56 protein-coding genes, 1 rRNA gene and 1 riboswitch (1 of these 58 cut by a window edge) are annotated in these 54,856 nt (G+C 72.4%); of the genes, 37 read left to right on the plus strand and 20 right to left on the minus strand.

All coding sequences use genetic code 11. The features are described from left to right. The 11 genes from rrf to ACFYXV_RS29450 form a co-directional block, all read left to right on the plus strand. Positions 1-85, plus strand: a 5S ribosomal RNA gene (gene rrf, locus ACFYXV_RS29400); the annotation flags it as partial. Between the two features lie 118 nt (positions 86-203). Beyond that, positions 204-794 carry a CDP-alcohol phosphatidyltransferase family protein gene (locus ACFYXV_RS29405; protein ID WP_383351200.1) on the plus strand — a complete coding sequence of 197 codons (591 nt, stop codon included), beginning with the start codon at positions 204-206 and terminating at the stop codon, positions 792-794. Between the two features lie 100 nt (positions 795-894). Next, entirely contained in the window at positions 895-3,390 is a 2,496-nt protein-coding gene (locus ACFYXV_RS29410) for a sugar phosphate nucleotidyltransferase (protein WP_389384526.1), read from the plus strand. A gap of 108 nt (positions 3,391-3,498) precedes the next feature. Beyond that, positions 3,499-4,407, plus strand: coding sequence for a DUF881 domain-containing protein (locus ACFYXV_RS29415; RefSeq protein ID WP_385476276.1), 909 nt, complete (start codon positions 3,499-3,501; stop codon positions 4,405-4,407). After that, the gene (locus ACFYXV_RS29420) at positions 4,404-4,736 is read left to right on the plus strand and encodes a small basic family protein (RefSeq protein ID WP_030158423.1); all 333 of its coding nucleotides are present in this window, start codon (positions 4,404-4,406) and stop codon (positions 4,734-4,736) included. The genes ACFYXV_RS29415 and ACFYXV_RS29420 overlap by 4 nt, the downstream gene beginning before the upstream one ends. Positions 4,737-4,774: 38 nt before the next feature. Beyond that, entirely contained in the window at positions 4,775-5,608 is an 834-nt protein-coding gene (locus tag ACFYXV_RS29425; protein WP_385476293.1) for a DUF881 domain-containing protein, read from the plus strand. 483 nt (positions 5,609-6,091) lie between these two features. Continuing rightward, on the plus strand, positions 6,092-6,634 hold the full coding sequence (locus ACFYXV_RS29430) for an FHA domain-containing protein (RefSeq protein ID WP_385476278.1): 543 nt from the start codon (positions 6,092-6,094) through the stop codon (positions 6,632-6,634). Between the two features lie 103 nt (positions 6,635-6,737). Further along, on the plus strand, positions 6,738-7,511 hold the full coding sequence (locus ACFYXV_RS29435; protein ID WP_383351190.1) for a MerR family transcriptional regulator: 774 nt from the start codon (positions 6,738-6,740) through the stop codon (positions 7,509-7,511). Between the two features lie 63 nt (positions 7,512-7,574). After that, a complete protein-coding gene (locus ACFYXV_RS29440) occupies positions 7,575-8,048 on the plus strand; it encodes a bifunctional nuclease family protein (protein WP_319732222.1) in 474 nt (157 codons plus the stop codon). Positions 8,049-8,249: 201 nt separating this feature from the next. Beyond that, positions 8,250-8,888 carry a MerR family transcriptional regulator gene (locus tag ACFYXV_RS29445; protein WP_099893880.1) on the plus strand — a complete coding sequence of 213 codons (639 nt, stop codon included), beginning with the start codon at positions 8,250-8,252 and terminating at the stop codon, positions 8,886-8,888. A 78-nt stretch (positions 8,889-8,966) separates the two neighbouring features. Further along, the gene (locus ACFYXV_RS29450; RefSeq protein WP_389384527.1) at positions 8,967-10,553 is read left to right on the plus strand and encodes a DNA polymerase IV; all 1,587 of its coding nucleotides are present in this window, start codon (positions 8,967-8,969) and stop codon (positions 10,551-10,553) included. Here the strand turns inward: ACFYXV_RS29450 and ACFYXV_RS29455 are convergent. Further along, positions 10,475-10,846, minus strand: coding sequence for a PRC-barrel domain-containing protein (locus tag ACFYXV_RS29455; RefSeq protein ID WP_383351185.1), 372 nt, complete (start codon positions 10,844-10,846; stop codon positions 10,475-10,477). The genes ACFYXV_RS29450 and ACFYXV_RS29455 overlap by 79 nt on opposite strands. A 113-nt stretch (positions 10,847-10,959) precedes the next feature. Continuing rightward, positions 10,960-11,058, plus strand: a riboswitch (glycine riboswitch). Positions 11,059-11,256: 198 nt separating this feature from the next. Here ACFYXV_RS29455 and gcvP point away from each other — a divergent pair. Beyond that, positions 11,257-14,142: an aminomethyl-transferring glycine dehydrogenase gene (gcvP, locus tag ACFYXV_RS29460; protein ID WP_389384528.1), complete on the plus strand. Its 2,886-nt coding sequence runs from the start codon at positions 11,257-11,259 to the stop codon at positions 14,140-14,142. A gap of 111 nt (positions 14,143-14,253) precedes the next feature. On the opposite strand, the gene ACFYXV_RS29465 is transcribed toward gcvP, so the two are convergent. Together ACFYXV_RS29465 and ACFYXV_RS29470 are read right to left on the minus strand one after the other, a co-directional pair. Continuing rightward, complete coding sequence (locus tag ACFYXV_RS29465) at positions 14,254-14,460, minus strand: DUF5999 family protein (protein ID WP_048477363.1); 207 nt, start codon at positions 14,458-14,460, stop codon at positions 14,254-14,256. A gap of 311 nt (positions 14,461-14,771) precedes the next feature. Further along, positions 14,772-15,392 (minus strand): hypothetical protein, encoded by a 621-nt coding sequence (locus tag ACFYXV_RS29470; RefSeq protein ID WP_134068362.1) that lies wholly within the window; start codon positions 15,390-15,392, stop codon positions 14,772-14,774. Positions 15,393-15,886: 494 nt separating this feature from the next. On the opposite strand from ACFYXV_RS29470, the gene ACFYXV_RS29475 reads away from it, so the two are divergent. Together ACFYXV_RS29475 and ACFYXV_RS29480 are read left to right on the plus strand one after the other, a co-directional pair. Continuing rightward, positions 15,887-17,422, plus strand: coding sequence for a glutamate-cysteine ligase family protein (locus ACFYXV_RS29475; RefSeq protein WP_385476287.1), 1,536 nt, complete (start codon positions 15,887-15,889; stop codon positions 17,420-17,422). 186 nt (positions 17,423-17,608) lie between these two features. Next, positions 17,609-18,352: a CPBP family intramembrane glutamic endopeptidase gene (locus ACFYXV_RS29480; RefSeq protein WP_385476295.1), complete on the plus strand. Its 744-nt coding sequence runs from the start codon at positions 17,609-17,611 to the stop codon at positions 18,350-18,352. Between the two features lie 7 nt (positions 18,353-18,359). On the opposite strand, the gene ACFYXV_RS29485 is transcribed toward ACFYXV_RS29480, so the two are convergent. Continuing rightward, entirely contained in the window at positions 18,360-19,184 is an 825-nt protein-coding gene (locus tag ACFYXV_RS29485) for a PhzF family phenazine biosynthesis protein (RefSeq protein ID WP_389384529.1), read from the minus strand. Between the two features lie 180 nt (positions 19,185-19,364). On the opposite strand from ACFYXV_RS29485, the gene ACFYXV_RS29490 reads away from it, so the two are divergent. Continuing rightward, positions 19,365-19,982, plus strand: a complete 618-nt coding sequence (locus ACFYXV_RS29490; RefSeq protein WP_389384531.1) for a PadR family transcriptional regulator — start codon at positions 19,365-19,367, stop codon at positions 19,980-19,982. Positions 19,983-20,120: 138 nt separating this feature from the next. Here the strand turns inward: ACFYXV_RS29490 and ACFYXV_RS29495 are convergent, their stop codons facing one another. Next, complete coding sequence (locus ACFYXV_RS29495) at positions 20,121-20,549, minus strand: SRPBCC family protein (protein WP_389384532.1); 429 nt, start codon at positions 20,547-20,549, stop codon at positions 20,121-20,123. Between the two features lie 171 nt (positions 20,550-20,720). On the opposite strand from ACFYXV_RS29495, the gene ACFYXV_RS29500 reads away from it, so the two are divergent. Together ACFYXV_RS29500 and ACFYXV_RS29505 are read left to right on the plus strand one after the other, a co-directional pair. After that, on the plus strand, positions 20,721-21,692 hold the full coding sequence (locus ACFYXV_RS29500; protein ID WP_385462979.1) for a DMT family transporter: 972 nt from the start codon (positions 20,721-20,723) through the stop codon (positions 21,690-21,692). Positions 21,693-21,855: 163 nt separating this feature from the next. Beyond that, positions 21,856-22,932 (plus strand): DMT family transporter, encoded by a 1,077-nt coding sequence (locus ACFYXV_RS29505; RefSeq protein WP_389384533.1) that lies wholly within the window; start codon positions 21,856-21,858, stop codon positions 22,930-22,932. Here ACFYXV_RS29505 and ACFYXV_RS29510 read toward each other — a convergent pair. Beyond that, positions 22,914-23,600 (minus strand): pyridoxamine 5'-phosphate oxidase family protein, encoded by a 687-nt coding sequence (locus ACFYXV_RS29510; RefSeq protein WP_389384590.1) that lies wholly within the window; start codon positions 23,598-23,600, stop codon positions 22,914-22,916. The two genes, ACFYXV_RS29505 and ACFYXV_RS29510, sit on opposite strands and share 19 nt — an antisense overlap. A 64-nt stretch (positions 23,601-23,664) precedes the next feature. Between ACFYXV_RS29510 and ACFYXV_RS29515 the strand changes: the two genes are divergently transcribed. Then, positions 23,665-24,996, plus strand: coding sequence for an aminotransferase class I/II-fold pyridoxal phosphate-dependent enzyme (locus ACFYXV_RS29515; protein WP_385462973.1), 1,332 nt, complete (start codon positions 23,665-23,667; stop codon positions 24,994-24,996). A gap of 29 nt (positions 24,997-25,025) precedes the next feature. Here the strand turns inward: ACFYXV_RS29515 and ACFYXV_RS29520 are convergent, their stop codons facing one another. Next, positions 25,026-25,970, minus strand: coding sequence for a DMT family transporter (locus ACFYXV_RS29520; protein ID WP_389384534.1), 945 nt, complete (start codon positions 25,968-25,970; stop codon positions 25,026-25,028). A gap of 74 nt (positions 25,971-26,044) precedes the next feature. On the opposite strand from ACFYXV_RS29520, the gene ACFYXV_RS29525 reads away from it, so the two are divergent. After that, on the plus strand, positions 26,045-26,947 hold the full coding sequence (locus ACFYXV_RS29525; protein ID WP_383499103.1) for a LysR substrate-binding domain-containing protein: 903 nt from the start codon (positions 26,045-26,047) through the stop codon (positions 26,945-26,947). 4 nt (positions 26,948-26,951) lie between these two features. Here ACFYXV_RS29525 and ACFYXV_RS29530 read toward each other — a convergent pair whose 3' ends face one another. Beyond that, positions 26,952-27,410: a pyridoxamine 5'-phosphate oxidase family protein gene (locus ACFYXV_RS29530; protein ID WP_385462962.1), complete on the minus strand. Its 459-nt coding sequence runs from the start codon at positions 27,408-27,410 to the stop codon at positions 26,952-26,954. A gap of 76 nt (positions 27,411-27,486) precedes the next feature. Between ACFYXV_RS29530 and ACFYXV_RS29535 the strand changes: the two genes are divergently transcribed. From ACFYXV_RS29535 to ACFYXV_RS29570, 8 genes are all read left to right on the plus strand, one after another. After that, a complete protein-coding gene (locus ACFYXV_RS29535) occupies positions 27,487-28,098 on the plus strand; it encodes an isochorismatase family protein (protein WP_383351865.1) in 612 nt (203 codons plus the stop codon). A gap of 58 nt (positions 28,099-28,156) precedes the next feature. Further along, positions 28,157-28,996, plus strand: coding sequence for a HipA family kinase (locus ACFYXV_RS29540; protein ID WP_389384535.1), 840 nt, complete (start codon positions 28,157-28,159; stop codon positions 28,994-28,996). After that, on the plus strand, positions 28,993-29,376 hold the full coding sequence (locus tag ACFYXV_RS29545) for a DUF3037 domain-containing protein (RefSeq protein WP_385462955.1): 384 nt from the start codon (positions 28,993-28,995) through the stop codon (positions 29,374-29,376). Before ACFYXV_RS29540 ends, ACFYXV_RS29545 begins: the two co-directional genes overlap by 4 nt. Positions 29,377-29,554: 178 nt before the next feature. After that, a complete protein-coding gene (gene fabG / locus ACFYXV_RS29550) occupies positions 29,555-30,316 on the plus strand; it encodes a 3-oxoacyl-ACP reductase FabG (RefSeq protein WP_030860786.1) in 762 nt (253 codons plus the stop codon). Between the two features lie 19 nt (positions 30,317-30,335). After that, complete coding sequence (locus ACFYXV_RS29555; RefSeq protein WP_359177321.1) at positions 30,336-31,109, plus strand: SDR family oxidoreductase; 774 nt, start codon at positions 30,336-30,338, stop codon at positions 31,107-31,109. A 152-nt stretch (positions 31,110-31,261) separates the two neighbouring features. Then, entirely contained in the window at positions 31,262-32,845 is a 1,584-nt protein-coding gene (locus ACFYXV_RS29560) for an ABC transporter substrate-binding protein (protein ID WP_385462950.1), read from the plus strand. A 184-nt stretch (positions 32,846-33,029) separates the two neighbouring features. After that, positions 33,030-33,698, plus strand: a complete 669-nt coding sequence (locus tag ACFYXV_RS29565) for a uracil-DNA glycosylase (protein ID WP_383351888.1) — start codon at positions 33,030-33,032, stop codon at positions 33,696-33,698. A 95-nt stretch (positions 33,699-33,793) separates the two neighbouring features. Next, positions 33,794-34,318 (plus strand): hypothetical protein, encoded by a 525-nt coding sequence (locus ACFYXV_RS29570; protein ID WP_385463010.1) that lies wholly within the window; start codon positions 33,794-33,796, stop codon positions 34,316-34,318. Between the two features lie 30 nt (positions 34,319-34,348). Here ACFYXV_RS29570 and ACFYXV_RS29575 read toward each other — a convergent pair whose 3' ends face one another. Further along, positions 34,349-34,903, minus strand: a complete 555-nt coding sequence (locus ACFYXV_RS29575; protein WP_389384536.1) for a hypothetical protein — start codon at positions 34,901-34,903, stop codon at positions 34,349-34,351. Positions 34,904-35,099: 196 nt separating this feature from the next. Beyond that, the gene (locus ACFYXV_RS29580) at positions 35,100-35,624 is read right to left on the minus strand and encodes a DinB family protein (protein WP_385462945.1); all 525 of its coding nucleotides are present in this window, start codon (positions 35,622-35,624) and stop codon (positions 35,100-35,102) included. A gap of 82 nt (positions 35,625-35,706) precedes the next feature. Between ACFYXV_RS29580 and ACFYXV_RS29585 the strand changes: the two genes are divergently transcribed. Beyond that, on the plus strand, positions 35,707-36,618 hold the full coding sequence (locus ACFYXV_RS29585) for a Gfo/Idh/MocA family protein (RefSeq protein ID WP_385462942.1): 912 nt from the start codon (positions 35,707-35,709) through the stop codon (positions 36,616-36,618). Here ACFYXV_RS29585 and lnt read toward each other — a convergent pair. The 5 genes from lnt to ACFYXV_RS29610 all read right to left on the minus strand — a co-directional run bounded on the left by lnt (position 36,557) and on the right by ACFYXV_RS29610 (position 40,723). Further along, on the minus strand, positions 36,557-38,161 hold the full coding sequence (gene lnt / locus ACFYXV_RS29590) for an apolipoprotein N-acyltransferase (RefSeq protein ID WP_389384537.1): 1,605 nt from the start codon (positions 38,159-38,161) through the stop codon (positions 36,557-36,559). The genes ACFYXV_RS29585 and lnt overlap by 62 nt on opposite strands. A 67-nt stretch (positions 38,162-38,228) precedes the next feature. Beyond that, positions 38,229-38,699 carry a nuclear transport factor 2 family protein gene (locus ACFYXV_RS29595; RefSeq protein WP_385462936.1) on the minus strand — a complete coding sequence of 157 codons (471 nt, stop codon included), beginning with the start codon at positions 38,697-38,699 and terminating at the stop codon, positions 38,229-38,231. 69 nt (positions 38,700-38,768) lie between these two features. Then, the gene (locus ACFYXV_RS29600; protein ID WP_099893904.1) at positions 38,769-38,945 is read right to left on the minus strand and encodes a hypothetical protein; all 177 of its coding nucleotides are present in this window, start codon (positions 38,943-38,945) and stop codon (positions 38,769-38,771) included. A 125-nt stretch (positions 38,946-39,070) separates the two neighbouring features. Then, the gene (locus tag ACFYXV_RS29605) at positions 39,071-39,949 is read right to left on the minus strand and encodes an undecaprenyl-diphosphate phosphatase (RefSeq protein WP_383350687.1); all 879 of its coding nucleotides are present in this window, start codon (positions 39,947-39,949) and stop codon (positions 39,071-39,073) included. 48 nt (positions 39,950-39,997) lie between these two features. Continuing rightward, positions 39,998-40,723 carry a TVP38/TMEM64 family protein gene (locus tag ACFYXV_RS29610; RefSeq protein WP_383350685.1) on the minus strand — a complete coding sequence of 242 codons (726 nt, stop codon included), beginning with the start codon at positions 40,721-40,723 and terminating at the stop codon, positions 39,998-40,000. A gap of 49 nt (positions 40,724-40,772) precedes the next feature. Here ACFYXV_RS29610 and ACFYXV_RS29615 point away from each other — a divergent pair, with 49 nt between their 5' ends. The 4 genes from ACFYXV_RS29615 to ACFYXV_RS29630 all read left to right on the plus strand — a co-directional run bounded on the left by ACFYXV_RS29615 (position 40,773) and on the right by ACFYXV_RS29630 (position 44,748). Further along, positions 40,773-41,489: a DNA alkylation repair protein gene (locus tag ACFYXV_RS29615; RefSeq protein ID WP_385462931.1), complete on the plus strand. Its 717-nt coding sequence runs from the start codon at positions 40,773-40,775 to the stop codon at positions 41,487-41,489. Positions 41,490-41,747: 258 nt separating this feature from the next. Then, on the plus strand, positions 41,748-42,929 hold the full coding sequence (tuf, locus tag ACFYXV_RS29620) for an elongation factor Tu (protein ID WP_383350681.1): 1,182 nt from the start codon (positions 41,748-41,750) through the stop codon (positions 42,927-42,929). Positions 42,930-43,027: 98 nt separating this feature from the next. Continuing rightward, the gene (locus tag ACFYXV_RS29625; protein ID WP_389384538.1) at positions 43,028-43,873 is read left to right on the plus strand and encodes a patatin-like phospholipase family protein; all 846 of its coding nucleotides are present in this window, start codon (positions 43,028-43,030) and stop codon (positions 43,871-43,873) included. Between the two features lie 83 nt (positions 43,874-43,956). Next, a complete protein-coding gene (locus ACFYXV_RS29630; RefSeq protein WP_389384591.1) occupies positions 43,957-44,748 on the plus strand; it encodes a spermidine synthase in 792 nt (263 codons plus the stop codon). Here the strand turns inward: ACFYXV_RS29630 and ACFYXV_RS29635 are convergent. Beyond that, positions 44,735-46,090 (minus strand): MFS transporter, encoded by a 1,356-nt coding sequence (locus ACFYXV_RS29635; RefSeq protein ID WP_389384539.1) that lies wholly within the window; start codon positions 46,088-46,090, stop codon positions 44,735-44,737. The genes ACFYXV_RS29630 and ACFYXV_RS29635 overlap by 14 nt on opposite strands. Before the next feature lie 73 nt (positions 46,091-46,163). Further along, positions 46,164-47,207 (minus strand): hypothetical protein, encoded by a 1,044-nt coding sequence (locus ACFYXV_RS29640; RefSeq protein WP_389384540.1) that lies wholly within the window; start codon positions 47,205-47,207, stop codon positions 46,164-46,166. 96 nt (positions 47,208-47,303) lie between these two features. Between ACFYXV_RS29640 and ACFYXV_RS29645 the strand changes: the two genes are divergently transcribed. From ACFYXV_RS29645 to ACFYXV_RS29655, 3 genes are all read left to right on the plus strand, one after another. Further along, a complete protein-coding gene (locus tag ACFYXV_RS29645; RefSeq protein WP_180291172.1) occupies positions 47,304-47,756 on the plus strand; it encodes a DUF4442 domain-containing protein in 453 nt (150 codons plus the stop codon). A 246-nt stretch (positions 47,757-48,002) separates the two neighbouring features. Continuing rightward, entirely contained in the window at positions 48,003-50,525 is a 2,523-nt protein-coding gene (locus ACFYXV_RS29650) for a beta-glucosidase (protein WP_389384541.1), read from the plus strand. 57 nt (positions 50,526-50,582) lie between these two features. Then, positions 50,583-51,230, plus strand: coding sequence for a DedA family protein (locus ACFYXV_RS29655; protein ID WP_389384542.1), 648 nt, complete (start codon positions 50,583-50,585; stop codon positions 51,228-51,230). A 31-nt stretch (positions 51,231-51,261) separates the two neighbouring features. Here the strand turns inward: ACFYXV_RS29655 and ACFYXV_RS29660 are convergent, their stop codons facing one another. Next, positions 51,262-51,813 carry a gamma carbonic anhydrase family protein gene (locus ACFYXV_RS29660; RefSeq protein ID WP_383350669.1) on the minus strand — a complete coding sequence of 184 codons (552 nt, stop codon included), beginning with the start codon at positions 51,811-51,813 and terminating at the stop codon, positions 51,262-51,264. A gap of 137 nt (positions 51,814-51,950) precedes the next feature. Between ACFYXV_RS29660 and ACFYXV_RS29665 the strand changes: the two genes are divergently transcribed. Continuing rightward, positions 51,951-52,721 carry an acyltransferase gene (locus tag ACFYXV_RS29665; protein WP_389384543.1) on the plus strand — a complete coding sequence of 257 codons (771 nt, stop codon included), beginning with the start codon at positions 51,951-51,953 and terminating at the stop codon, positions 52,719-52,721. On the opposite strand, the gene ACFYXV_RS29670 is transcribed toward ACFYXV_RS29665, so the two are convergent. After that, a complete protein-coding gene (locus ACFYXV_RS29670; RefSeq protein WP_385463004.1) occupies positions 52,718-53,584 on the minus strand; it encodes an EamA family transporter in 867 nt (288 codons plus the stop codon). The two genes, ACFYXV_RS29665 and ACFYXV_RS29670, sit on opposite strands and share 4 nt — an antisense overlap. A 122-nt stretch (positions 53,585-53,706) precedes the next feature. Continuing rightward, positions 53,707-54,111 carry a CoA-binding protein gene (locus tag ACFYXV_RS29675; protein WP_389384544.1) on the minus strand — a complete coding sequence of 135 codons (405 nt, stop codon included), beginning with the start codon at positions 54,109-54,111 and terminating at the stop codon, positions 53,707-53,709. A 161-nt stretch (positions 54,112-54,272) separates the two neighbouring features. Between ACFYXV_RS29675 and ACFYXV_RS29680 the strand changes: the two genes are divergently transcribed. Then, positions 54,273-54,856, plus strand: partial view of a YigZ family protein gene (locus ACFYXV_RS29680; protein ID WP_359177285.1) — the 5' portion only. The gene runs 43 nt beyond the window's last position; 584 of the gene's 627 nt are visible here — the first part of the coding sequence; the start codon lies at positions 54,273-54,275; the stop codon falls past the right edge of the window.

Genomic DNA, 54,856 nt, shown 5'->3' on the forward strand with positions numbered 1-54,856 from the left:
TTACATTCCGAACCCGGAAGCTAAGCCTTTCAGCGCCGATGGTACTGCAGGGGGGACCCTGTGGGAGAGTAGGACGCCGCCGAACAATCATTGTGGGAAAGCCCCGCACCTTCTGGTGCGGGGCTTTTCTGCGTTCTGGGCCGCTGCGGGGTCCTGTAGGGTCATGAGGCATCGTTCGTACGTTCAACAGTGGAGGCCCCCGGGTGGAGGTCCAGGAGACTCGGGTTCAGACGGACCGAATTTTCACCATTCCGAACATCCTGAGCATGGCTCGCCTCGCCGGCGTGCCCCTGTTCCTCTGGCTGATTCTGGAGAAGCACGACGGCTGGGCACTGGCCGTGCTCATGCTCAGCGGGGTGAGCGACTACCTCGACGGGAAGCTGGCGCGGCGCTGGAATCAGATCAGCAACCTCGGCCGGCTGCTGGATCCCGCCGCGGACCGGCTGTACATCCTCTCCACGCTCTTTGGTCTCACCTATCGCGAGATTCTGCCGCTGTGGCTCACCGGAGCACTGGTGGCCCGTGAGCTGATGCTGCTGGTCATGGTCTGGATCCTGCGCCGACACGGCTATCCGCCGCCGCAGGTCAACTTCCTCGGCAAGGCCGCGACCTTCAACCTGATGTACGCCTTCCCGTTGCTGTTGCTCAGTGACGGGACGGGTTGGTTGGCCTGGATGGGGTCAGTTTTCGGATGGGCGTTCGCCGGATGGGGTACAACCCTCTACTGGTGGGCAGGAATCCTTTACGTGGTGCAAGTCCGCCGGCTCGTGAAGGCGGACGCCACGGCCGATTGAGCTCGCTCGGCGTGGGACTGACGCGGAGGAGTTGCGGAGTCACCGTCCGGGACGGGTGAGGTCGGCGAGAACGTCGTCTCTCGAGGAGGACTCTTCCGACATGAAGGCCGTCGTGATGGCCGGTGGCGAAGGCACTCGCCTTCGCCCCATGACCTCAAGCATGCCCAAGCCGCTCCTGCCGGTGGCCAACCGGCCGATCATGGAGCACGTGCTCAGGCTGCTCAAGCGGCATGGGCTCAGCGAGACCGTTGTTACCGTCCAGTTCCTGGCGTCACTCGTCAAGAACTACTTCGGTGACGGCGAGGAGCTCGGTATGGAGCTCACCTATGCCAACGAGGAGAAGCCACTCGGCACTGCCGGCAGTGTGAAGAACGCCGAGGAGGCCCTGAAGGACGACGCTTTCCTCGTCATTTCCGGCGATGCGCTCACCGACTTCGACCTCACCGATCTCATCCGCTTCCACAAGCAGAAGGGCGCACTGGTAACGGTGTGCCTGACCCGGGTACCGAATCCGCTGGAATTCGGCATCACCATCGTGGACGAGGAAGGCAAGGTCGAGCGCTTCCTCGAAAAGCCGACATGGGGACAGGTGTTCTCGGACACCGTCAACACCGGCATCTATGTGATGGAGCCCGAGGTCTTCAATTACGTGGACCCGGATGTTCCGGTCGACTGGTCCGGCGATGTCTTCCCGCAGCTGATGAAAGAAGGCCGGCCGATCTACGGCTACGTGGCCGAGGGCTACTGGGAGGACGTCGGCACGCACGAGAGCTACGTCAAGGCGCAGGCCGACGTGCTCGAAGGCAAGGTCCAGGTCGAGATGGACGGCTTCGAGATCTCGCCCGGCGTGTGGATCGCCGAGGGCGCCGAGGTGAGCCCCGACGCCGTGCTCCGCGGGCCGCTGTACATCGGGGACTACGCCAAGGTCGAGGCCGGCGTGGAGATCCGCGAGCACACGGTGGTCGGCTCGAACGTCGTCGTGAAGAGCGGGGCCTTCCTGCACAAGGCCGTCATCCACGACAACGTCTACATCGGGCCCCACAGCAATCTGCGCGGCTGCGTCATCGGCAAGAACACCGACATCATGCGGGCCGCCCGGATCGAGGACGGGGCCGTCATCGGTGACGAGTGCCTGGTGGGTGAGGAATCGATCATCCAGGGGAACGTGCGCGTCTACCCCTTCAAGACGATCGAGGCCGGTGCCTTCGTCAACACGTCGGTGATCTGGGAGTCCCGCGGTCAGGCGCATCTCTTCGGAGCCCGTGGTGTCACCGGCATCCTGAACGTGGAGATCACCCCCGAGCTGGTGGTCCGGCTGGCCGGTGCGTACGCGACGACCCTGAAGAAGGGTGCGACGGTCACCACGGCCCGTGACCACTCCCGTGGCGCGAGAGCGCTCAAGCGGGCGGTGATCTCGGCGCTGCAGGCCAGCGCGATCAACGTGCGCGACCTGGAGAACGTACCGCTGCCCGTGGCGCGGCAGCAGACGGCCCGCGGTACGGCGGGCGGGATCGTGGTCCGCACCTCGCCCGGAGTGCCGGACTCCGTCGACATCATGTTCCTCGACGAGCGGGGAGCCGACCTCTCGCTACAGCAGCAGCGCAAGCTGGACCGGGTGTACGCGCGCCAGGAGTACCGGCGTGCGTTCCCGGGCGAGATCGGCGACCTCCAGTTCCCGGGCAGCGTCTTCGACGCCTATACGGGTTCGCTGCTGCGGCGGGTGGACACGAGCGGCATCGCCGATTCCGGGCTCAAGGTGGTCGTGGACGCGTCCAACGGCAGCGCCGGGCTCGTCCTGCCCAGCCTGTTGGGCCGCCTCGAAGTGGACGCGCTGACGATCAATCCCGGGCTCGACGAGTCCCGGCCGACGGAGACGGCGGAGTCCCGGCGGGCCGGGCTGGTGCGGCTCGGGGAGATCGTGGCCTCGGCGCGGGCCGCCTTCGGAGTGCGCTTCGACCCGGTGGGCGAGCGGATCTCCCTGGTCGACGAGCGCGGGCGGATCATCGAGGACGACAGGGCCCTGCTGGTACTGCTCGACCTGGTGGCCGCGGAGAAGCGCAGCGGCAAGGTGGCGCTGCCGGTGACCACGACCCGGATCGCCGAGCAGGTGGCGGCGTACCACGGCACGCAGGTGGAGTGGACGACGACCTCGCCCGACGACCTGACGCGCGTGGGCCGGGCGGAGAACACGATCTTCGGCGGAGACGGGCGGGGCGGCTACATCGTTCCCGAGTTCAGCAGCGTCTTCGACGGATCGGCCGCGTTCGTCCAGCTGATCGGACTGGTGGCGCGGACGCAGCTCACGCTGAGCCAGATCGATGCGCGCATACCGCGAGCCCATGTACTCAAGCGGGACGTGCCGACCCCGTGGGCGGTGAAGGGGCTCGTCATGCGGCGGGTCGTGGAGGCGGCCGGGGACCGGCAGGTGGACACCACCGACGGTGTGCGGGTCGTCGAGGCCGACGGCCGGTGGGCGCTGGTCCTGCCGGACCCGGCGGAGGCGGTCACGCACCTGTGGGCCGAGGGTCCCGACGACGCGTCCGCCCAGGCGCTGCTGGACGAATGGGCGGCCGTGGTGGACGGCGCCGGGCACTGAGCCCCGGCGGCTGACGGAACGGAGCGGTCCGGTGGGCAGGACGCGGAGGGTGTTGCTCCCTGTCCGCCGGACGGGCGCATTCGGTACGGGCGGTGCCGACATGCGACGATGAGCGGCATGTCGCAGCCGCCCCACAACCGGAGTTCGGCGCCGGCGCCGCCCGCGCGCCCGGACGCGTCCATGTCGCTGCTGACGCACGTGATGGACCACAGTCTCGACGAGGGCTACGCGGAAGCGTCGGCCCGGCGCGTGGCGGACGGCACGGCAGGCCTGCCGCGCAACCTGAAGGCCAAGCTGGCGCTCGCCGCCGGACTGGTGCTCGCCGCGATGGTCGTCACGCTGGGTGCGGCCCAGGCGCGGATAGCGGCGCCGGTGCTGGCCAAGGAGCGGCAGGAGCTGATCGACCGGGTGCAGCGGGCCGACGAGCACGCGGACGGCCTGGAGCGGGACATCGAGCGGCTGCGGGAGAACGTCGCGAGCCGCCAGCGCGAGGCGCTCAAGCAGCACGGCGGGGACCAGGGGCAGCTGGTGGCGCTGCTGTCCGGTGCCACGGAGGTCCAGGGGCCGGGTCTGAAGCTGGTCGTGGACGATGCGAAGGGCTCCTCCTCGGGCGGTGGCGGCAAGCCGCGCGAGAACGCCGGGTTCTCGGACACCGGCCGGCTGCGGGACCGGGACATGCAGAAGATCGTCAACGGGCTGTGGCAGTCCGGGGCCGAGGCCATCTCGATCAACGGGCAGCGGCTGACGGCGCTGTCGGCGATCCGCGCCGCGGGCGACGCGATACTGGTCGACAACAGGCCGCTGGTGCCGCCGTACGAAGTGCTGGCGGTGGGGGACAAGAAGCGGCTCGGCACGGCGTTCCAGGACTCCGCGGACGGCCAGTACCTGCACGCCCTGCAGGAGAACTACGGCATCCGCGCCACCTTGACCCCGGCGGACGGGCTGCGGCTGCCGGCCGCGTCGAGCCTGACCGTACGTACAGCTACAGCAGAAGAGCCGAAGAAGGGTGCATCGTGATCGCGGTACTGGGCCTGGTGGCCGGAGTGGTGGTCGGACTTCTGGTCCGGCCCGAAGTGCCGGCCGTCGTCGAGCCTTATCTGCCGATCGCCGTGGTGGCGGCGCTGGACGCGGTGTTCGGGGGGCTGCGCGCGATGCTGGACGGCATCTTCGTCGACAAGGTCTTCGTGGTGTCGTTCCTGTCGAACGTGGTCGTCGCGGCGCTGATCGTCTTCCTCGGAGACAAGCTGGGCGTCGGTTCGCAGCTGTCCACCGGTGTGGTCGTGGTCCTGGGCATCCGCATCTTCTCCAACGCCGCGGCCATCCGCCGGCACGTGTTCCGGGCGTGAGGCCGATGAATACGAACGACAACCCTCCCGAGGAGCCGATGGGCTCGGAGCTGCCGCCCCAGGACGAGCCGGCGCGGCCCGCCGGGCCCGCGGCGGGCGGCGCGGAGGCGCAGCCCGGGAAGCCCGGTGCGCCGGAGCCCGGCGCGCCCGCGCAGACCGGTCGGCGGCGGCTGGCGGAGGCGGTGTGGCCGCCGCGCGTGAGCCGGGCCCAACTGATCGTCGCGCTGCTCCTGTTCGTGCTCGGGCTGGGCCTGGCGATCCAGGTGCGCTCCAACAGCGACTCCAGCGCCCTGCGCGGGGCCCGTCAGGAGGACCTCGTACGGATCCTCGACGAGCTCGACGGGCGGACCAAGCGCCTGGAGGACGAGAAGCAGCGGCTGGAGGACCAGCGCAAGGAGCTGGAGAGCAGCTCGAACCAGGCCGAGGAGGCGCGTCGGCAGACGGTCGAGAAGGAACGCCAACTCGGGATCCTGGCCGGTACGGTGGCGGCCCAGGGGCCGGGCATCGTCTTGAAGATCACCGATCCCACGGGCCAGGTGCAGTCGGACCAGCTGCTGGACACCCTCCAGGAGCTGCGGGCGGCCGGGGCCGAGGCGATCCAGGTCAACGGTGTGCGGGTCGTGGCGAGCTCTTTCTTCTCGGACGAGGGAGGCGGGATCGGGATCGACGGTAAGAAGATCACACAGCCTTATGAGTTCAAGGTGATCGGCAAGCCGCAGGACCTGGAGCCCGCCCTGAACATCCCCGGCGGTGTCGTGCAGACGCTGGAGAAGGAACAGGCCACCGTCGCCGTCACACGACCGGCGAAGATCGTTGTGGACGCCTTGCGGGCTGCGAAGCAGCCTGACTACGCTCGGTCGTCATCGTCGTGACGCGGGACGGAGCGCGGACGGGCTCACGCGGGCTGATGCCTGCGGGGGGTCGGCGCACTGAAGTCGTGCCGCGTGGTGGAAACTGTCTGGTGGTTACGGACGTTGTGAGAATGTCCGGGTCGGCAGGTTGTGCATTCGGAGTTCGTCCTGCCCCACGGGCGGGTCTGTTTCGTTCAAGGGGAATCGCCCGTGAAGTTGTTTGAGAAGTTGTTCGGCAAGAAGAACCGCGAGGAAAGCGGTGCGGCCAAGCACCGCGCGGGGCAGGGAGAGGTGGAAGGGCAGGGCGACCGGCCGCTCTTCCGCGACGAGGTCGCCGGCGCGGGGGATGTTTCGGGCGCGCCGGGCGCGTCGTCTGTTGACCCTGCCGGTTCCGGGCGCATAGGTTTCGGTGAACCATCAACCTCAAGTTCGGGTGGAGGGTTTGCCCCCGACCCGTATGCCACCAACGCCTCCGCGGGGCAGCCGCGGCGCGAGGAGCCGTCCATGTCGGCCGAGCAGGTTTGCAGCAGGTGCGGACACCGCAGCGATGCGGCCAGCCGGTTCTGCTCCAACTGCGGCGCGCCGCTGCGGGCGGGTCTGACGCCGGAACGTGCCTCGGAGACCACGTCCACCATCTCGATCTCGGGGCTTGAGGCCTACGAGGCCGAGGTGTCGGGACAGCAGCACGTGTCGTCCTCGCTGTCCCCCGAGGCCCAGGCCGCGGTGGAAGCTCTGCCTCCGGGTTCCGCTCTGCTCATCGTGCGGCGCGGCCCCAACTCCGGCAGCCGCTTCCTGCTGGACGGCGAGCTGACCACGGCGGGCCGGCACCCGCAGAGCGACATCTTCCTGGACGACGTGACGGTCTCCCGGCGGCATGTCGAGTTCCGCAGGAGCCAGGACGGCGGCTTCACCGTCGCCGACGTCGGCAGCCTCAACGGCACGTACGTGAACCGCGAGCCGATCGACTCCGTCGCCCTGCACAATGGCGACGAGGTGCAGATCGGCAAGTACCGGCTGGTCTTCTACGCGAGCCTGCGGGGCATCTGATCCTGCCCCTGAGCTGCGCCCGGGGGGACTCCCGCCCGGGCTCCGCCTGGGGGACCCGCACCTCCGGACTCCGTCCGGGGGACACCCCCAGAGGGAAGGTCCCATGCTGCGCATCCCCACCGGCGGTGCCCCGAAGAGCGGCACCGCCGGCAGCGCCGGCCCGGCCGGGCGGCTGGTGAGCATCGGCACGGTGCTCACGCGGCTGCGCGACGAGTTCCCCGAAGTCACGATCTCGAAGATCCGCTTCCTGGAGGCGGAGGGGCTCGTGGAGCCCCGGCGCACACCTTCCGGATATCGCAAGTTCAGCACCGAGGACGTCGAGCGGCTGGCCCGGATCCTGCGGTTGCAGCGGGACCACTACCTGCCGTTGAAGGTCATCCGCGAGCAGCTCGACGCCCTCGCCCGCGGCGAGCAGATCCGTATCCCCGCGCCCACCGCGCAGGGGGATCCCGTCGACCCCGCGAGCCCCTGCGCCGTTTACGGCGAGGTGGGCCGGGAGCGGGCCGCCGCGGCCCGGGTGGGGCGCGCCGAGCTGCTCGCCGCCGCCGAGGTGGACGAGGCCCAGCTCGCCGAGTGGGAGTCGTACGGGCTGATCGGCGAGGCCCCGGGCGGCGGATTCGACGCCGAGGCGGTCACCGTGGCCCGCCTGGTGGCGGATCTGGGCCGCTTCGGGCTGGAACCGCGCCACCTGCGGGCCATGAAGGCCGCCGCGGACCGAGAGGCGGGTCTGGTGGAACAGGTCGTGGCACCGCTGCGCCGCCACCGCAACCCGCAGACGAGGGCGCATGCGGAGGCCACCTTGAAAGAGCTCGCAGGGCTCTCCGTACGGCTCCACGAGGCCTTGGTGCAGACCGCTCTCGGGGTCCGTCTGCACTGACCTCGGCGATCTCCGAGGGGGCCCGACTACCCAAACCTGCCGGGCAGGTCCTAGGGTTGCTGTGTGAACGAGCTCGACGTTGTGGGTGTCCGGGTGGAAATGCCCTCCAACCAACCGATCGTGCTCCTGCGTGAAGTGGGAGGCGACCGGTACCTCCCCATCTGGATCGGACCAGGGGAGGCGACCGCCATTGCCTTCGCGCAGCAGGGCATGGCCCCCGCCCGTCCGCTGACGCACGACCTGTTCAAGGACGTGCTGGAGGCGATCGGCGAGGAGCTCACCCAGGTCCGGATCACGGATCTGCGGGAGGGCGTCTTCTACGCGGAGCTTGTCTTCGCCAGCGGGGTCGAGGTGAGCGCGCGGCCTTCCGACGCCATAGCGCTGGCCCTGCGTACCGGAACGCCGATCTACGGGAGCGACGGCGTGCTGGACGACGCCGGAATCGCCATTCCGGACGAGCAGGAGGACGAGGTCGAGAAGTTCCGCGAGTTCCTCGACCAGATCTCCCCGGAGGACTTCGGCACCGGCCCGCAGTGAGCCGCCGGCCGCTTCGGCCGTGCCCTTCACGCCGCGTGTCCACGGGGAGCATCAGCCCATTCGGATAGCCTTTCCCCGGCACAGGACACGGGAAACCACTCTCAGGGTGATTATCACTCGGCGTGCCGAGTGTGGCGATCGTTGACGCACCCCTGGTGACTGCCTACCTTCGAGGGGGCAGGTCAAGGACGGAGGGTCGGCGTGAGAGTCACGGGCGACGGTACGACCGGGGGCATCCCCGTGCGGAGTGACGGTGGGCCGTACCCGCTCCACGGCAGTGCGGCGGGATCCGCGCGCCGTCAGCCGGACAGTACGCCGGTCGCGCCGGTGGGCGCGGACCCGGCACCCGAGCAGGTCGGCTACCGGGGACCGACCGCGTGCGCCGCGGCGGGCATCACCTACCGCCAGTTGGACTACTGGGCGCGGACCGGGCTGGTGGAGCCGACGGTGCGCCCCGCGTGCGGGTCGGGGACGCAGCGCCTCTACAGCTTCCGGGACGTGGTGGTCCTCAAGATCGTCAAGCGCTTCCTGGACACCGGGGTGGCGCTGCAGAACATCCGGACCGCGGTCCAGCACCTGCGCGACCGCGGGTTCTCGGACCTGGAGCGCATGACGCTGATGAGCGACGGCGCCACCGTGTACGAGTGCACCTCGCCGGACCAGGTCGTGAGCCTGCTCCAGGGCGGGCAGGGCATTTTCGGCATCGCCGTGGGCGTGGTCTGGCGCGATGTGGAGAACGCGCTCTCTCAGCTGCACGGCGAGCGGGTCGACACCGGTGAGACGGTGGTCGGCCACAACCCGACGGACGAGCTGGCGGCGCGGCGCAACCGGGCCGGCTGAGCACGCCTTCCGGCGCGGCCCGAGGACCCGGGGCCCGGTCCCGGCCGAATGTCAGTGGCATGAGGCAGCATCGGGGCTGTGAGAGCCGCGCCGACCATCCTGCACCTGGACATGGACGCCTTCTACGCCTCCGTGGAGCAGGCGTCGAAGCCGAGCCTGCGCGGCAAGGCCGTGATCGTCGGCGGGCTCGGGCCGCGCGGAGTCGTCGCCACCGCTTCGTACGAGGCCCGGCGCTTCGGGGTGCATTCGGCGATGCCGACGGCCCAGGCGCGCCGGCTCTGCCCGAACGGCGCGTACCTGATCCCCCGCTTCCGGCTGTACCAGGCGGTCAGCGAGGTGGTCATGGGGCTGCTGCGTGAGCTGTCCCCGCTGGTGGAGCCGCTCAGCCTGGACGAGGCCTTCGTGGACCTGGAGGCGGGCGGGACCGCGTTCGACTCGAAGAGCGCCCGCGCGACGGGGGAGCGGCTGCGGGCGGACATCCGGGCCGCGACGGGCCTGAGCGGGTCCGTGGGGCTGGCGGGATCCAAGATGCTGGCCAAGGTGGCGTCCGAGGAGGCCAAGCCGGCGGGACTGCTGCTGATCGAACCGGGCACCGAGCGGGAGCTGCTCGCCCCGATGTCGGTGCGGACCCTGCCCGGGGTGGGGCCCGTCACCGGCGAGCACCTGCGGCGGGCCGGGATCACCACGGTCGGGGAGCTGGCCGAGGCCGGTGAGGACGAGCTGGTCCGGATGGTCGGGCGCTCGCACGGGGTCGGGCTGTACCGGATGGCGCTGGGACTGGACGACCGGCCGGTGGTCGCCGAGCGCGACGCGAAGTCGGTGTCGGTGGAGGACACCTTCGACGTGGACCTGCACGACCGGGTGCGGATCCGCACCGAGGTGCAGCGGCTCGCCGACCGGTGCGTGCACAGGCTGCGCGGGTCGGGGCACTCGGGGCGCACGATCGTGCTGAAGGTGCGGCGGTACGACTTCTCCACGCTGACCCGCTCCGAGACGCTGCGGGGGCCCACGGACGATCCCGCGGTGGTGCGGGAGGCCGCGGCGCGGCTGCTGGAGGGCGTGGACACCACGGGCGGGGTGCGGCTGCTGGGAGTGGGCGTGACGGGCCTGGCGGATTACACGCAGGAGGACCTGTTCGCGCAGTCGATGGCGGCGGAGGCCGCGGAGGCGGAGGCGGCGGCGGAAGCCGCGGCGGCGGCCGCCGGTGCCTCCGCAGGTGCCTCCGCCGCGGAGGCAGTCGCACGGGCCGGGGGCGTAGGGCCGGATGGTGCGCCGGAGGCCGTCGTGCCTTCGGGGTCAGCGGGGTCGGAGGGGCCTGGAGGGGCCGCCGAGGGCGCGGAGGCCGCAGGGTCGGGCGGGGAGCCCGAGGCCGCCCCGGAGCGGCGCTGGGCGGCCGGCAGCGACGTACTGCACGCCGTGTACGGGCCCGGCTGGGTGCAGGGCAGCGGGGTCGGGAGGGTGACCGTGCGCTTCGAGCAGCCCGGATCGCCACCGGGCCGGGTGCGCACCTTCCGGGTGGACGACCCCGAACTGGAGCCCTGCGATCCGCTGCCCCTCGTAGGGGAGACCGATCCGCGGCCGACGGGTCAGGGCGTGTCCTCGCCGTTCGCCAGGCGGCCGAAGTCGCGGCGGACGTCCGACGGGAGGGAGACGTCCAGCCCGTAGTGGTGGTAGAGCTGGAGTTCCTGTTCGGGGGAGAGGTGGCGGCCGACGCCGAAGTCCGGGGCGTCCTTGATGAGGGAGCGTTCGAAGGGGACCCGCAGGGTGTCGTCGACGACCTCGCTCGGCTCCAGCGGGACGAACGCGTCCCGGCTGAACAGGCCCGTCCGGACGGCGGCCCACTCGGGCACGCCCGTGGCATCGTCGAGGTACACCTCGTCGACGGTGCCGATCTTGGTTCCGTTGCGGTCGAACGCCTTGCGGCCGATCAGGCTGCGCGGATCGATGTCGGTCTGCACGGTCCCTCCATATGGTCGCAACTCCTCCGTAATGACTACAGAAGGGCATTTCCGCAGCGCGGGCCACTCGAAGCGAGGGCCAGAACCTCGCTGGTAGGCTGGGTGACGGCTGTTGACCCTGTGCGGGAGAGTCCTCCGAGTGAGTACGACGGAGGCGCCGAAGGAGCAAATCCTCCCCGGAATCTCTCAGGCATACGTACCGCACGTGACGAGGCCACTCTGGAAAGCAGGGGCGGGTACCGGGCGCGCAGTGCCGGTTCCCCTCCTCACCGACGGTGAAAGCCGGAATCCGCGGGTCACCCCCGCGACTCCGGTGAAGCTCTCAGGTTGAGATGACAGAGGGGGAGGCCGTCCGGGTGCCCGCGCCGTGGTGCCCCTCGCAGGTCGTACGACCCAGGAGGCCTCCGTACATGACCGCCAACCGCATTCCGCTCTCCCAGCTGGAGCGAGGGATCCCCTTCGAGCAGCGCCACATCGGCCCGGATGCCGAGGCGCAGGCGAAGATGCTCGCCCATGTGGGCTACGGCTCGCTGGACGAACTGACCGCCGCCGCGGTACCGGATGTGATCAAGAGCGCCGAGGCGCTGAACCTGCCCGAGGCGCGGACCGAGGCCGAGGTGCTGGCCGAGCTGCGCACGCTCGCCGACCGCAACCAGGTTCTGGCCCCGATGATCGGTCTCGGCTACTACGGGACCTTCACCCCGCCGGTGATCCTGCGCAACGTCATGGAGAACCCGGCCTGGTACACGGCGTACACGCCCTACCAGCCCGAGATCTCGCAGGGCCGCCTGGAGGCGCTCCTCAACTTCCAGACCGTCGTCGCCGACCTCACCGGCCTGCCGACCTCCGGCGCCTCCCTCCTCGACGAGGGCACCGCGGCCGCCGAGGCCATGACGCTGGCCCGCCGCGTCGGCAAGTCCAAGGGCAACATCTTCCTGGTCGACGCCGACGCGCTGCCGCAGACGATCGCCGTGATCCAGACCCGCGCCGAGCCCATCGGCATCGAGGTCGTCGTCGCCGACCTGTCCGAGGGCATCCCGGCCGAGGTCGCCGAGCGCGGTGTCTACGGCGTGCTCCTCCAGTACCCGGGCGCCTCCGGTGCCGTGCGGGACATCAAGCCGGTCATCGACCGGGCGCACGAGCTCGGCGCGATCGTCGCCGTCTCCGCCGACCTGCTCGCGCTGACCCTGCTGACCTCCCCGGGCGCGCTCGGCGCGGACATCGCCGTCGGCACCACCCAGCGCTTCGGCGTCCCGATGGGCTTCGGCGGTCCGCACGCCGGCTACATGGCCGTCCAGGACAAGCACGCCCGCTCGCTGCCGGGCCGCCTCGTCGGCGTCTCCGTGGACGCGGACGGCAACAAGGCGTACCGCCTCGCCCTGCAGACCCGTGAGCAGCACATCCGCCGCGAGAAGGCCACCAGCAACATCTGCACCGCGCAGGTGCTGCTCGCCGTCATGGCCGGCATGTACGCCGTCTACCACGGCCCGGACGGCCTGCGGACGATCGCCCGCCGTACGCACCGCTACGCGACCCTGCTCGCGGCCGGTCTGAAGGCCGGCGGGGTCGAGCTCGTGCACGGCTCGTACTTCGACACCGTCACCGCCCGGGTGCCCGGCAAGGCCGCCGAGGTCGTCGCCGCCGCCCGCCGGGGCGGGGTCAACCTGTTCCAGGCCGACGCCGACCACGTCTCCGTCTCCTGCGACGAGACGACGCTGCGCGCCGGGATCGAGGCCGTCTGGGCCGCCTTCGGCGTGGAGGCCGACATCGAGGCGCTGGACGAGGCCACGGCCGAGGCGCTGCCCGAGGGCCTGCTGCGCTCGGACGACTACCTGGCGCACCCCGTCTTCCACCAGCACCGCAGCGAGACCGCGATGCTGCGCTACCTGCGCAAGCTGGCGGACAAGGACTACGCGCTGGACCGCGGCATGATCCCGCTGGGCTCCTGCACCATGAAGCTCAACGCGACCACCGAGATGGAGCCGGTCACCTGGCCCGAGTTCGGCCAGCTGCACCCGTTCGCCCCGGTCGAGCAGGCCGAGGGGTACCTCACGCTCATCACCGAGCTGGAGGAACGTCTCTGTGAGGTCACCGGCTACGACAAGGTCTCCATCCAGCCGAACGCCGGCTCCCAGGGCGAGCTCGCCGGCCTGCTGGCCGTCCGCGCCTACCACCGGGCCAACGGCGACGAGCAGCGCACCGTCTGCCTCATCCCGTCCTCCGCGCACGGCACCAACGCCGCCAGCGCCGTGATGGCCGGCATGAAGGTCGTCGTCGTCAAGACCGCCGACGACGGCGAGGTGGACGAGGCCGACCTGCGCGCCAAGATCGAGCAGTACCGCGACGAGCTCGCCGTGCTGATGATCACGTACCCCTCGACGCACGGTGTGTTCGAGGAGCACGTCGCCGACATCTGCGCCCAGGTGCACGAGGCCGGCGGCCAGGTGTACGTGGACGGCGCCAACCTCAACGCCCTGGTGGGCCTGGCCAAGCCGGGTCACTTCGGCGGCGACGTCTCGCACCTGAACCTGCACAAGACGTTCTGCATCCCGCACGGCGGCGGCGGCCCGGGCGTCGGCCCGGTCGGTGTCCGGGCGCACCTGGCCCCGTACCTGCCGAACCACCCGCTCCAGCCCACGGCGGGCCCGGAGACGGGCGTCGGCCCGATCTCGGCCGCCCCGTGGGGCTCGGCGGGCATCCTGCCGATCTCCTGGTCGTACGTGCGCCTCATGGGCGGCGAGGGCCTCAAGCGCGCCACCCAGGTGGCGGTGCTCGGCGCGAACTACATCGCGAAGCGTCTGGAGCCGCACTACCCGGTGCTCTACACGGGCCCGGGCAACCTGGTCGCGCACGAGTGCATCATCGACCTGCGCCCGCTGTCGAAGGCGACCGGCGTCAGCGTCGACGACATCGCCAAGCGCCTGATCGACTACGGCTTCCACGCGCCGACGATGTCCTTCCCGGTGGCCGGCACGCTGATGATCGAGCCGACGGAGTCCGAGGACCTCGCCGAGATCGACCGCTTCTGCGACGCGATGATCGCCATCCGCGGCGAGATCGAGCGGGTCGCGGGCGGCGAGTGGCCGGTGGACGACAACCCGCTGGCCAACTCCCCGCACACGGCGGCGGCGCTGGGCGGCGAGTGGAACCACCCGTACAGCCGCGACGAGGCCGTCTTCCCCGGCGGGGTCACGGCGGCGGAGAAGTACTGGCCGCCGGTGCGCCGCATCGACGGTGCCTTCGGCGACCGCAACCTGGTCTGCTCCTGCCCGCCGCTGGACGAGTACGACAACTGACATATTCGTATGACGTGATGGCATGACGGAGGGGCCGGTCCGGGAGAATCATTCCCGGGCCGGCCCCTCGTCGTTCTCTTCTGCTCCGTTCCCGTTCAGTGCTGTCGCCGGCTAGGCCGCCTTCATCACATGCACCGCCGCGAGCGGGCGGTGCGGGGCGATGATCTGGCCGTCCGGCAGCAGCTCACCGGTGTCCTCGAAGAGCAGGACGCCGTTGCACAGCAGGCTCCAGCCCTGTTCCGGGTGGTTGGCCAACGGCTTGGCGGCCTCCCGGTCGGCGGAGTCGGCTGACGGGCACGCTGGCTGGTGCTGGCACATGGATGCGTTCTTTCGCTGCGGTGTGGTCTGTGTGCTGCGGCTCGATGCCTTGTTCATGGCCGCCCCCCGTATCAACGTCTTGGTTTGGTCAGGGTCCCAGTGTTGCCCTCCGGAGTTGCGTCCGCAGGGATTTCCCGGCAGCTGTCCTCATACATTGATGACGCATCACCCGTGCGGGCGGTTCAGGTCAACTCCCCTGTCATTTCGGGTGGTTCGGGGGTGGTCCGACTGGGCTAGGCCGAATGGGCAGTACGGACCAGCAGCAGGGAACGCGCCTGCTCAGACCCACCGCACTGCGGCCCGGACCCCGCTCAGGCGGCCGGCGCGGCGAGCGACGGCGGGACCGGCGGGCTCGGCGGAGTGAGCCGGTGGGTCATCACGGGCAGCAGTTCGGAGACCGGGTGCGGCCGATACGGGGCGATGCCGGGCGGGGCCGGTGCCAGCGGAACCAGCAGATCCGCGGCGGCCGGCAGCCCGGCGGAGGCGTCGGCGCCGACCGCCCCGTGCAGCCACAGCGTGAGCATGTACAGCTCCGGCACGGACAGCAGCCGCGGCTGGTAGCTCTTGCCGAGGGATTCCGCCTGGCGCAGGGCGCGTTCGGTGGCCGCGACGTAGGGACCCTCGAAGAAATGGGAGAAGACCCAGCCGTCCGGCGTCAGCCGGGTGTCCGCGGCGGCGACGTAGCGGTCGCCGCTGCGGATCAGGAACCGCCAGGCGGTCAGCCGGGTGCGGGGCGGGCGGCCCCCCGCTGCCAGCTGGGAGATGTTCAACCGGTCCAGGACGTGGACCGGCAGCGGCAGTTCGGCGGTCATCGGACCCTGCAGGGCGCGCAGGGCCGGAGTGTGCGCCTCGTGGACGGCGGTGGGGGAACCGAGTGCCGCGAGGACGCTGCGCAGGGCGGGCGCGGGAGCCGGAGGGACATGCAGCGGCATGGTGGGTCGCCTCTCACTTGGGAGACCTGTGGAACGGGGCAGGTGCGGACGGCGCTGTCGCATTCTGGGGCCAGAGGGGGGCTGAGGGGCAATGGCCGCGCGCCAACTCTCTGCCTCGTTTGCGGAGTTTATACGACATGTGTTCACGCAGTGTTTCGGGTAGCTGTCCCGCCTATTGCCGACAAGTCGCTTACCGGTCCCGCTGTCATGGCTTTCATGCCGCTTGCGCGCGAACATGTCGCGCTGACCTCGGAGGTTACCGGACGGGGGCTCGGCTGGAAAGCGTCCATTATCCGGAACCGGCAAAACCCATGCGGAATTTGCATACGACGCCTTGCCAAGTGAATGTGCCATAGCGCCCTTCGGCCAAACCGGCGCGCGCTCCCCGTCACGCACGCCCCCTCGGCGTTATGGATCACGCCTCCGGGGCATCATCGACCGTACACACGCGCCTGGGAGGGATGGGCCGGGCGCAATCGAGGAGGGACGCTCCGATGGGGGAGAAGGTCGTGGCGGGCGGATTCGACCTGTCCGATCGGCAGAGGTATCGGAGGAAGCTCCACGAGTGCCTGGAGGGGCTGGAGCGACTTCTGGCGGAGAAGAGGTTCGATCGTCCCAAGAACATGATGGGGCTGGAGATCGAGCTGAATCTTGCGGGTTCCGACGGTTTGCCGAGAATGGTGAATGCGCAGGTTCTGGAGCGGATAGCGAGCCAGGATTTTCAGACCGAACTCGGAATGTTCAACCTGGAGGTGAACGTACTTCCGCACCGCCTCGGCGGCCGGGTATTCGACCGGCTCGCCGAGGAACTGAGCGCGGGTCTCGGCTATGCGCACCGGCAGGCCGCGGAGATCGACGCCGGTGTGGTGATGATCGGCATCCTGCCGACGATCACCCGCTCCGACCTGGTCACCGCCAACCTCTCCGCGGTGGACCGCTACTCGCTGCTGAACGAGCAGATCCTGATGATGCGGGGCGAGGACTTCCTGCTCGACATCGACGGGGTGGAGCGGCTCACCTGGAGCACCGGGTCGATCGTCCCGGAAGCCGCCTGCACCTCCGTACAGCTGCACCTGCAGGTGACGCCCGGGCGGTTCGCCGACGTGTGGAACGCGGCGCAGGCGGTGACGGCCGTGCAGATAGCCGTCGGCGCCAACTCGCCGTTCCTGTTCGGGCGCGAACTGTGGCGCGAGTCGAGGCCGCCGCTGTTCACGCAGGCCACCGACACCCGGCCGCCCGAGTTGCAGGCCCAGGGGGTCCGGCCGCGGACCTGGTTCGGGGAGCGCTGGGTGGAGTCGGCGTACGAGCTCTTCGCCGAGAACGTCCGGTACTTCCCGGCCCTGCTGCCCATCTGCGACGAGGAGGAGCCGCTGCGGGTGCTCGCCGAGGGCGGGGTGCCGAGCCTCCAGGAGCTGGTCCTGCACAACGGCACGGTCTACCGGTGGAACCGGCCCGTCTACGGGATCGCCGACGGGGTGCCGCACCTGCGGGTGGAGAACCGGGTACTGCCGGCCGGACCGACGGTCGCCGACGTCGTGGCGAACGCCGCCTTCTACTACGGGCTGGTCCGTACGCTCGCCGACGAGCAGCGGCCCGTGTGGACGCGGCTGCCGTTCGCCGAGGCCGAGGCCAACTTCGACGCGGCCTGCCGCTACGGGATCGACGCGCGGCTGCGCTGGCCGCGCCGGGGCCGCGGCGGCGGGCTGGCGAGCGTCTCCGCCGTACGGCTGGTCCTGGACGAGCTGCTGCCGATGGCGGCGGCCGGGCTGGACGCGTGGGGCATCGAGCCCGCCGACCGCGACCACTACCTCGGCATCATCGAGGAGCGCTGCCAGCGGCGGGTCAACGGGGCCACCTGGCAGGTGGACACCTACCACCGGGCGCTGGCCTCCGGGATGGAACGGGACGAGGCGCTGGCGGCCGTCACCCGGCGCTACAGCGAGCTGATGCACAAGGGCGATCCCGTGCACACCTGGCCGGTCGGGCCGTCCGACGAGGAGGTGAGCGCGGCGGTGCCGCCGCGGCGCTGAACCGGCGGCCCCCGCGTCAGCTCCGGTCTCTTCCGGTCCCTTCCGGGCCCGCTCCGGGTCCGGTGATCCGCTTGCCCCGCCGAGGAGGCAGTATGGGGTGGACGAAGCGGAACGGCGGGACGGGAGTCGGACGTGCGGGCGGAGCCGGAACCGGTGGTCAAGGCGTTGCACGAGGACGGGCGCTCGATGCTGCGCACCGAGACGCTGCTCGTGCTGGCGCTGTCGCTGGGGGCGAGCGCCGTCTCCTCGCTGATCAGCTTCATCGGTTCGCTGACCAAGCCCGGCGGCCTCAAGGACCAGGCCGCCACGTTGAACGGCTCGTACGCCCCCGGCCGCCCCTGGCTGGACCTGGCCTGGCAGCTGTTCGGCATCGGCACCGCCCTGGTGCCGGTGCTGCTGGTCGCCCACCTGCTGACCCGGGAGGGCGTGCCGGGGCTGCGCGTACTCGGCTTCGACCGGACCCGGCCCGGCTGGGACCTGGGGCGCGGAGCCCTGGTGGCGGCCGGGATCGGCAGTGCGGGGCTGGCCTTCTACCTGGGGGCGCGGGCGAGCGGGTTCAACCTGACGGTGGTGCCGGAGGCACTGCCCGACGTGTGGTGGAAGTTTCCCGTACTGATCCTCTCCGCGGTGCAGAACTCCGTGGTGGAGGAGGTCATCGTGCTGGCGTACCTGCTGCGCCGGCTCGACCAGCTGGGCTGGTCGCCGACGGCCGCTCTGCTGGCCAGCTCGGTGCTGCGCGGCTCGTACCACCTCTACCAGGGCATCGGCGGATTCGTCGGCAACATGGTGATGGGCGTCGTCTTCGTCCTCGCCTACCGCCGCTGGGGCCGGGTCATGCCGCTCGTGGTCGCGCACGCGCTGCTCGACATCGTCGCCTTCGGCGGGTACGCGCTGCTCGCGGGCAAGGTGGACTGGCTGCCGACGCCGTAGACACCTCCTAGAGGTGCGGGCGGGCGAGCAGTTCGCCGTCGATGACCGTGACCGCGTTGCCGGTCAGGAGCGTGCGCTCGCCCGCCGTCTTGACCGCGACGAGTCCGGTGCGCGCGCCGCCCTGGAGACCGACGAGTGAGGTACGGCCCAGGCGCGCGGCCCAGAACGGGGCGAGCGCGGTGTGGGCGCTGCCGGTGACGGGGTCCTCGTCGATCCCGACGGCCGGGAAGAAGCCGCGGGAGACGAAGTCGTACCCGCGCGAGGGGTCCTCGGCGGCCGCGGTGACGATCACCCCGCGGCGCGAGTGGCCGCGCAGGGCCGCGTGGTCGGGGGTGAGCTCCCGTACGGCCCGCTCGTCCGCCAGCTCGACGAGCAGGTCTCCGACGTGCTCGGACGTGTCGTGGACGGAGCAGATCTCGGCGCCGAGAGCGCTGCGCACGACGGGATCGACCGCCACCGGCGTCAGCGAGGACGTCGGGAAGTCCATGGTGATCGTGCCGTCCTCGGCGGTCTCGGCGGTCAGGACGCCGCACCGCGCGGAGAACCGGATCAGCCCCTGTGCCAGGCCGCTCGTCGCGATGACGTGCGCCGTGGCGAGCGTGGCGTGGCCGCACATGTCGACCTCGGCGGCCGGGGTGAACCAGCGCAGGGCCCAGTCGGCGTCCCCGCCGGGCGGCAGCGGGTGGGCGAAGGCGGTCTCGGAGAGGTTGACCTCGGCGGCCACCTGCCGGAGCCAGGAGTCCGGGGGGAACCCGCCGTCGAGGAGGAGGACTCCGGCGGGGTTGCCGCGGAAGGGGCGGTCGGTGAAGGCGTCGACGATTCGGAGGCGCATGTGCCGACCGTAGGGCCGCTTCTCGATCGTCGACAAAGGCCAATCGCGGATGACTGGCCTGGTCACAGGCGTGTTCGGTATGAGTTTCCGATATATCGTTGACGTGTCGCGATGGGTCAGCGATAGTTGAGGCATCGCAAGAGCGATGACGGGAAACCGAAAGACGAAAGGAGCGCAGCCATGCGTTCTCACGGACAGCACGACCACGGACAGCACGAGCACGGACGGGGCCACGGCCACTGCGGGCCCGATCGTCGGGAGGAGTTCAAGGGGCGGCGCGCCGCCTTCGGCCCGTTCGGCCCGCCCTTCGGCGGCGGCCCCTGGGGCGGGCGCGGCGGACGCGGTGGACCGCGCGGCCGGGCCCGGCGCGGAGATGTGCGCGCCTCGATCCTGGCGCTGCTCAAGGACCGGCCGATGCACGGCTACGAGATGATCCAGGAGATCGGCGAGCGCAGCGGCGGGGCCTGGAAGCCCAGCCCCGGATCGGTCTATCCGACCCTCCAGCTGCTCGAGGATGAGGGGCTCATCTCCAGCGAGAGCGAGGGCGGCAAGAAGCTGTTCACGCTGACCGACGCCGGCCGCGCCGAGGCCGAGTCCGGCGCGGAGGCCCCCTGGGCCGACGCGGGGCGCGGGTTCGACTTCGAGGCGATGCACGAGGTCCGGGCGGCCGGCACCGGCCTGTTCGAGGCGTTCGGGCAGGTCTTCAAGACCGGTTCGCCCGAGCAGCGCGAGAAGGCCCTCGCGGTCATCAACGACGCCCGCAAGAAGCTCTACCTGATCCTGGCCGACGAGCACTGAGCCGGCCCGCCCGATGGAAACGGCGCGCCCCGCGAGTCCTCTCGCGGGGCGCGCCGCCGTATGCGGGTACCCGCCCGGGAAGGGGCCGGGGCCGGGCCGGGGCCGGGGCCGGGGCCGGGCCGGGGCCGGGGGTGCCGGTCAGGCGACCAGGCCGGCCAGCTTGCGCAGCGATTCGTTCAGGGCGGCCGTGGCGGAGTCCTTGAGCTTGCCCGCCATGAGGGAGACAGCGGCCCCGTTGAACTCCCCGTCGATGCGGACCGTGGTGGCCGCGCCGTCCGGGACCAAGGTGTACCGGGTGAGGATGGCCACGCCCATGGGGCCCTTGCCCGTGATGGCGAAGAGGCGCTGGTCCTCCAGCTCCGAGACGGTCCAGGCGACCTCGGCCGGGAAGCCCATCATCTTCATGTTCTCCACGAAGGTCGCCCCGACCGCGAGGGTCTCCGGGCCGCCCTTGGGGAAATTGGTGTGGGTCATGCTCCACTCGCCGTACGCCGCCCAGTCCGTCAGCTGGGCCCAGACCTTCGCGGCGGACGCCTCGATGCGTGATTCCGCGGTCACTTCGGCCATGCGGCCACCCCTTCTCGTCGGGTACGTGCGGCGGAAGGTAGCCCCGGCGGGCGGAACATTCAATACTGACGACCTGTCAGAAACGATCGGCCCGGTCACGCCCGGTCTCGGATCCGTCTCAACAGGTGTCACGCCCGTGACGGTCCTGACCGGCCCTGCCATGATGGCCGGATGCAAGCGTCAGGGAGAAACGCCGGACTGGGCCTCGCGCTCGTCTCGGCCGTTGCGTTCGGTGGTTCCGGTGTGGCGGCGAAGCCGCTGATCGAGGCGGGTCTCGACCCCCTCCACATGGTCTGGCTCAGGGTGGCCGGGGCGGCGCTGGTGCTGTCCCCGCTGGCCTGGCGCCACCGCCGGCTCCTGGTGCGCAAACCCCTGCTGCTCGCCGGCTTCGGGATCGTCGCCGTCGCGGGCGTGCAGGCCTTCTACTTCGCCTCACTGTCCCGGATCCCGGTCGGCGTGGCCCTGCTGCTGGAGTACCTCGGCCCGGCGCTGCTGCTCGGCTGGATCCGCTTCGTACAGCGCAAGCCGGTGACCCGGGCCGCCGCGGCCGGCGCCGCCGTCGCCGTCGTGGGTCTGGCCTGCGTCGTGGAGATCTGGTCCGGGCTGAGCCTGGACCCCCTCGGCGTGCTGCTCGGCCTCGCCGCCGCCTGCTGCCAGGCCTTCTACTTCGTGTTCGCGGACCACGGAGCGGGCGAGGGGGCCGAGGAGGACGTACCCGACCCGATCGGCGTGATCGCGTACGGCATGCTCGTCGGCGCGCTGGTGATGACGGTGATCGCCCGGCCGTGGCGGATGGACTGGCAGGTGCTGGGCGGTCAGGCCTCGATGGGGGACCTGAGCGTGCCCGCGTGGGTCCTGCTCGCCTGGGTGGTGCTGATCGCGACCGTCTTCGCGTACCTGACCGGCGTGGTCTCGGTGCGCAAGCTCTCGCCGCAGGTGGCCGGTGTCGTGGCCTGCCTGGAGGCGGTCGTGGCCACCGTGTTCGCCTGGATCCTGCTGAACGAGCACCTCTCGACCCCGCAGATCATCGGCGGTGCGCTGGTGCTGGGCGGGGCGTTCATCGCGCAGTCCGCGCGGCCCACCCCGCCGGGGGCGGCCGATCCGGAGGCGGTCGTTCTGGACCGCGAGACGACGAGAGCCTAAGGTGGCGACCGTGCATTCGACCGTGCTTCCGCCTCCCGCCGCGTAGCCGCGGGCAGCTGCCCCTGTGACGAGGATCCGGCCCGGAGCGTTCCCGGGCGGGTCCGCGCTGCCCGCGAAGCGATGACCTCCTCTTTCATCCTTCACGCATGCGCGGAGCACACTCGTGTCGAATCTTTCGCCCGCTTCAGGGCGCAGTCTGCTGTACCTCGTCGTCGCCGGAGCCGCCTGGGGCACCGCCGGGGCGGCCGCCTCCCTCCTCTTCCTGGCCAGTGACCTCGGCCCGCTCGCCCTGTCGTTCTGGCGGTGCGCCGGCGGGCTGCTGGTGCTGCTCGGAGTGCTCGCCGTACGCCGGCCCCGCGGTGCGGCGGCCGCCGCCCGGGCCGCGGCGCGGCCGTCGGCGGCCTCGCTCATCGGGACCGGCCTGATGTTCACGCTCTTCCAGGCCGCGTACTTCGGCGCCGTGCGCGAGACCGGCCTGGCGGTCGGCACGGTGGTCACGCTGGGTGCCGGACCCGTGCTGATCGCGGTCGGGGCGCGGTACTGGATGGGCGAGCGGCTGGGCCGGGGCGGTGCGGCCGCCGTCGTGGGGGCGCTCGCCGGGCTCGCCGTGCTCGTCCTGGGCGGCGAGGGCGGCGAGGTGCGGCCGCTCGGCGTCGGCTGGGCGCTGCTGTCGGCGGCCGGTTACGCCGGGATGACCCTGCGGGCCCGCTGGCTGGGGCGGCGCGGGGCGGGCGGGGACCCGCTCGTCACCACCGCCTGGTCGGTCGGGGTGGGCACGGTGTGCCTGCTGCCGCTCGCCGCGGCGGAGGGGCTGGTGCCGCACACCGCCGAACTCGGGCGGGTGCTGTGGCTGCTGGTGTACGTGGCCACGGTGCCGACGGCGCTGGCGTACGCGCTGTACTTCACCGGGGCCGCCGCGGTGCGGGCCGCGACGGTGTCCGTGATCATGCTGATCGAGCCGGTCAGCGCCGCGGTGATCGCCGTCCTGGTGCTGGGGGAGCGGCTGACCGGCGCCGTGGTGCTGGGCACGGTACTGCTGCTGACGGCGGTCGGTGCGCTGATCGCGGCCGAGGCGGGACGGGGCGGTGGCGGCCCCGCGAGCGGTCCGGAGGTGCGGCCCGCCCGGGGGCTCCGCGAGCCGGATGAGACGGCCGAGACGGATGAGACGGCCGAGCTGCGTGAGACGGGTGAGTCGCGCGGGCCCGGTGAGCCCTGCCGGGCTCAGAGCGCGGCGAGGTAGTCCGGGGTGGCGATCCCGGGAGTCAGGTCGTCGGCCGGGACCGGGGTGCCGTGCACGGCCGCGACCGGGACCACGCCCGACCAGTAGGGCAGGCCCGTGTCCTCGGGCTCGTCGTTGGGGCCGCCCGTACGGATCTTCGCCGACACCTCGCCCAGGTCGAGGCGGATCACCGCGGTGGCGGCGAGCTCCTTGGCGTTGGCGGGCCGGGAGTCGGCCGAGCGGCCGGGAACCACGTGGTCGACGAGGGCGTCGAGGGCCATCCGGCGCTCGGCCTCGTCGGTCACCTGGTAGGCGGTGCCGTGCACGATCACCGAGCGGTAGTTGATCGAGTGGTGGAAGGCGGACCGCGCCAGCACCAGGCCGTCCACGTGCGTCACGGTCAGGCAGACGGGCAGCCCCGGGTCGGTCCGGCCTGCGGCGAGCAGCGGGCGCGAGCCGGTCGAGCCGTGGACGTAGAGGGTCTCGCCGACGCGCCCGTAGAGGGTCGGCAGGACCACCGGGGCGCCGTCGCGGACGAAACCGAGGTGGCAGACGTAGGCCTGGTCGAGTATCGAGTGCACCGTCTCGCGGTCGTAGCGCGCCCGCTCGCGGGAGCGGCTCGGGACGGTGCGGTCGGTGGGCTCGTAGCCGCCGCCGGTCGCCCCGGTCGCCCCGTTCGTCTCGGGCATCTCTTGCGTGTCGGTCGTGGCGGTCATGGTGCGTTCTCCGTTGTACTAGTGCATACTTGGCTTTGTGCTAGGAGAGTATCGGATCACAGGGCGTCGCGCATCGGATATCGCGGCGAGCGTCGAGGCGGGCATCGGATCGGGCGCACTGGCCCCCGGCGCGCCGCTGCCGCCGATGCGGGAGCTCGCGGGCCTGCTCGGGGTGAACCCGAACACCGTCGCCGCGGCCTACCGGACGCTGCGCGAGCGCGGGGTCATCGAGACCGACGGGCGGCGCGGCAGCCGGGTCCGCGGCCGTCCGGCCAGTGCCCCGCGCGACGAGCTGCGGGTGGCGGTGCCGCCCGGGGCGCGGGACGTCTCCTCCGGCAATCCGGACGTCCGGCTGCTGCCCGCGCTGGAGGAGGCCCTGGCCGGGGCGGCCCGGCGGTACGCGCAGGCGCCCACCCTGTACGGGGACGACCCGGTGGTGCCGGAGCTGGAGCGGCTGGCCCGGGCCGACTTCGACGCGGACGGTGTTCCCGCCGGCCCGGTGGGGGTGACCTCGGGCGCGCTGGACGGGATCGAGCGGGTGCTGGCCGCGCACCTGCGGCCCGGGGACGCGGTGGCGATCGAGGACCCGGGCTGGGGGAGCGTCCTGGACCTGGCGGCGGCGCTGGGGCTGCGGGTGGTCCCGGTGGCGGTGGACGACGACGGGCCGGTCGTCTCCGCGGTGGAGCGGGTGCTCGGGGAAGGTGCGCGGGCGCTGGTGGTGACGGCGCGGGCGCAGAACCCGACCGGGGCGGCGGTGAGCGCCGAGCGCGCTGCCGCGCTGCGCGCCGTGCTGGCGCGCCATCCGCAGGTGCTGGTGGTCGACGACGACCACGGGCACGCCATCGTGGACCTGCCGCTGCACTCGCTCGGCGGGGTGACCCGGCACTGGGCGCTGGTCCGCTCGACGGCGAAGGCGTACGGACCGGACCTGCGGCTGGCGGTGCTGACCGGCGACGCCGTGACGCTGGACCGGGTCCGGGGGCGGCAGCGGCTGGGCCCGGGGTGGGTGAGCCGGCTGCTCCAGTACGCGGTGGTCGAGCTGTGGAACTCGGGGGCGGTGGACCGGGCGGCGGTCGCGCGCTCCTACGCGGAGCGCCGGGACGCGCTGGTCGCGGCGCTGCGGGAGCGGGGCGTGCCGGCGCACGGGCGCAGCGGGATGAACGTGTGGGTGCCGGTCGCCGACGAGACGGGGGCGGTGACGCGGCTGCTGGCCGCGGGCTGGGCGGTGGCCCCGGGCAGCCGGTTCCGGGTGGAGTCGGGGCCGGGAGTGCGGATCACGGTGTCGGGCGTGCGGCCGGGCGAGGTGGCGGGCCTGGCGGCGGCGGTGGCCGCGTCGGTGCGCCGCACGACGGGCGGCCGCATCGACTGACCGTCCGCCGCGCGTCCCGCCGTACCGGTTCAGCGGCGGCGGGTCTGGGTGAGCGCCGCCCCCGCGAGGACGATCGCCGCGCCCACCGGGGTGTTCCAGTGGAGCTGCTCGCCGAGGAGCAGGACGCCCGCCGTGGTGGCGATGACCGGGATGAAGTACGTGACCATCTGGGCCGTGGTCGGGCCGATCTCCGTCACCAGCCCGTACTGCATCTGCAGGGCCATCCCCGTGCCCAGGGCGCCGAGCGCGATCACCGACAGCGTCGGCCAGAGCGGGAACGAGGCCGGGGCGGAGGTGAAGGCCGCGCTGACCGCCAGCAGTTGCAGCGTGGACACCATCAGCTGCGCGCCGGTCAGCGCCACCGGCGAGCCCGGGACCGAGGCCAGCGTGCGCCGGACGTAGATCCAGCCGATCGGGTAGCAGAGCGAGGCGAGCAGGGCGAGCGCGGTGCCCTTGGCGTCGATGCCCGAGAAGCCCTGCCAGGCGCCGAGGACGGTCAGGACCCCGAGGAAGCCCAGGCCCAGGCCGGCGACGCGGCGGCGCGTGGGGCGGTCCTCGGACAGGGCCACCATCGACAGCGCCATCCCCCACAGCGGCGAGGTCGCGTTGCAGATCCCGGCCAGGCTCGACGGGATGCTCAGCTCGGCGTACGCGAACAGCGAGAACGGGGCGGTGTTGAGCAGGAACGCCGCCACGAACAGGTGGGCCCAGGTGCGGCGGCCGCGGGGGAGCGGCTCGCGGCGGACCAGGAGCACGGTCAGCAGCGCGAGCGCCCCGAAGAACACCCGCCCGAGGGCCACCTGGAAGGGGGCGTAGGCCTCCGTGCCCACCTTGATCAGCAAGAAGCTGAAGCCCCAGACCACCGAGAGGACCGCGAAGCGGATCCGCCAGTCCACGCGGGCGGTGCGGGCCGCCGTGACCGGCGGGGAGAGGGTGAGGCCAGGGGCGGGACGAGGGGTGGCGGGTGCGCTCATGAGGAGAACTCTGCTCCGCTCAACTACGTAGGACAAGCGAGATTTCATCGCGGGGACGGCGTAGCATTGCTTACATGTTGAACCTGGAGCGCCTGCGCACCCTCGACGCCCTCGCCCGCCACGGCTCGGTGAGCGGGGCGGCCGACGGGCTCCACGTCACCACCTCCGCCGTCTCCCAGCAGATGGCCAAGCTGGAGCGGGAGGTGGGCCAGCCGCTGCTGGCCAAGAACGGCCGCGGGGTCCGGCTCACGGACGCCGGACGGCTCCTCGCCGATCACGCGGCACGCATCATCTCCCAGGTCGAGCTGGCCCAGGCCGACGTCGAGGCCCAGCGGGGCTGCGCCGTCGGCGAGCTGCGGATCGGCGCCTTCCCGACGGCCATGCGCGGGCTGCTGCCCCAGGCGCTGACCGCCCTGCGCGCCGGCCACCCCGAACTGCGGACCCGCGTACGGGAGCAGGAGCCGGAGGACAGCATGGCGGCGGTCGTGCGCGGGGACCTCGACCTGGCGCTGGCCATCGACTGGCACAACAAGCGCATGCCGGTCCCCGCCGAGCTCGCCCGGGCACACCTCCTCGACGACTCCTGCGACATCGCCGTCCCGGCCGGCCACCGGCTGGCCGACCGCGACCGGATCTCCATGGCCGAGTTCGCCGACGACGACTGGATCTCCTGGAACGAGGGCCAGTTCTGCCACGAGTGGCTCGTGTACACGCTGCGCGGAACCGGCGTCGAGCCGCGCATCGCGCACATCGCCGAGGAGCACCACACCCAGCTCGCCTTCGTGGAGGCCGGGCTCGGGGTGTGCGTCGCGCCCCGGCTCGGGCGGGGTCCGGTGCCGGCCGGGGTCCGGCTGCTGCCGGTGAGCGATTCCGTCCGGCGTCACGTGTACGTCGTGTGGCGGGCGGACGCGGACCGGCGGCCCTCGATCAGGGCCGCCGTGACGGCACTCGAACAGGCCGCCGCCGCGGTCGAGTAGTGCCTCAGAGCTTGCGGAAGTCCCAGGAGACGACCGACTCCGGGGTGAGGCGGATCCAGGCGTGGCGTCCGTCGTGCGGCATCTCCTCGATGCCGAAGTTCTTGGCCGGAAAGAGGCGTTCCGCCTCGGCGAGCTCCGGGCAGGGTTCGCCCGTGCGCGGGGCCTCGCCCACGAAGACCGCGCTGCCGGAGAGCTCCACCCCGCGCAGTTCGTCGTACGCCTCGCCCGCGTCCACGACCACCGAGATCCGCGGATCCTTCCGCAGGTCCGACCAGCGGCGGCTGCGGGTGATCGAGTACAGCCACAGCGAGGTGCCGTCCCAGGCGAACCACAGGGCCCCCACGTGCGGGCGGCCGTCCGCGGAGACCGTCGCCACCCGGCAGGTGCGCTGCTCGCGCAGGAAGGCGTCCACTTCCTCGTCGGTCATCATGATGCGGCGGCCCCGCCGCTGTGATCCGTCCATCCGTCCCGCACCCCTTCACATCTGACTGAGTGTCAGGAATCATGCGGGATCGGTCGCCGTCACACCAGGGGGAGCCATGCCGGAACTCGATCCCGCCACCACCGCGCTGCTCACCGTCGAGTGCCAGAGCGGCGTCGTCGGCGAGGAGAGCGCCCTGCCCGAACTCGCCAAAGAGGCGAGGGACTCGGGGATGCTGGGGCGGGTGGCCGCGCTGGTGGACGCCGCGCACGCGGCCGGCGTGCAGGTGCTGCACGCGATCGCCGAGCGGCGGCCCGACGGGCTGGCCGCCAACGACAACGCGCGGCTGTTCCGGGCCGCCGGGAAGCTGCCCGTCCGGCAGCTGTCGGGGAGCCCGGCGGTGGAGGTGGCGGCCCCCATCGAGGTGGCCGGGAACGACCTGGTGGTCCGCCGGCTGCACGGGCTCTCGCCGATCGCCGGCACCGACGTGGACCCCCTCCTGCGCAACCTCGGCATCCGCACCCTCGTCGTCGCCGGGGTCTCCTCGAACATCGCCATTCCGAACGCCGTCTTCGACGCCGTGAACCTCGGCTACCGGGTCGTGGTCCCCTCCGACGCCATCGCGGGGGTGCCCGCCGCGTACACCGCCGAGGTGATCCGCAACTGCCTGGCGCTCGTCGCGACCGTCACCACCACCGACGCCCTGCTGGAGCGGTGGGCCGGCGCCTGAGCGGCGTGCTCCGGCCCGGGCGGCGCGCTCCCCGCACCGGCCCCCGTAACCTGGGCGGATGCTGTCCGAAGTGATCGCGACCCGTTACGTCACGCCCTTGCGTGAGGGCGGCTCGCTCCCGGGGATCGTCGAGGCCGACGACCTCGGTACCTACGTCATGAAATTCACCGGAGCCGGCCAGGGGCGCAAGACCCTGGTCGCCGAAGTAGTCTGCGGACGCCTCGCCCAGCGGCTGGGCCTGCGGGTCCCGCGGCTGGTGCAGATGCAGCTCGACCCCGTGATCGGGCTCGGCGAGCCCGACCAGGAGGTCCAGGAGCTGCTGAAGGCCAGCGGCGGACTCAACCTCGGGATGGACTACCTGCCCGGGTCGATCGGCTTCGATCCGCTCGCCTACCAGGTGGACCCGGCCGAAGCCGGCCGCGTGGTCTGGTTCGACGCGCTGATCAACAACGTCGACCGGTCCTGGCGCAACCCGAACATGCTGGTCTGGCACGGGGACCTGTGGCTCATCGACCACGGCGCCACGATGATCTGGCACCACAACTGGCCCACCGCCCAGAGCGCCGCCGCCAAGCCGTACAACGCCTCCGACCACGTCCTGGCCCCCGTCGGACCGGACATCGCGGCGGCCGCCGCCAAGCTCGCGCCCCTGGTGACGCGGGAGCTGCTCGAAGAGGTCGTCGCCGACGTGCCCGACGAGTGGCTGGTCGACGAGCCCGGCTTCGACTCCACCGACGCGCTGCGCCGCGCCTACTTGGACGTACTGCTGCCGCGCGCGGCCACGATCCACGAGAGGATCACGATGGAGGCCGAGGTGAAGGTCAGGACGGGTCCGCCCGGCTGGCTCGCCGACCGCCTCGACCCCCGTCCCCGGAAGATGAAGAGCGACAGCGAGTGACCAAGCGGGACGTGTTCGAGTACGCACTGGTGCGCGTGGTGCCCCGGGTGGAGCGCGGCGAGTGCTTCAACGCCGGTGTGATCGTCTACTGCCGGGCCCGCTCCTTCGCGGCCGCGCGCACCCACCTGGACGAGGCCAAACTCCTCGCCCTCGACCCGAAGGCCGACGTCGCGGGAGTACGGGCGGCGCTGCGCGCCGTCGAGGGCCTGTGCGGCGGAGGCGAGGGTGCCGGCCAGGCGGCGGGCGACGACGCGGGCCGCCGGTTCCGCTGGCTGATCGCCCCGCGCAGCACGGTGGTGCAGCCCGGGCCGGTGCACACCGGCCTGACGGCCGACCCTGAGGCCGAGGTGGAACGGCTGCTGGACCTGCTGGTCCGCTGATCGTACGGGGATCCGTACGAAGATCCGTACGGCGGCCGCCGCGGCGTGAGAGCCCTGGGGCCCGGTGCCGTTGACACCGGGTGCCAGGGCTCCTAGCGTCTCCTCAGCTGAAGCTACTAAGCGGTTGCTCACCAATGGGGAGCCGCTGATGAGGATTCCGAGGGCGAGGAGATCCACCATGTCCACCACCGAGCAGCGCGTCGCGATCGTGACCGGGGCGGCCCGGGGCATCGGCGCGGCCACCGCCGTACGCCTGGCCGCCGAGGGCCGGGCGGTCGCCGTACTCGATCTCGACGAGGCGGCCTGCAAGGACACCGTCGAGGCGATCACGGCGGCCGGCGGCAAGGCCCTCGCGGTCGGCTGCGACGTCAGCGACGCGGCGCAGGTGGAGGCGGCCGTCGAGCGTGTCGCGAGCACCCTGGGCGCGCCGACCGTCCTGGTCAACAACGCGGGCGTGCTGCGCGACAACCTGCTCTTCAAGATGAGCGAGAACGACTGGGACACGGTCATGAACGTCCACCTGCGCGGTGCGTTCCTGATGTCCAAGGCGTGTCAGAAGTACATGGTGGAGGCCAAGTTCGGCCGCATCGTCAACCTCTCCAGCAGCTCGGCGCTGGGCAACCGCGGGCAGGTCAACTACTCCGCCGCCAAGGCCGGCCTGCAGGGCTTCACCAAGACCCTGGCCATCGAGCTCGGCAAGTTCGGCGTCACCGCCAACGCCGTCGCCCCCGGCTTCATCGTCACGGAGATGACCGCCCAGACGGCCGCGCGCGTGGGCATGGGCTTCGAGGAGTTCCAGGCCGCCGCGGCCACGCAGATCCCGGTGCAGCGCGTCGGCCGCCCGGACGACATCGCCAACGCGATCGCCTTCTTCACGGGCGAGGCCGCCGGCTTCGTCTCCGGCCAGGTCATGTACGTGGCCGGCGGCCCGCTCAACTGACGAGAGGCAGGCGCAGCACATGACCGACAGCAGCACGCAGAGGGCGGCGGACAGCGGCAAGGTCGCGCTGATCACCGGAGGGAGCCGGGGCATCGGCTACGGCATCGCCGAGGCGCTCGTCGCCCGAGGCGACCGGGTGTGCATCACGGGGCGCAACGAGGACGCCCTCAAGGAGGCCGTCGAGGCGCTCGGCGCGGACCGGGTGATCGGGGTGGCCGGCAAGGCGCACGACGAGGCCCACCAGGCCGTCGCGGTCGAGCGGACGATGGAGGCCTTCGGGCGGGTCGACTTCCTGATCAACAACGCGGGCACCAACCCGGTGTTCGGTCCGATCGCGGACCTGGACCTCGGCGTGGCGCGCAAGGTCTTCGAGACCAACGTGATCTCGGCGCTCGGGTTCGCCCAGCGGACCTGGCACGCCTGGCAGAAGGACAACGGCGGCGCGATCGTGAACATCGCCTCCATCGCCGGGGTCTCCGCCTCGCCCTTCATCGGCGCGTACGGGATGAGCAAGGCCGCCATGGTCAACCTCACCCTCCAGCTCGCCCACGAGATGGCACCCGGGGTCAGGGTCAACGCGATCGCCCCCGCGGTGGTCAAGACGAAGTTCGCGCAGGCGCTCTACGAGGGCCGGGAGCAGGAGGCCGCGGCGGCCTACCCGCTCGGCCGGCTGGGGGTTCCGGCGGACATCGGTGGGGCGGCGGCTTTTCTTACATCTGCACAAGCGGAATGGATCACAGGTCAAACTCTCGTCGTCGACGGGGGAATGTTCCTCAATGCCGGAGTGCACTGATCGATAATCGGACGCATTTGCCTCCCAGGGGGAGGCAAATGCGTACCTAACACGCACGAAATCGGTCAAGTGTCACATGAAACCTGCCCATTGGATTTGTGAGGCACTGCGGTAGGGTCTGCCGCACCCCTGGCTGATCGAGGAGCGTGCACGTGTTCATCCGGACCAGATGCCTGCAGATCACTGCAGCCCTTGCGTCCATATCCCTGCTCGCCGGATGCGGTCTGCTTTCGGACGACAGCGGCGACGCCGTGAAGAGAATCGTCGTCGGCACGACGAGCGCCCCGAGCACCCTCGATCCCGCCGCGGCCTGGGACGGCTCCTGGGAGCTGTACCGGAACGTCTACCAGACCCTGCTGGCATTCCCGACGGGCGCCACCAAGCCCCAGCCCGACGCCGCCCAGGGCTGCGAGTTCACGGATTCCGGGAACGAGTCGTACCGCTGCACCCTGAAAAAGGGCCTGAAGTTCTCGGACGGCGAGCCGCTCGACGCCAAGGCCGTCAAGCACTCCCTCGACCGGATCCGGACGATCAACTCCAAGACCGGCCCGAAGGACCTCTTCGGCAGCCTGGACAAGATCGAGACCCCGGACGCGCTGACGGTCGTCTTCCACCTGAAGACCCCGGACGCCACCTTCCCCTTCGTCCTCGGCTCGCCGGCCGCCTCGCTGGTCGCGCCCAAGGACTACCCGGCCGACAAGGTGCGTGAGGGCGACAAGATCACCGGCTCCGGCCCGTTCGTCCTCGACTCGTACAAGGAGGGCGGCGAGGCGGTCCTCGGCAAGAACGCCTCCTACAACGGCTTCGCCAACCGGCGCAACGACGGCGTCACGATCCGCTACTTCGCGGACTCCACCAAGATGGTCGCCGCGCTCAAGGCCAAGGAGATCGACGCCACCTACCGCGGTCTGTCGGCCCCCGAGATCAAGGACCTCCAGACCCCGGCGTCGCACTCACAGGGCGTCCAGGTCGTCGAGAACGTCGGCGCCGAGATCCGCTACCTGGTCTTCAACCCCAAGGACCCGCAGGTCGCCAAGCCGGCGGTGCGCCAGGCCATCGCCCAGATCGTCGACCGCGGCGCGATCGTCTCCAAGGTCTACCAGGGCACCGCCGAACCGCTGTACTCGATGGTTCCCAAGGGGGTCGTGGGCCACAAGACGCCGTTCTACGACAAGTACGGCCAGGCGGACGTCAAGAAGGCCCAGAAGATCCTCAAGGACGCCGGGATCACCCAGCCCGTCGAGCTGACCTTCTGGTACACCACCGACCGCTACGGCGCCTCCACCGCCGACGAGTTCACCGAGCTCAAGCGCCAGCTGGACGAGAGCAACCTGTTCAAGGTCACCCTGCGAGGCCAGCCCTGGAAGGTCTTCCAGGTCGGCTACAAGAACGGCGAGTACCCGGTCTTCGGCCGCGGCTGGTTCCCCGACTTCCCGGACCCGGACAACTTCATCGCGCCGTTCATCGGCAAGGAGAACGCGGTCGGCACCCCGTACGAGCCCGCCGAGATCCTCAACGACCTGCTGCCCAAGTCCCGCCGCGAGAGCGACCGCTCGGCAGGGATCCGCGAGTTCGAGCAGGCCCAGCAGATCTTCGCCGAGGACGTCCGGCTGCTGCCGCTGTGGCAGGGCAAGCTGTACGTCGCCGCCCGCGAGGACATCGCGGGCGCCGAGCGGGCGCTCGACCCGCAGACCGCCATGCAGATGTGGGAGCTGTACCGCAAGACCAGCTGGTAGCCGCGGGACCGCGGGCGGCCGCAGGACCGGTCGGCAGCCGCACGACCCGCCCCGCCCACGCCGCATCCGCGGGAGCCTCCGGGCGCCCGCGGATGCGGCGTTGTCAGTGGCCCCCGGTAGGTTCTGAGCTGTTGCACCGCGCAGTCGCGCGACACTTGTACCGGAGGTTGTAGACGTGACCCAGATGCTGCCCGAGTCCTGGCTCCCCGTCCTCGGCGACGAGCTGGAGAAGCCCTACTTCGACGAGCTCACCGAGTTCGTCGAGAAGGAGCGGGCGAACGGGCCGGTCTACCCGCCCCAGGAGCAGGTCTTCGCCGCCCTCGACGCCACGCCCTTCGACCAGGTGAAGGTCCTCGTCCTCGGCCAGGACCCGTACCACGGCGCCGGCCAGGGCCACGGCCTGTGCTTCTCCGTGCGGCCCGGGGTCAAGACCCCGCCCTCCCTGCGCAACATCTACAAGGAGATGCACGCCGAGCTGGGCACTCCCATCCCGGACAACGGGTACCTGATGCCGTGGGCCCAGCAGGGCGTCCTGCTGCTCAACGCGGTGCTCACCGTCCGCGAGGCCGAGCCCAACTCGCACAAGGGCAAGGGCTGGGAGAAGTTCACGGACGCCGTCATCCGCGCCGTGGCCGACCGTCCCGACCCGGCCGTCTTCGTGCTGTGGGGCGCCTACGCCCAGAAGAAGCTCCCGCTGATCGACGAGGAGCGGCACGCGGTCGTCAAGGGCGCCCACCCCTCCCCGCTGTCGGCCAAGAAGTTCTTCGGCTCCCGGCCCTTCACACAGATCAACGAGGCCGTCGCGGCGCAGGGCCATGAGCCGATCGACTGGACGATCCCGGACCTGGGCTGACGCCCCACCGCGCCTCGGTGCCAGAACCGGCGCCTCCGGTTAGCGTCGTGACGATCAGACCGGAGCAGGTCTGGCAGAGCGAGCCGGAGGCCGCCGTGACGGAGCAGCAGGAGGCGTCGGAGGACGCCGTCATGACCAGGATCGGCCAGGCCGTCATCCTGCTGCACGCCGGTGACCGCGAGGAGGCCCGCAACCGCCTCGGCGAGATCTGGACCGAGATCGCCGAGGACGGCGACTCCCTCCACCGCTGCACGCTCGCGCACTACATGGCCGACGCCCAGGACGATCCCGCCGACGAACTGGCCTGGGACCTGCGGGCCCTGACCGCCGCCGAGGGGCTGGGGCCGGGGCCGCGCGACGGACTGCCCGCGCAGCACGAGCCCCATCCGGCCGTGCGCGTGTTCTACCCGTCGCTGCACCTCAACCTGGCCGCCGACTACGTCAAACTCCAGCGGCCCGAGGCGGCGCGGCTGCACCTGGCCCGCGCCAGGGCCGCCACCGGGGCCCTGTCCGACGACGGGTACGGGAACGGCGTACGGGCCGCCATCGCCCGGCTGGAGCGGCGCCTGGCCGGGGAACCGCGCGGGGGGCGCCGGCCGTTCCCGGAGCAGCACCCTTAGCGTCGCGTCGACCGGGCCCGGGGTGCTCGATCAGCCGCCGTGGACGCCCGCGCAGATCCGGGCCTCCGGGCTGTCCGGGTGCCAGCGGCCGTGCCGGCGGCCCAGCGCGCAGACGTCGGCGGGCCGGACCGGCATCTCCTTCACCAGCTCGCGCGGAACCTCCGCGTCCGGCCCCGAGGGGTCCATACGGCCGCCCTTGCCCCCTGGGGCGCCCCGGGCGGGGCGGCGCGGCTCCGGGATGTCCGGCACCGGCGGGGCGGCCTGTGAGGCCGTCCCGGCCGCCGGGGCGCCGGTGCCCGCCGCGGCCTCGGTGCCCCGTGGCGCGGACTTCACGCCTCCAGCGGTGGCCGCCGGCCGTCCCGCCTGGCCCGGCACCGCCTTCAGGGCCTCCAGAGCGGGCGCCTGGACCTCCACCGGCACGGCCCCCGGTCCGCCGCGCGGCTCGTGCCGGGGCGGCGCCGCAGCGGTCCCGGGGGCGGCCGCCGGCTGCATCGGGGCGGGCGTCACATTCACGCAGCCGGAGACGGCCGAGACGGCACAGGCGACTCCGAGCAGCAGCTTTGTCGTGGTTCGCGTTGGATGCACTCGCGCAACTCTGCTGTGCGAGGACCCCGTTGCGAAAACCCGGAGCCGAAATTGACCCCGCACGGGTGACGGACATCCGCCGGACACCCGCCCGTCACCTGCGCGCCGCGATCAGGCGGGCGGTGGCCGTACGGCCACGGCAACGCCCGCCGCAACGCCCGTCGTACGCCCGCCAACGCCCGCCGTACGGGCCGCGTCAGTCGCCCGTCGCGCCGTCGATCTGCTCGCGCAGCAGGTCCGCGTGCCCGTTGTGGCGCGCGTACTCCTCGATCATGTGCGTGTAGACCCAGCGCAGGCTGAAGGATTCGCCGCGGTGGTGGCTCTCGGCGTCCGAGACCAGGTCCAGTGAACGGCCCGCCGCGGCCTGCCGCGCCAGCTCGACCTCGGTCTGCCAGGTCCGTTCGGCCTCGGCCCACGTGTCGCCGGGGCCGAAGTGGAAGTCCCCGTCCGGGTCCTCCTGCGTGCAGTACAGCTCGGGGAGGTCCTCGGCCAGCATGATCTCCCGGAACCAGTACCGCTCCACCTCCGCCATGTGCCGTACGAGGCCCAGCAGGCTCAGTTCGGACGGGGCGAGCGCGGCGCGGCGCAGTTCCCCGTCGCCGAGGCCCTCGCACTTCCAGGCGAGGGTGGCGCGGTGGTAGTCGAGCCAGCCGTCCAGCATCTCCCGCTCGTTCGCGGTGGTGGACGGCTCGGTGCGGTGGGATCCGGTGGTGGTGGTCATGCCGCCATCCTCGGCGAACGCGGCCCCCGCCACCAGGGATTAAGCTGCGGAGGTCCCGCAAGGATCAACCAGGAGGTTCCCGGTGAAGGTCGGCGTCATCGGACTCGGCGACATCGCCCAGAAGGCGTACCTGCCCGTGCTCACGGCCCGCCCGGGCGTGGAACTGCACCTGCAGACCCGGACCCCGGCCACGCTGGAGCGGATCGCGGAGGTCCACCACGTCCCGGCCGCCCGCCGCCACTCCGCCCTCGACGGGCTGCTGGCCGAGGGCCTCGACGCGGCATTCGTGCACGCCCCGACGGCCGTTCACCCCGAGATCGTGGCGCGGCTGCTCGAAGCGGGCGTGCCGACCTACGTGGACAAGCCGCTCGCCTACGAGATCGAGGACTCGCGCCGGCTCGTGGAACTCGCCGAGGAGCGAGCGGTCTCGCTCGCCGTCGGCTTCAACCGCCGCCACGCGCCCGGCTACGCGCAGTGCGCCGAGCACCCGCGCGAGCTGATCGTCATGCAGAAGAACCGCGTCGGACTGCCCGAGGACCCGCGCACGTTCGTCCTCGACGACTTCATCCACGTCGTCGACACCCTGCGCTTCCTGCTCCCCGGCGAGGCCGACCACATCGACGTCCGCGCCCAGGTCCGGGACGGGCTGATGCACCAGGTCGTCCTCCAGATGTCGGGCCCGGGCTTCACCGCGCTCGGCATCATGAACCGGCTCTCCGGTTCCACCGAGGAGGTCCTGGAGGTCTCCGGGCAGGACACCAAGCGGCAGGTCGTCAACCTCGCCGAGATCATCGACCACCGCGGCCAGCCGACCGTGCGGCGCCGCGGGGACTGGGTGCCGGTCGCCCGCCAGCGCGGCATCGAGCAGGTCGTGGACGCCTTCCTGGAGTCCGTGGCGGCGGGCAAGACGCTCAGCGCCCGCGACGCACTGCTCACCCACGAGCTGTGCGAGCGGGTGGTGTCGTCGGCTCTGGAGCAGGAGCGGGCTTCCTGAGCCCGAGCGACCGGGCGCCCTCGGCCGCGCAGTACGCCGCCAGCAGCGCGAGGCAGGCCCCCACGGGCCAGTCCCCGAAGCGGACGTAGTACGTCGAGCCGCGGGCGAGCGGGACCTCGTACACCTGCGCCGTGCGGGCGGAGGTGGGCAGTGCCGCGCCGATCCGCTCGCCGGACGGGCCGTACACCGAGCTGATTCCGGTGAGGGTGGCGTGCACCATCGGGCGGCCGTCCTCCGCCGCGCGCAGGGCCGCGAGCGAGGCGTGCTGCGCGGGGGCCCAGCTGTGCTGGAAGCTGGAGGTGGCCGACTGGGCGATCAGCAGGGCGGCCCCGTCGCGGGTGAGGCGGCGGCTCATGTCGGGGAAGGCCGACTCGAAGCAGACCAGCGGGCCGATCCGGACACCGGGCCGCCCCGGGAGGTTCATCAGGACCGGCTCCGCACCGCGCCGGCGGTCCTCGCCGGCGGCCTTGCCGACCGAGGTGGCCCAGCCGAGCAGGGACCGGGCCGGTATGTACTCGCCGAAGGGGACCAGGCGCATCTTGTCGTACCGGTCGCCGGTCGGTCCGCGCGGGCCGACGAGGACGGAGCTCTTGTAGATGCCCCCCTCGGGCAGGGCGGCGGCCGCGACGGGCGCGGGGGCCGTCAGCGCCGGGCCCTCCGGCCGCCGGGCGTCGACGTTGACCAGCAGCGGGGCCCCGACCTCTGCGGACAGGGCGGCCAGCCGTGCGGCCAGGTCAGGGCGCGCGGCCAGATCGGCCCCGACGCTGCTCTCGCCCCACACCACCAGGTCCACCCGCTGCCCGGTCAGTCCCCGCGTCAGGCGCTCCCCGGCGGCGAACCGCTGCTCCGTGCTGTCCGGACCGTCCGCCACCGGGCCCGGCTGTACGACGGCCACGCGCAGCGCGCCCGATGCCTCGGGCCGCGGCACCCACAGCCACACCGCCCCCGTCAGCACCACGCAACCCGTCACCCCGGCCACCGCCGGGATCCGGGCCCCGGGCACGGCGATCAGCAGCACCAGCCCGCAGTTCACCGCCACCACCAACAGGCTCACCAGCCACACCCCGCCCACCGAAGCGAGCCGCAGCGCGGGCGGCACCTGCCACTGGCTGGCCCCCAGCAGCCCCCACGGCCCGCCCAGCCCCTGCCAGGACCGGGCCAGTTCGGACAGCAGCCAGCCCGCCGGTACGAGGAGCAGCGCGGCCGTCGCCCGGCCCGGATCGGGAACCCCGCCGAGGAACTCCCGCACCAGGAGCGCCCAGGGGATCCAGAGCAGCCCCACCAGGGCGGCCAGCGGCAGCAGGAACACGTGCAGGCTGGGCAGCAGCCAGTGGTGGACGGCGACGATGAACCCGGCGCCGCCGAGCCAGCCCTCCAGGGCCGCGCGCCGCCCGGTCGGGGCCGACCTCAGCAGCAGCATCCAGGGCACGAGGGCGACGTAGGCGAACCACCAGAGCGCGGGGGCGGGGAAGGCGAGGCACGGCAGCGCCCCGGCGGCGACCGCGGCCGCCGCACGCCGGTACCGGATCCGCTTCGCGACCATGGCGCGCCTCCGCTTCCAGTGTGGAACAGGGCCGTCCGGGCGGCCGCTCGAACAGGTTCACTCCGGGCTAGGCGGTCATGTGCCGCCACTTCTCGTGGACGGTGACGCCGGTGAGCAGCCAGCCGCCGCCGGAGGCGCGCGCGAGGCCGAAGGCGTAGCGGCCGGCGGCCACGAAATTCGGCGCGGTCACCGTCCCGTCGAACTCGGGTCCGGCGAGCCGCATCGGATTGAGGAAGTCCGCCCGCACCTCGGCCCGGTCGCCCGGCCAGCCGCCGCGGTCCTCCAGCCGGATCAGCCGGTTCACGATGAGGTGCTGGCGCACCGGGAAGAGCTTCATCGTCTCCGCGAGCCAGTCCGAGACCTCCGCGGCCGGGCCCTCGATCCCGCCCGCCGAGCTGTAGTCGGCCCGCCCGGCGGGCGTGAACAGCGCCCGGTAGGCCGCCCAGTCGCCGTCGTCCACGGCCACCGCGTACCCCGTGACCACCTCGTCGATCGCCATCCGGTCCATGACCGTGGCCAGGTCCACACGCTGCGTCATCGGGTCAGTGTGGGGGTGCGGGGCGGCGAGGCCAAGGGGCGTGCGCGGACCTGATCCGCACACGGTGGATCAGTGACCGGAATGCGCCTCCCGCTGCCGGACCACGACGAGGAACGCGTCGGTGGCCAGGTCCATCACCACCTCCGCCGGCACGCCCTCGCGCATCCGCTCCGCCGCGTACTCCTCGGCGGGCCAGCTTCCCCTCGGACTTCCGGCCGGAAACCGCTCCAGCACCACTCGACCCATGGGACACCCCCTGCTGTTTGCCTGCCGGTCTCTGTCAGGTCTCTTCAGGCACAACGACGCGGAGGCCGCCCGGGAACGTTCCCGAGCGGCCTCCGGTTCACGCGAAGCGGTGAGTGCGGCCGGTGTCAGCCGGCCGACTCGGCGGCGAACGGGCTGAGCACGCCCATGCCGATCAGCACGAACAGCGCGATGCCCAGGGCGATCCGGTAGATCACGAAGGGCATGAAGCTCTTGCTGGAGATGAACTTCATGAACCAGGCGATGACGGCGTAGCCCACGAAGAAGGCGATGACCGTGGCGAAGATCGTCGGACCCCAGGTGATGTGACCCGGGCTCTCGACGACGTCCTTGATCTCGAACGCGCCCGAGGCCAGTACCGCCGGAATGGCGAGGAGGAACGAGTAGCGGGCGGCCGCCTCGCGCGTGAAGCCCAGCAGCAGACCGCCGGAGATCGTCGCACCGGAGCGGGAGACGCCCGGGATCAGGGCCATCGCCTGGCACAGACCGAAGATCAGGCCGTCCTTGATGCCCAGTTCCTTGAGGGTCTTGCGCTCGCGGACGGCGCGGTGCCGGCCCCCCTCCTCGTCGCGGGCGGCCAGCCGGTCCGCGATGCCGAGGACGACGCCCATCACGATCAAGGTGGTGGCGGTCAGGCGCAGGTCGCGCGCCGGGCCCGTGATCTGGTCCTTGAACGCGATGCCCAGCACACCGATCGGGATCGATCCGACGATCACCAGCCAGCCCATCTTGGCGTCCTGGTCCGAGCGCAGCGACGCGGTGAACAGCGAGCGGAACCAGGTGGAGATGATCCGCGCGATGTCCTTGCGGAAGTAGATCAGCACGGCGGCCTCGGTGCCGATCTGCGTGATCGCGGTGAAGGCCGCGCCCGGGTCCTGCCAGCCGGCGAATGCCGCGGTCAGCCGGAGATGGGCGCTGGAGGAGATCGGGAGGAACTCCGTAAGCCCCTGGACGAGACCGAGGATTAGGGATTCGAACCAGCTCATGTCGGGGTGCGCTCGTCCTTGTGATCGTCGGGCAGTTCGGGTCCGATGCTAGGGCCCGTGGGGAGCGGCGCTGACCACAGGGGGGTGTACGGGCTCCGGATCGCGCGTTTCGCACGCCGGTACGGGCGCCAGCCGGTGCCGCCCCCGCCACCCGACGACCGCGGCCGCCACCGCGGAGACGGCGATGAAGCCGAAGGAGGCGAGGAAGGCGGGGGAGTCCGGGGAGGAGGCGCTCGCGCCCGCGACCACGTACGCGGCGGTGTTCGGGACCACGCCGATCGCCGTCGCGAGGAGGAAGGGCAGCCAGCCGCAACGGGACACGGCCGCAAGGTAGTTGGCGGCCGCAAAGGGCAGGCCCGGGAAGATCCGGACCGCCAGCATCGAGCGGAAGCCGTGCCGGGCCAGCTGGTCGTCGGCCGCCCGGAGCCAGCGGCCGCGCAGCAGCGGCCGGACCGCGTCGCGGCCCATCATCCGGCCCAGCCCGAACGAGATCCCGGCGCCGATGACCGAGCCGCCGACCGCCGCGGCCAGGCCGAAGGGGATGCCGAAGACGGCTCCGGCCGCGAGGTTGAGCAGGGGACGCGGCACCAGGGCCGCCGTGCCCGCCCCGTACGCGGCGGCGAACAGCAGGACCGCCGCGCCGACCGGCAGCCCCGGGGGCCAGCCCTCCGACAGGATGCGCTGCGGCTCGTACAGCACGACGCACACGCCGGCCGCCAGCAGCAGCACGACGAGCAGCGACAGCCGGGTCCACGGCGCGAGGAGGAGGGACATCCGGGGAGAGTAGCCGACGAACGCGGCGCGGCGCCGTAATCTGGGCCTCATGCGGCCGAACGACCAGCGACCCCCGAAGGCCCCGCGCAGCGCCCTCGCGGACACCCTCGTGGAGCGCCTCACCGCCGCGTACGGCGCGGCCGCCGACCCGGAGCGGGCCGCGGCCATGGCCGCGTACATGAAGGACGTCGCACCCTTCCTCGGCCTGCGCACCCCGCTGCGGCGCGAGCTGTCGAAGGCCGTGACGGAGGGGACCGCCAAGCCGGCGGAGGCGGACGTCGCGGCGCTCGTGCTGCGCTGCTGGGAGCTGCCGGAGCGCGAGTACCAGTACTTCGCGGTGGACTACCTGCGGCGCCATGTCGGGGTCTGCTCCTCGGGGTTCCTGCCGGTGCTGCGGCGGCTGATCGTCACGGTCCCGTGGTGGGACACCGTCGACCTCCTCGCGGCGCACGCGGCCGGTCCGCTCGTGGCCGCCGACCCGGAGCTGCCGGCGGTGATGGACGAGTGGATCGGGGACGAGGACCTCTGGCTCGCCCGCACCGCCCTCCTCCACCAGCTGCGCTACAAGTCCGCGACGGACACCGAGCGGCTCTTCGCGTACTGCCGCCGCCAGAGCGGCCACCCGGACTTCTTCATCCGCAAGGCCATCGGCTGGGCCCTGCGCGAGTACGCGAAGACGGATCCGGAGGCGGTCCGCGCGTTCGTCGCGGCGCAGCGGGGCTCGCTCTCCCCGCTGTCGGTGCGCGAGGCCCTCAAGAACCTCTGACCGGGGGGAAATTCATTCGACGCGGGCCCGGCCCTGCGGCAGGATCGGGGGCATGTTCCGGTACGCCTTCCCCGCAGCGCCGTCCGCAGTCGCGGACGCGCCGAAGGCTGCCGTCCTCCTCTTCGAGGCAACCGCCTTCGCCGCATTCGACGGCGCACGAAGCTGACCCTTCCCGGATCGTCCGGCGGACCCCACAGGGGGAGGGTCGGTTCGCTCCAGGGGTCCCGTCTCCGGCTCGCAGGCATTCGGGAAGACATCATGGCCAAGACGGCCTTCGTGCGCACCAAGCCGCACCTCAACATCGGCACCATGGGTCACGTCGACCACGGCAAGACCACACTCACCGCCGCCATCACCAAGGTCCTCGCCGAGCGCGGCGGCGCCTCCTTCGTGCCGTTCGACCGCATCGACCGGGCCCCCGAGGAGGCCCGGCGCGGCATCACCATCAACCTCACGCACGTCGAGTACGAGACCGACACCCGGCACTACGCCCACGTGGACATGCCCGGGCACGCCGACTACGTCAAGAACATGGTCACCGGCGCCGCCCAGCTCGACGGGGCCATCCTCGTCGTCTCCGCGCTCGACGGGGTCATGCCGCAAACCGCCGAGCACGTGCTCCTCGCCCGGCAGGTCGGCGTCGACCACATCGTCGTCGCGCTCAACAAGGCCGACGCCGGGGACCCCGAGCTCACCGACCTCGTCGAGCTGGAGGTCCGCGAGCTGCTCACCGCCAACGGATACGGCGGCGACGGCGCGCCGGTCGTACGGGTCTCCGGACTCGGCGCCCTGGAGGGCGACCCGCGCTGGACCGGGGCGATCGAGGCGCTGCTGGACGCCGTGGACACGTACGTGCCCATGCCGGTGCGCTACACGGACGCGCCGTTCCTGCTGCCGGTCGAGAACGTGCTGACCATCACCGGGCGCGGGACGGTCGTCACCGGCGCGGTCGAGCGCGGGAGCGTCCGCACGGGCGACCGGGTCGCCGTCCTCGGCGGCGACGGCGAGCCCGCCCTGACCGTGGTGACCGGCCTGGAGACCTTCGGCAAGCCGATGGAATCCGCAGAGGCCGGGGACAACGTGGCGCTGCTGCTGCGCGGGGTGCCGCGCGAGGGCGTGCGCCGCGGGCAGGTCGTCGCCGCGCCCGGCAGCGTCGTGCCCAAGCGCCGCTTCGCGGCGCGGGTGTACGTGCTCTCCGCGCGGGAGGGCGGCCGGAGCACCCCGGTGGCGACCGGGTACCGGCCCCAGTTCTACATCCGCACCGCGGACGTGGTCGGGGACGTGGACCTGGGGACGGCCGGGGTGGCCCGGCCGGGGGAGACGGTCGAGATGACCGTCGAGCTCGGACGGGACGTGCCGCTGGAGGCGGGGCTCGGCTTCGCGATCCGCGAGGGCGGCCGGACCGTTGGCGCGGGGACGGTTTCGGCCGTCCTCGACTGACGCGGGTACCGCACGCGGAGGCGTCCCCGCCGTGGTGGCGGCGGTCCGGTTGCGTCAGACTGCCGTCACCACGGGCGTACGAAGAGGGGCGGGCCGGGATGAGCGGCGATACGGCACTGGTGCTGGGCGGCGGGGGACTCACCGGCGTCGGCTGGGAGGCGGGCATCCTGTACGGGCTCGCGCGGGCGGGCGTGGACCTGACCGCCGCCGACCTCGTCGTCGGCACCTCCGCCGGCTCGGTGGTGGGAGCCCAGCTCACCTCCGGGCTGCTCAGCCCGCAGGAGCTGTACGAGCGCCAGCTCGGCGATCCCTCGGGCGAGGTCGCCGCCCGGCTGGGTACGGGGCTCATCGCCCGGTACGCCGTCGCGATGGTGCGTTCGCGGGATCCGGAGGCCTACCGCAGGCGGGTCGGCGCCCTGGCGCTGGCCGCCGACACCGGCGAGGAGGCCGAGCGGCGCAAGGTGCTGGAGGCCCGGCTCGTCTCGCACGCGTGGCCCGAGCGCAGGCTCGTCGTCACCGCCGTCGACGCGCTCACCGGCGAGCTCGCCGCCTTCGACCGGCAGAGCGGGGCCGGGCTGGTCGACGCGGTCTCGGCGAGCTGCGCGGTGCCGGGGGTGTGGCCGCCGGTCACGGTCGGCGGCCGGCGGTTCATCGACGGCGGGATCCGGTCCGCGACCAACGCCGACCTGGCCTCCGGCTGCTCGCGGGTGGTGATCCTCGCGCCGATGGCGCTCGGCTCCGGACTCGTCCCCTCGCCGGCCGCCCAGGCGGCCCGGCTGCGGGAGGCGGGGGCGCGGGTGCTGCTGATCACCCCGTCGGCACGGGCCCGCAAGGTCTTCGGGCGCAACGTCCTGGACCCGGCGCGGCGGGACCCGGCGGCCCGGGCCGGGCTCGCGCAGGCCGCCGAGCACGCCGCCGAGGCGGCCGCGGTCTGGGCGGGCTGACCCGCCGCCTGCCGGACAATGGTGCGGTGAGCGACGAACAGATCCCGGTCGTCCGGGACGTGGGCCAGGGCACCGCCAAACTGATGCCGGACGTGGACCGGGAGCGGGCCTGGCTGCTGACCGTCGACGGCGCCCCGCAGTCGTACGTGGACCTCGACGATCCCGGCCACCTGGAGTTCGAGTACGTACGCCGGCTCGCGCACGTTCTGGACTGCGTGGCGGAGCCGGGGTCGCCCCTGGACCTGCTGCACCTGGGCGGCGGCGCGCTGACGCTGCCCCGCTACGCGGCGGCGGCCCGGCCGGGCTCCCGGCAGGCGGTCGTGGAGTTCGACGCGGCCCTGGTGGAGCTGGTCGCGGAGCACCTTCCGCTGGCGGCCGGATCGGACGTCACCGTGCACGCCGCCGACGCCCGGGCCTGGCTGGAGGGGGCTGCCGCGGACAGCGCGGACGTACTCGTCGCCGACGTGTTCGGCGGCTCGCGCGTACCGGCGCAGCTGACCTCCGTGGAGTACGCGCGGGAGGCCGCGCGGGTGCTGCGGCCCGGCGGGGTGTACGCGGCGAACCTCGCCGACGGGGCGCCGTTCGGCTTCCTGCGGGCCCAGCTCGCCAATTTCGGCGCGGTGTTCGCGGAGCTCGCGCTCGTCGCGGAGCCGGGCGTGCTGCGCGGGCGGCGGTTCGGGAACGCCGTACTGCTCGCCTCGGACGCGCGGTTGCCGGTGGCCGCGCTGTCGCGCAGGTGCGCGGCGGACGCGTTCCCGGCGCGGGTCGAGGAGGGGGCGGCCCTGGCCCGGTTCATGAAGGGGGCCCTGCCGGTGGCGGACGTGGACGCCGTGGCTTCGCCGGAGCCGCCGGAGGGCGCGTTCAGCCTGGGGTGACGCCGGTGGGCGCGCCCTCCGGCACGGGGGTGGTGACGGCCGGTGCGGTGGCGGCCGGTGCGGTGGCGGCCGGGACCGAGACGGCCTTCGGGGGAGCGGGCTTGCGGGTGAGCCGGCGTACGTCCGGGACGAAGAGGACCGCCGCAGTGCCCAGTACGACCAGCGTGGCGCAGCCCCACAGGGCGGAGGTGCGGCCGAACGCGGCCTCGGCCGGGCCCGCCAGGGCGGTGGCCAGCGGGAGCATCGACACCGAGCCGAACCAGTCGTAGGCGGAGACCCGGGAGAACTTCTCCTCCGGGATCTCCTGGTGCATGGTCGTCATCCAGTTCACGCCGAACACCTCGATGGCCGTTCCGCTGACGAACATCACCGTGCACAGCCCCCAGACCGGCAGCGGCACCGCCAGACCCGCCGAGGGCAGGGCCAGCGGGAACACGCACAGGGTGCCCACCAGCAGCAGCCGCCGCGGTTTCCACACCATCATCAGGACGGCCCCCGCGATGGTGCCGATGCCGAAGAAGGCCAGTGCCAGGCCCCAGGGGGCCGGCCCGCCCAGCTGGTCCCGCGCGACCAGGGGCCCGTACACCGCCTCCGCGGCGCCGACGACGGCGACGACCACGGAGAACTGGAGCACGATGCTCCACAGCCAGGGCCGGGTCCGGACCTCCACCCAGCCCTCGCGCAGGTCCGCCAGCAGTCCGCCGCCGGGAGCCCGGTCGGCGGTCTGGCGGACGTCGAGGAAGGCGCGCAGTGCTCCGGCGAGCGCGAACGCCGCGGCGTCGACGGCCAGGACCCAGCCCGGGCCGACCGCGGCGATCATGGCTCCGCCGAGGGCCGCCCCGCCGATGCCCGCGCCGTTCATGGCCATGCGGAAGAGGGCGAAGGCGCGGTTGGCGTGCTCCCCGGAGACGCTGGAGAGCAGCATGCCCTCGGCAGCCGGGTTGAAGAAGGCCGTGCCGGTGCCGCAGAGGGCGGTGAGCAGCATCATCTGCCACAGCTGCGGGTGTCCGGTCAGGACGAGGACGGCGAACGCGGCCTGCGAGACGCAGTTGAGGGCGTTGGCCGCGACCATGACGCGGTGGCGGGGCAGCCGGTCGGCGAGCGCGCCGCCTATGAGCAGGAAGAGGACGAGCGGGAGCGTGCGGGCCGCCGCCACGAGACCGACGTCGCCGCCTGACCCGCCCGCCTCCAGGACGGCGAAGGCGGAGGCGATGAGCGCTCCGTGGCTGCCGAGGTTCGTCACGACCGCGGCGCCCGTGAGCAGGGTGTAGTTGCGGCCGGCCCAGGCGGGGCGGCGGCGCGGTGCGGTCGGACGGGACGCGGCGGCGGGGGGAGAGCTCACCCCCGGACTATCCACGCCCCGGGCCGAGAATCCAAACGGATTCGGGACCGGGGCGAGGGAAGGGAGGGACGGGTCAGCTGTTGCCGGGGGTGCCGTTCAGACGCACCGAGCTGAGGATCTTGTCCATGGTTTCCTGGGGTACCTCACCCGGAACGCCGGTGGCGCTGTAGAGGACCCAGCTGGCGAAGTCGCCCTTGTCGTTCTTGAAGCTGAAGGAGATGGCCTTGCCGTCGGTGTCGCACTTGGTCACCTTGGGCTGGCCGGTCACGGTCGCCGTGGCGACGTGACCCTTGAGGCCGGAAAGAGTGGTGTACTCCTTGGCTTCGGAGATCTTGGTGACCTCGATGGGCTGGGGCTGCCCGTAGGCGGCGTACGCCCAGCTGCCGGCCGCGTTGCGCGAGAGCGACGCGGTGTCCTTCGCTCCCTGCCCGCCCTTGGTGCCGGTCCCGGCGAGTGCCTTGGTCTCCTCGCGGCCGTCCTTGTCGGAGTCGACCTTGCACCAGTCCTCTTTGAGATACGCCGGTGCGGTCATCATGACGTACGGGGAGCCGTCCTTCTTCACCTCGTCGTCGAAGCCGATGGCGGTGCCGGAACCGAGCACCTTCCATTCGGGCGGGACGTCGAAGGCGGTGCCGTGGGTCGGGTTGACGATGACCTTCCAGCCCGCGATCACCGGCTTGGCCTCGCCGCCGGCGCGCGGGTTGGCGCCCGGCGAGGCGGGCGCCGTGGCCGTGGCCGGGGCCGAGGAGGACGCGGCGGGCTTGCCGTCGGCCTGGTCGTTCTTCTTGTCGTCCCGGGTCAGCACGAACGCGCCGGTGGCGGCCGCCACCACGATGACCGCGGCCGCCGCGACGATGGCCACGGTCTTGGTCGCGTACGGGCTGCCGCCACCGCCCTGCTGGGCCGTGGGCTGCTGCGGCTGCTGGGGCTGGCCCCAGGGCTGGGTGGGCGGCTGGGGCTGGTAGCCGGCCTGCGGGTATCCGTAGCCGGGCTGCTGCTGGTAGGGGTTCGGCTGCTGTTCCGGCTGCCCCGGCTGTCCCTGCTGCTGGTACGGGTTCTGATGCGCGTCCTGAGGGTTCTGCTGTCCCCCGGGCGGCTGCTGCTGTCCTGGCCACATGGCCGGTAACGATAGTGGGAGTGGGTGACAGGAGGCACGTCCGCCCCTTGTGAAGGTCTGGCCAAGGCCTCCTACTCACGGGTAACATCGGTTTCCATGAGCGCAGATCAGATGAACGTGGGCGAACTGCTCGCCGCGACGGTGCCTATGGCCCGAACCCTGAACCTCCAGTTCCTGGAGACCACCCCCGAGCGTGCGGTCGTACGGCTGCCGGACCAGCCCGACTTCCACAACCACGTGGGCGGCCCCCACGCCGGCGCCATGTTCACCCTCGCCGAGTCGGCGAGCGGCGCGATCGTCCTGGCCGCCTTCGGCGAGCAGCTCTCGCGCGCCGTGCCGCTGGCCGTCAAGGCCGAGATCGGCTACAAGAAGCTGGCCAAGGGCGTCGTGACGGCCACCGCCACCCTCGGCCGTCCGGCCGCCGAGGTCATCGCCGAACTCGACGCGGGCGGCCGCCCCGAGTTCCCCGTCACCATCGCCATCCAGCGCGAGGACGAGGCCGTGACCGGAGAGATGACAGTCGTCTGGACCCTGCGCCCCAACGCGTAGCGGGCCGCCCCGGGGGGAGCGGCAGCCGAGGACCCGCCCGGGACGCGATCATCCGCGTCCCGGGCGGGTTTCGTGTTCTCCGGCCCCGTCGCGAGACCGGCGCTCCGGCGCCGCCGCAGGGCTGAAACTCGGGGCGGCGGTGGCGCGTCCGGCCCGGCCCCGGCGCGGCGGCGGCGCACAGTGTGCGGGGGAGCGGTCCGGCGCGGGCCGCTCCCGCCGACCCGAGCCGCAGCCGCAGGGAGCGCCATGAGCGAGGCCGTGTCCAGACGCCGCGCGATCGGGCTGCTCGGGGCGATGGGCGCCGTGGGCGCGGCACTCGGAGCGGGCGGCTGCGCGGCCTCGGTACCGCCCGGCGGCGCGGCCCCCCGCAAGGCGTCGGCGTCCGCCGCCGCGGGCGGGGCGGGATCCCGGCCCGGCAGCGGCGCCCGGATCGACGCCCTGCTGGAGCGGCTCACCCTCGACGAGAAGACCGCCCTGCTGCACGGCGGCCCCGACCCCGCCCCGCTCGGCCAGGCCGGGTACCTGCCCGGCGTACCGCGCCTCGGCATCCCGGCGCTGCGCCTCGCCGACGGGCCCGCCGGGGTGCGGGTCGCGAAGCCCGCCACCGCCCTGCCCGCCCCGGTCCTGCTGGCCTCGGCCTTCGACCCGGCGCTGGCCCGCGAGTACGGCAGGGTCATCGGCCGCGAGGGACGGGCGCTCGGCCAGGACGTGCTCCTCTCCCCGATGGCCAACCTGATCCGCACGCCCTACGCCGGGCGGAACTTCGAGACCTTCGCCGAGGATCCCCGGCTGACGGCGGACCTCGTCGCGGAAGTGGTCCGCGGCATCCAGGACGAGGGGCTCATCGCCACGGTCAAGCACTTCGCCCTGAACAACCAGGAGCACGGCCGCGACACCGTCGACGTCGTCGTCGCCGAGCAGACCCTCCACGAGACGGAGCTCCGCGGCTTCGAGGCCGCCGTCGCCGCCGGGGCCGGCGCGGTCATGGGCTCGTACAACAAGGTCAACGGCACGTACGCCTGCGAGAACAAGCCCCTGCTCGACGAGCTGCTGCGCGGGCGCTGGGGATTCGGCGGCTGGGTGATGTCCGACTGGGACGCGGCCCACAGCACCGTCGCCGCCATCGGGGCGGGCCTCGACATGGAGATGCCCGGCGGCACCCACTTCGGCGGCCCGCTCCGGCAGGCGGTGCGCGGCGGCACCGTCCACGAGGACACCGTGGACCTCGCGGTACGCCGGATCCTGGCCACCATGGACCGCTTCGGGCTGCTCGCGGCCCACCCGCCGGCCCGGCCCGCCCGCGACGCCGCCGCCGGCGCCCGGGTCGCCCGCAAGGTCGCGGCCGCGGGCGCCGTACTGCTGCGCAACGAGCACGCCACCCTGCCGCTGACCGGAGCCGCGGCCCGCTCGATCGCCGTGATCGGCCCCACCGGGCAGGTGCCCTTCGTCAGCGGCGGGGGCAGCGCGCACGTCGTCCCGGACCGGGCGCCCGCCCCGCTCGACGCCATCAGGGGGCGCGCGGGGAACGGCAGTACGGTGCGCTACGCGCTCGGCGAGGACCTGTACGGGCGCCCGCTGCCCGCGCGGCTGCTCACCCCGGCAGCCGATCTCGCCGACCGGCACGTGGAGGCCGGGCGGAACTGGAGCCACCAGGGCGAGTTCACGCTCGCCGCGGACGAGGAGTGGACGCTGCTCGTCCACTACACCGGCAAGCGGCCCGGCGTACGCCTGGACGGCGAGGAGCTCTTCCCGGTCCGGGAGGGCGCGGCCGAGCAGTTCGCCGGCGGACTCCTCGGCGCCGCCCCCGACGGGCTCACCGTCCGCCGCCGCACCCTCGCCCTCACCGCGGGCAGGCACCGGCTCGCCGTCTTCGCCGAGGGCGGGGCCAAGGGCCAGCGGTTCCGGCTGCGCCACACCACGAACGCGACCCGGGCCGCCGACCTCGCCGAAGCCGTGAAGACCGCCGAGCAGGCGCACAGCGTCGTGCTGTTCGCCTACGAGGACGCCACCGAGGGCACCGACCGGAGCTCACTGGGGCTGCCGGGCGGGCAGGCACGGCTGATCGAGGCGGTCACCGCCGTGAACCCCCGCACCACGGTCGTGCTGAACACCTCGTCCAGTACGACCATGCCGTGGCTCCCCCGTACCGGCGCGGTCCTCCAGATGTACTACCCGGGCCAGGAGGGCGCGGCGGCCACCGCCGACGTCCTCTTCGGAGACGTGGACCCGGGCGGCCGGCTCACCCAGACCTTCCCGGCCGACGAGGGCGCGACCCCGGTCGCCGGAGACCCGCTGCGCTATCCGGGGGTGGGCGGGCGCCAGGAGTACGGCGAGGGCGTCCACGTCGGGCACCGCTGGTACGACGCCCAGCGGGTGGCCCCGCTGTTCCCGTTCGGGCACGGGCTCTCGTACACGACCTGGGAGTACGAGAACCTCGGCGTGCGGCCGGCCCGCGACGGGCTGCGGGTGGAGTTCACGGTCCGCAACACCGGACGCCGCAGGGGCACCGAGGTGGCCCAGGTGTACGTCGGCCCCTCCGCGGAGCTGAAACTTGACCAGCCGGTGCGCGCGCTGGCCGGCTACCGGCGGCTGACCCTGGAACCCGGCGAGGCGCAGCGGGTGGTCCTCGACGTCGATGCCCGCGCGCTGTCCTCCTGGGACCCCGAGGCGCACGCCTGGGTGCTGGGTTCAGGCCGTCGTGAAGTGTTCGCGGGCCGTTCCTCGCGCGAACTCCACCTGAAGGCAAAGGCTGTGGTCAACAGCAGATAGGCTGCCCGTTCGGCGTGTCACAGCGGACGCGCCGCCGCGACACGGGAGGACGTACCGGTGCACATCCAGGAATGGCTGGAGACGATTCCGGCGGTCAGCATCTATCTCCTGGTGGGTCTGGTCATCGGGCTGGAGAGCCTCGGCATCCCGCTGCCGGGGGAGATCGTCCTGGTCAGTTCGGCGCTGCTGGCCTCGCAGCACGGCGAGATCGACCCCGTGGTCCTGGGGGTCTGCGCGTCCGCCGGGGCGATCGTCGGCGACTCCATCGGCTACGCGATCGGGCGCCGGGGCGGCAAGCCGCTGCTGGAGCGCCTCGGACGGCGCTTCCCCAAGCACTTCGGGCCGGAGCACGTGGCCCAGGCGGAGCGCGCGTTCGAGAAGTGGGGCATGTGGGCCGTCTTCTTCGGGCGGTTCGTGGCCCTGCTGCGGATCTTCGCCGGACCACTGGCCGGCGTCCTGCACATGCCGTACTGGAAGTTCCTCGTCGCGAACATCCTCGGCGGGATCCTGTGGGCCGGTGGCACCACGGCCGTCATCTACTCGATCGGCATCGTCGCGGAGCCCTGGCTGAAGGGCTTCTCCTGGGTCGCGCTGGTGCTGGCCCTGGTGATCGGCCTCACCGTGACGCTGGTGCTGCGCAGCCGGATGAAGAAGGCGGCCGCGGCCGCCGACGCCACGGAGACGGCGGCCGCCGCGGCCGAGTAGCCGGCCGCGGGGCACGGACGCCCGCGCAGGGCTACTGCGGGGGCTGGACGGCGGCGCGGTGCTGCTTGGCCAGGTCCGCGTACATCAGGGCGTTGACCTTGATGCCCTCGCGCTCCTCCTCGGTCAGCTCACGACGCACCTTGGCCGGCACGCCCGCCACCAGCGAGCCGGGCGGGACCACCATGCCCTGCGGGACCAGCGCCTGCGCGGCGACCAGAGAGCCGGCACCGATCACCGCGCCGTTGAGGACGGTGGCGCCCATGCCGATGAGGCAGTCGTCCTCGACGGTGCAGCCGTGCACCACCGCGTTGTGGCCGATCGAGACGCGCTCGCCGATCGAGACCGGGAAGCCGGGGTCGACGTGCAGCGTGCAGTTGTCCTGCACGTTGCTGTCCGCGCCGAGCGAGATCGGACCGCAGTCGGCGCGCAGCACCGCCGAGTACCAGATGCTTGAGTTCGGGGCCATCGTGACGTCGCCGACCACGACCGAGGTCGGCGCGGTGAAGGCCGTGGGATCGATCTGCGGGCTCTTGCCGCCCACGCCCGCGACGAGTGCCTGGCCCCGGTCCGCGTGATACGTCATGTTCTCTTCCTCAGTCCTGTGTGCTGGAGTGCCCTGCGTGTCGCGCTACCGGCACGGTAGGGCACGGGCCCAAACCGGCCGACGATGGGGTGAAGATCACGGCGCGCCCGGGGCGCCGGGCGCGTTACGGTGACCCGGTGCCGAAGAACCAGAACACGTTCTCATCGCTGACGGCCCTGACCGCGCTGCGCCGGCGGCTCGCCAACCGCGCCGTCCACGCCGGCTGGCGCTGGATGCAGCAGGCCGGCGCGGTCACCGCGCAGACCCCCGGCAGGCTGCGCTTCGGCGCGATCGGGCACGGCACCCGTCTCGCCTTCCCCCAGGGCACGGTCTTCGGCGAGCAGTGGATCCGCCTCGGCGACCACTGCATCATCGGCGAGCAGGTCACGATCACGGCCGGGATGATGCCGGGCCTCGACCTCGGGACGGAACCGGTGCTGGTCCTCGGCAACGGCGTCGTGCTCGGCCGGGACACCCACGTCATAGCCGACACCCGGATCACCATCGGGGACGACACCTTCTGCGGACCCGGGGTGTACATCACCTCCACCAACCACAGCTACGACGATCCGCACGAGCCCGTCGGCAAGCAGTGGCCGCGCAGCGCCCCGGTGGAGATCGGCCCGGGCTGCTGGCTCGGCACGGGCGCGGTGATCCTGCCGGGCGCGCGGCTGGGCCGCAACGTGGTGGTGGCCGCGGGGGCGGTGGTACGGGGTGAGGTGCCGGACCACGCCGTGGTGGCCGGGGCGCCCGCGCGGATCGTCCGGCGGTGGCAGCCGGACACCGGCTGGCAGCCGCCGCTGCGGACCCCGGCGCCGGTGCCGATCCCGGAAGGGGTGACACCGGAGCAGCTGCGCGCGGTGGCGCTGCTGACGGAAACCGAGGAGAGCGCGGCGGACACGCGTTAGCCCGCCGCGAGCAGGACCGTCCCGGCGAGGGCCAGTCCGGCGCCGGCCGCCTGGACGGTCCGCAGCCGCTCCTTGAGGACGACGAACGCGGCCAGCGCGGTGATCACCGGGTAGAGCGAGGACAGTACGGCGGCCACGGTCACCGGACCGCTCTGCGCGGCGACGGAGTACGTGCCGTTCGCCGCCACGTCGGCCAGGCCGACGAAGGCCAGCGCGGGCAGCAGCCCCCACAGGATCCGCGAGCCGCTTCCGGAGGGCAGGGCCGGGGCGCCGCGCCGGGTACGGACCCACAGCGCCGCGCCGCCCGCGGCCACGTTGGTGACGCGCTGGACGAACAGGGCGAGGAAGAGCCCGGTGACGCCGCTGGACGCGTGCGAGATCAGGGCCATCACCGCGCCGAACCCGAAGGCCGCGGTCAGCGTGAGCACGACCGCCTGGCGCTGTACGGGGGCACCGCGAAGCTCCGGACCGCCCGCGAGGACGATGCCCGCGACGGCCACCGCGATCCCCGCGAACTGGCCGGGCCCGGGCCGTTCGCCCAGCGCCAGTCCGGCCGCGACGGGCACGACCACCCCGAGCGAGCCGAGCGGCGAGACCACGCCCATCGGCCCGAGCGCGAGCGCCTTGTAGAAGCTGAGCATGGCGATCGGCCCGACGAGGCCCGCCGCGACCGCGAACCACAGCTGCGGCCCGGCCTCCCGCCAGGCACCGGTGCCCAGGACGACCGCGCCGAGCACGACGACGGCGAGGACCTGGGAGGCCACGACCACCGTGAGCGCCGGCAGCCGGCGGGTCAGCAGCCCGCCGCCGAAGTCGGCGAGACCCCACAGCAGGGCTGTGGCCAGGGCGAAGAGGGCGGTCATGACGGGGGCCTCGCAGTACGGGGTGGTGCGGAAGGGAACACTCCGCACGGTAGTTCAGGCGCCGCGCGCCGACGCGTACGGGTCGGACGGGCCGGACCGGTCGTGCGGGACGGACGGGCCGACTACAGGGCCGGGATCTCGATGGCGGGGCAACGGTCCATGACCATCTCCAGCCCGGCCCCGCGGGTCCTGGCACAGGCGGCCTCGTCGATCACGCCGAGCTGGAACCACACGGCGTCCGCCCCCGCGGCCACGGCCTCGTCCGCGACGGCCCCGGCCAGGTGGCTGTTGACGAAGACGTCGACCACGTCGACCTTGAACGGGATCTCCGCCAGCGAGGCGTAGCCCTGCTCGCCGTGCACGGTCTCCGCCTTCGGGTGCACGGGGACGACCCGCTTGCCGAACCGCTGGAGCGTGCGGGCCACCCCGTACGCTGCCCGGTCCCGGTTGTTGGACAGCCCCACCACGGCCCAGGTGTCGCCGAGCTCGGTGAGGATCTTGCGGATGGTTGCCGGGTCGCCGTACACGGATGCCGCCTCCTGTTGCCTTCCGGACGCGGCCCGCCACCGCGGCCCGCACCAGTGATCAACCGAAGGGCCGCGTGCCCGATTCCCGGAGCGGTTCCGGGCCGGTCCCGCGGGCGTCCGGGGCGTCCGGGTCGGCCTCGGCCACGGCTTAGGGTGGAGCGGTGAAGTCGGATCAGTATGTGACGGTGGCCCGGGAGGGCGTGCACGAGGCGGAGATCAACCGCTCGCGCTTCCTGTGCTCGCTCGCGCCCGCCGCGACCGAGCAGGAGGCGCAGGAGTTCATCGCGCGCGTCCGCAAGGAGCACCCCACCGCCACGCACAACTGCTTCGCGTACGTCGTCGGGGCGGACGCCTCCGTGCAGAAGGCCAGCGACGACGGGGAGCCCGGCGGCACCGCCGGGGTGCCCATGCTGCAGATGCTGATGCGCCGGGACGTGCGGTACGCCGTCGCCGTCGTCACCCGGTACTACGGCGGCGTGAAGCTCGGCGCCGGCGGGCTCATCCGGGCCTACGGGGGAGTCGTGGGCGAGGCCCTCGACGAGCTCGGCACCGTCACCCGGCGCCGCTACCGGCTGGCCACCGTCACCGTGGACCACCAGCGGGCCGGCAAGACCCAGAACGACCTGCGCTCCACCGGCCGGACCGTGGTGGACCTGCGGTACGGGGCCGCCGTCGAGATCGAGGTGGCCCTGCCCGAGGCGGACCTGCCCGCGTTCGAGGCCTGGCTCGCCGACAGTACGGCCGG

Origin of the sequence: Streptomyces sp. NPDC002181, from assembly GCF_042890485.1 — a bacterium.
Taxonomy (GTDB): domain Bacteria; phylum Actinomycetota; class Actinomycetes; order Streptomycetales; family Streptomycetaceae; genus Streptomyces.

What these genes read in the sequence shown, in the direction of transcription:
- ACFYXV_RS29410 (WP_389384526.1), top strand. Translation starts at nt 895, where the DNA reads ATGAAGGCCGTCGTGATGGCCGGTGGCGAAGGCACTCGCCTTCGCCCC.
- ACFYXV_RS29415 (WP_385476276.1), top strand. Translation starts at nt 3,499, where the DNA reads ATGAGCGGCATGTCGCAGCCGCCCCACAACCGGAGTTCGGCGCCGGCG.
- ACFYXV_RS29425 (WP_385476293.1), top strand. Translation starts at nt 4,775, where the DNA reads ATGGGCTCGGAGCTGCCGCCCCAGGACGAGCCGGCGCGGCCCGCCGGG.
- ACFYXV_RS29430 (WP_385476278.1), top strand. Translation starts at nt 6,092, where the DNA reads ATGTCGGCCGAGCAGGTTTGCAGCAGGTGCGGACACCGCAGCGATGCG.
- ACFYXV_RS29435 (WP_383351190.1), top strand. Translation starts at nt 6,738, where the DNA reads ATGCTGCGCATCCCCACCGGCGGTGCCCCGAAGAGCGGCACCGCCGGC.
- gcvP (WP_389384528.1), top strand. Translation starts at nt 11,257, where the DNA reads ATGACCGCCAACCGCATTCCGCTCTCCCAGCTGGAGCGAGGGATCCCC.
- ACFYXV_RS29465 (WP_048477363.1), bottom strand. Translation starts at nt 14,460, where the DNA reads ATGTGCCAGCACCAGCCAGCGTGCCCGTCAGCCGACTCCGCCGACCGG.
- ACFYXV_RS29470 (WP_134068362.1), bottom strand. Translation starts at nt 15,392, where the DNA reads ATGCCGCTGCATGTCCCTCCGGCTCCCGCGCCCGCCCTGCGCAGCGTC.
- ACFYXV_RS29475 (WP_385476287.1), top strand. Translation starts at nt 15,887, where the DNA reads ATGGGGGAGAAGGTCGTGGCGGGCGGATTCGACCTGTCCGATCGGCAG.
- ACFYXV_RS29480 (WP_385476295.1), top strand. Translation starts at nt 17,609, where the DNA reads ATGCTGCGCACCGAGACGCTGCTCGTGCTGGCGCTGTCGCTGGGGGCG.
- ACFYXV_RS29485 (WP_389384529.1), bottom strand. Translation starts at nt 19,184, where the DNA reads ATGCGCCTCCGAATCGTCGACGCCTTCACCGACCGCCCCTTCCGCGGC.
- ACFYXV_RS29490 (WP_389384531.1), top strand. Translation starts at nt 19,365, where the DNA reads ATGCGTTCTCACGGACAGCACGACCACGGACAGCACGAGCACGGACGG.
- ACFYXV_RS29495 (WP_389384532.1), bottom strand. Translation starts at nt 20,549, where the DNA reads ATGGCCGAAGTGACCGCGGAATCACGCATCGAGGCGTCCGCCGCGAAG.
- ACFYXV_RS29500 (WP_385462979.1), top strand. Translation starts at nt 20,721, where the DNA reads ATGCAAGCGTCAGGGAGAAACGCCGGACTGGGCCTCGCGCTCGTCTCG.
- ACFYXV_RS29510 (WP_389384590.1), bottom strand. Translation starts at nt 23,600, where the DNA reads ATGCCCGAGACGAACGGGGCGACCGGGGCGACCGGCGGCGGCTACGAG.
- ACFYXV_RS29520 (WP_389384534.1), bottom strand. Translation starts at nt 25,970, where the DNA reads ATGAGCGCACCCGCCACCCCTCGTCCCGCCCCTGGCCTCACCCTCTCC.
- ACFYXV_RS29525 (WP_383499103.1), top strand. Translation starts at nt 26,045, where the DNA reads ATGTTGAACCTGGAGCGCCTGCGCACCCTCGACGCCCTCGCCCGCCAC.
- ACFYXV_RS29530 (WP_385462962.1), bottom strand. Translation starts at nt 27,410, where the DNA reads ATGGACGGATCACAGCGGCGGGGCCGCCGCATCATGATGACCGACGAG.
- ACFYXV_RS29535 (WP_383351865.1), top strand. Translation starts at nt 27,487, where the DNA reads ATGCCGGAACTCGATCCCGCCACCACCGCGCTGCTCACCGTCGAGTGC.
- ACFYXV_RS29540 (WP_389384535.1), top strand. Translation starts at nt 28,157, where the DNA reads ATGCTGTCCGAAGTGATCGCGACCCGTTACGTCACGCCCTTGCGTGAG.
- fabG (WP_030860786.1), top strand. Translation starts at nt 29,555, where the DNA reads ATGTCCACCACCGAGCAGCGCGTCGCGATCGTGACCGGGGCGGCCCGG.
- ACFYXV_RS29555 (WP_359177321.1), top strand. Translation starts at nt 30,336, where the DNA reads ATGACCGACAGCAGCACGCAGAGGGCGGCGGACAGCGGCAAGGTCGCG.
- ACFYXV_RS29565 (WP_383351888.1), top strand. Translation starts at nt 33,030, where the DNA reads ATGCTGCCCGAGTCCTGGCTCCCCGTCCTCGGCGACGAGCTGGAGAAG.
- ACFYXV_RS29580 (WP_385462945.1), bottom strand. Translation starts at nt 35,624, where the DNA reads ATGACCACCACCACCGGATCCCACCGCACCGAGCCGTCCACCACCGCG.
- lnt (WP_389384537.1), bottom strand. Translation starts at nt 38,161, where the DNA reads ATGGTCGCGAAGCGGATCCGGTACCGGCGTGCGGCGGCCGCGGTCGCC.
- ACFYXV_RS29595 (WP_385462936.1), bottom strand. Translation starts at nt 38,699, where the DNA reads ATGACGCAGCGTGTGGACCTGGCCACGGTCATGGACCGGATGGCGATC.
- ACFYXV_RS29600 (WP_099893904.1), bottom strand. Translation starts at nt 38,945, where the DNA reads ATGGGTCGAGTGGTGCTGGAGCGGTTTCCGGCCGGAAGTCCGAGGGGA.
- ACFYXV_RS29605 (WP_383350687.1), bottom strand. Translation starts at nt 39,949, where the DNA reads ATGAGCTGGTTCGAATCCCTAATCCTCGGTCTCGTCCAGGGGCTTACG.
- ACFYXV_RS29610 (WP_383350685.1), bottom strand. Translation starts at nt 40,723, where the DNA reads ATGTCCCTCCTCCTCGCGCCGTGGACCCGGCTGTCGCTGCTCGTCGTG.
- ACFYXV_RS29615 (WP_385462931.1), top strand. Translation starts at nt 40,773, where the DNA reads ATGCGGCCGAACGACCAGCGACCCCCGAAGGCCCCGCGCAGCGCCCTC.
- tuf (WP_383350681.1), top strand. Translation starts at nt 41,748, where the DNA reads ATGGCCAAGACGGCCTTCGTGCGCACCAAGCCGCACCTCAACATCGGC.
- ACFYXV_RS29625 (WP_389384538.1), top strand. Translation starts at nt 43,028, where the DNA reads ATGAGCGGCGATACGGCACTGGTGCTGGGCGGCGGGGGACTCACCGGC.
- ACFYXV_RS29630 (WP_389384591.1), top strand. Translation starts at nt 43,957, where the DNA reads ATGCCGGACGTGGACCGGGAGCGGGCCTGGCTGCTGACCGTCGACGGC.
- ACFYXV_RS29640 (WP_389384540.1), bottom strand. Translation starts at nt 47,207, where the DNA reads ATGTGGCCAGGACAGCAGCAGCCGCCCGGGGGACAGCAGAACCCTCAG.
- ACFYXV_RS29645 (WP_180291172.1), top strand. Translation starts at nt 47,304, where the DNA reads ATGAGCGCAGATCAGATGAACGTGGGCGAACTGCTCGCCGCGACGGTG.
- ACFYXV_RS29650 (WP_389384541.1), top strand. Translation starts at nt 48,003, where the DNA reads ATGAGCGAGGCCGTGTCCAGACGCCGCGCGATCGGGCTGCTCGGGGCG.
- ACFYXV_RS29660 (WP_383350669.1), bottom strand. Translation starts at nt 51,813, where the DNA reads ATGACGTATCACGCGGACCGGGGCCAGGCACTCGTCGCGGGCGTGGGC.
- ACFYXV_RS29670 (WP_385463004.1), bottom strand. Translation starts at nt 53,584, where the DNA reads ATGACCGCCCTCTTCGCCCTGGCCACAGCCCTGCTGTGGGGTCTCGCC.